The organism is Collinsella ihumii (assembly GCF_030385545.1).
GTDB lineage: Bacteria > Actinomycetota > Coriobacteriia > Coriobacteriales > Coriobacteriaceae > Collinsella > Collinsella ihumii.
In genome coordinates this window covers 1-55072 of sequence record NZ_JAUEIQ010000008.1, presented here as the reverse complement: position 1 = coordinate 55072, position 55072 = coordinate 1, and the positions used below count along the sequence as shown (strand labels likewise).

56 protein-coding genes (1 of these 56 cut by a window edge) are annotated in these 55072 nt (G+C 68.6%); 16 read left to right on the top strand and 40 right to left on the bottom strand.

Annotated features, from left to right (window positions below):
- Nucleotides 1-179 carry the end of a GNAT family N-acetyltransferase gene (locus QVN30_RS08535; protein ID WP_289836070.1) on the top strand. Its footprint begins 280 nt before the window's first position, so the window shows 179 of its 459 coding nt (coding positions 281-459); its start codon lies beyond the left edge, outside the window; its stop codon occupies nt 177-179.
- 274 nt (nt 180-453) lie between these two features.
- Here QVN30_RS08535 and QVN30_RS08530 read toward each other — a convergent pair whose 3' ends face one another.
- From QVN30_RS08530 to QVN30_RS08515, 4 genes are all read right to left on the bottom strand, one after another.
- Nucleotides 454-1365 carry a sensor histidine kinase gene (locus QVN30_RS08530; protein ID WP_289836069.1) on the bottom strand — a complete coding sequence of 304 codons (912 nt, stop codon included), beginning with the start codon at nt 1363-1365 and terminating at the stop codon, nt 454-456.
- Between the two features lie 385 nt (nt 1366-1750).
- Nucleotides 1751-2632: a hypothetical protein gene (locus tag QVN30_RS08525; protein ID WP_289836068.1), complete on the bottom strand. Its 882-nt coding sequence runs from the start codon at nt 2630-2632 to the stop codon at nt 1751-1753.
- An 80-nt stretch (nt 2633-2712) separates the two neighbouring features.
- On the bottom strand, nt 2713-3711 hold the full coding sequence (locus QVN30_RS08520) for an ABC transporter ATP-binding protein (protein WP_289836067.1): 999 nt from the start codon (nt 3709-3711) through the stop codon (nt 2713-2715).
- 139 nt (nt 3712-3850) lie between these two features.
- On the bottom strand, nt 3851-4576 hold the full coding sequence (locus tag QVN30_RS08515) for a response regulator transcription factor (RefSeq protein WP_289836066.1): 726 nt from the start codon (nt 4574-4576) through the stop codon (nt 3851-3853).
- A gap of 324 nt (nt 4577-4900) precedes the next feature.
- Between QVN30_RS08515 and QVN30_RS08510 the strand changes: the two genes are divergently transcribed.
- The 5 genes from QVN30_RS08510 to QVN30_RS08490 all read left to right on the top strand — a co-directional run bounded on the left by QVN30_RS08510 (nt 4901) and on the right by QVN30_RS08490 (nt 8285).
- Nucleotides 4901-5326, top strand: coding sequence for a hypothetical protein (locus tag QVN30_RS08510; RefSeq protein ID WP_289836065.1), 426 nt, complete (start codon nt 4901-4903; stop codon nt 5324-5326).
- Nucleotides 5327-5406: 80 nt separating this feature from the next.
- Nucleotides 5407-5898: a GNAT family N-acetyltransferase gene (locus QVN30_RS08505; RefSeq protein WP_289836064.1), complete on the top strand. Its 492-nt coding sequence runs from the start codon at nt 5407-5409 to the stop codon at nt 5896-5898.
- A gap of 329 nt (nt 5899-6227) precedes the next feature.
- A complete protein-coding gene (locus tag QVN30_RS08500) occupies nt 6228-6596 on the top strand; it encodes a GntR family transcriptional regulator (protein WP_087202787.1) in 369 nt (122 codons plus the stop codon).
- A 39-nt stretch (nt 6597-6635) separates the two neighbouring features.
- Nucleotides 6636-7559: an ABC transporter ATP-binding protein gene (locus QVN30_RS08495; protein WP_289826604.1), complete on the top strand. Its 924-nt coding sequence runs from the start codon at nt 6636-6638 to the stop codon at nt 7557-7559.
- Complete coding sequence (locus tag QVN30_RS08490; RefSeq protein WP_289836063.1) at nt 7560-8285, top strand: ABC-2 transporter permease; 726 nt, start codon at nt 7560-7562, stop codon at nt 8283-8285.
- 466 nt (nt 8286-8751) lie between these two features.
- Here the strand turns inward: QVN30_RS08490 and QVN30_RS08485 are convergent, their stop codons facing one another.
- Both QVN30_RS08485 and QVN30_RS08480 read right to left on the bottom strand, forming a co-directional pair.
- Complete coding sequence (locus QVN30_RS08485; protein WP_204564407.1) at nt 8752-10002, bottom strand: MFS transporter; 1251 nt, start codon at nt 10000-10002, stop codon at nt 8752-8754.
- Nucleotides 10003-10096: 94 nt separating this feature from the next.
- On the bottom strand, nt 10097-10825 hold the full coding sequence (locus QVN30_RS08480; RefSeq protein ID WP_289836062.1) for a TetR/AcrR family transcriptional regulator: 729 nt from the start codon (nt 10823-10825) through the stop codon (nt 10097-10099).
- A 161-nt stretch (nt 10826-10986) separates the two neighbouring features.
- Between QVN30_RS08480 and QVN30_RS08475 the strand changes: the two genes are divergently transcribed.
- Nucleotides 10987-11337 (top strand): DUF2200 domain-containing protein, encoded by a 351-nt coding sequence (locus QVN30_RS08475; protein ID WP_289836061.1) that lies wholly within the window; start codon nt 10987-10989, stop codon nt 11335-11337.
- Nucleotides 11338-11370: 33 nt separating this feature from the next.
- Here QVN30_RS08475 and QVN30_RS08470 read toward each other — a convergent pair whose 3' ends face one another.
- The 5 genes from QVN30_RS08470 to QVN30_RS08450 all read right to left on the bottom strand — a co-directional run bounded on the left by QVN30_RS08470 (nt 11371) and on the right by QVN30_RS08450 (nt 14695).
- The gene (locus tag QVN30_RS08470; RefSeq protein ID WP_289836060.1) at nt 11371-11796 is read right to left on the bottom strand and encodes a hypothetical protein; all 426 of its coding nucleotides are present in this window, start codon (nt 11794-11796) and stop codon (nt 11371-11373) included.
- A gap of 354 nt (nt 11797-12150) precedes the next feature.
- Nucleotides 12151-12627 (bottom strand): DUF2798 domain-containing protein, encoded by a 477-nt coding sequence (locus tag QVN30_RS08465; RefSeq protein ID WP_289836059.1) that lies wholly within the window; start codon nt 12625-12627, stop codon nt 12151-12153.
- A 135-nt stretch (nt 12628-12762) separates the two neighbouring features.
- The gene (locus QVN30_RS08460; protein WP_289836058.1) at nt 12763-13506 is read right to left on the bottom strand and encodes an AAA family ATPase; all 744 of its coding nucleotides are present in this window, start codon (nt 13504-13506) and stop codon (nt 12763-12765) included.
- Between the two features lie 23 nt (nt 13507-13529).
- Nucleotides 13530-14114, bottom strand: coding sequence for an epoxyqueuosine reductase QueH (locus tag QVN30_RS08455; protein WP_289836057.1), 585 nt, complete (start codon nt 14112-14114; stop codon nt 13530-13532).
- A complete protein-coding gene (locus QVN30_RS08450) occupies nt 14111-14695 on the bottom strand; it encodes a DUF3267 domain-containing protein (RefSeq protein WP_289836056.1) in 585 nt (194 codons plus the stop codon). Before QVN30_RS08450 ends, QVN30_RS08455 begins: the two co-directional genes overlap by 4 nt.
- 552 nt (nt 14696-15247) lie before the next feature.
- Here QVN30_RS08450 and QVN30_RS08445 point away from each other — a divergent pair.
- From QVN30_RS08445 to QVN30_RS08435, 3 genes are all read left to right on the top strand, one after another.
- Nucleotides 15248-17311 (top strand): methionine--tRNA ligase, encoded by a 2064-nt coding sequence (locus tag QVN30_RS08445; RefSeq protein ID WP_289836055.1) that lies wholly within the window; start codon nt 15248-15250, stop codon nt 17309-17311.
- A 171-nt stretch (nt 17312-17482) separates the two neighbouring features.
- Nucleotides 17483-18040, top strand: coding sequence for a GNAT family N-acetyltransferase (locus QVN30_RS08440; protein WP_289836054.1), 558 nt, complete (start codon nt 17483-17485; stop codon nt 18038-18040).
- Between the two features lie 2 nt (nt 18041-18042).
- Nucleotides 18043-18630, top strand: coding sequence for a histidine phosphatase family protein (locus tag QVN30_RS08435; protein ID WP_289836053.1), 588 nt, complete (start codon nt 18043-18045; stop codon nt 18628-18630).
- Nucleotides 18631-18650: 20 nt separating this feature from the next.
- On the opposite strand, the gene cobK is transcribed toward QVN30_RS08435, so the two are convergent.
- The 4 genes from cobK to cobD all read right to left on the bottom strand — a co-directional run bounded on the left by cobK (nt 18651) and on the right by cobD (nt 22697).
- Complete coding sequence (gene cobK, locus QVN30_RS08430; RefSeq protein WP_289836052.1) at nt 18651-19394, bottom strand: precorrin-6A reductase; 744 nt, start codon at nt 19392-19394, stop codon at nt 18651-18653.
- Nucleotides 19391-20029, bottom strand: a complete 639-nt coding sequence (locus tag QVN30_RS08425; protein ID WP_204564388.1) for a precorrin-8X methylmutase — start codon at nt 20027-20029, stop codon at nt 19391-19393. The genes cobK and QVN30_RS08425 overlap by 4 nt, the downstream gene beginning before the upstream one ends.
- A 62-nt stretch (nt 20030-20091) precedes the next feature.
- Complete coding sequence (locus QVN30_RS08420) at nt 20092-21594, bottom strand: cobyric acid synthase (protein WP_289836051.1); 1503 nt, start codon at nt 21592-21594, stop codon at nt 20092-20094.
- On the bottom strand, nt 21579-22697 hold the full coding sequence (gene cobD, locus QVN30_RS08415; protein ID WP_289836050.1) for a threonine-phosphate decarboxylase CobD: 1119 nt from the start codon (nt 22695-22697) through the stop codon (nt 21579-21581). Before cobD ends, QVN30_RS08420 begins: the two co-directional genes overlap by 16 nt.
- 241 nt (nt 22698-22938) lie before the next feature.
- Between cobD and QVN30_RS08410 the strand changes: the two genes are divergently transcribed.
- Nucleotides 22939-23418: an HD domain-containing protein gene (locus tag QVN30_RS08410; RefSeq protein WP_204541301.1), complete on the top strand. Its 480-nt coding sequence runs from the start codon at nt 22939-22941 to the stop codon at nt 23416-23418.
- Nucleotides 23419-23588: 170 nt separating this feature from the next.
- Entirely contained in the window at nt 23589-24545 is a 957-nt protein-coding gene (locus QVN30_RS08405; RefSeq protein WP_204588376.1) for a tRNA dihydrouridine synthase, read from the top strand.
- A gap of 19 nt (nt 24546-24564) precedes the next feature.
- Here QVN30_RS08405 and cbiB read toward each other — a convergent pair whose 3' ends face one another.
- The 13 genes from cbiB to cobM all read right to left on the bottom strand — a co-directional run bounded on the left by cbiB (nt 24565) and on the right by cobM (nt 36130).
- Nucleotides 24565-25521, bottom strand: coding sequence for an adenosylcobinamide-phosphate synthase CbiB (cbiB, locus tag QVN30_RS08400; protein ID WP_289836049.1), 957 nt, complete (start codon nt 25519-25521; stop codon nt 24565-24567).
- Entirely contained in the window at nt 25518-26111 is a 594-nt protein-coding gene (locus tag QVN30_RS08395; protein WP_289836048.1) for a histidine phosphatase family protein, read from the bottom strand. Before QVN30_RS08395 ends, cbiB begins: the two co-directional genes overlap by 4 nt.
- Nucleotides 26108-26476 carry a bifunctional adenosylcobinamide kinase/adenosylcobinamide-phosphate guanylyltransferase gene (locus tag QVN30_RS08390; protein ID WP_204541309.1) on the bottom strand — a complete coding sequence of 123 codons (369 nt, stop codon included), beginning with the start codon at nt 26474-26476 and terminating at the stop codon, nt 26108-26110. Before QVN30_RS08390 ends, QVN30_RS08395 begins: the two co-directional genes overlap by 4 nt.
- Nucleotides 26473-27243: an adenosylcobinamide-GDP ribazoletransferase gene (locus tag QVN30_RS08385; RefSeq protein WP_289836047.1), complete on the bottom strand. Its 771-nt coding sequence runs from the start codon at nt 27241-27243 to the stop codon at nt 26473-26475. Before QVN30_RS08385 ends, QVN30_RS08390 begins: the two co-directional genes overlap by 4 nt.
- Complete coding sequence (locus tag QVN30_RS08380) at nt 27240-27800, bottom strand: bifunctional adenosylcobinamide kinase/adenosylcobinamide-phosphate guanylyltransferase (protein ID WP_204564378.1); 561 nt, start codon at nt 27798-27800, stop codon at nt 27240-27242. Before QVN30_RS08380 ends, QVN30_RS08385 begins: the two co-directional genes overlap by 4 nt.
- A 1-nt stretch (nt 27801) precedes the next feature.
- A complete protein-coding gene (locus QVN30_RS08375) occupies nt 27802-28950 on the bottom strand; it encodes a nicotinate-nucleotide--dimethylbenzimidazole phosphoribosyltransferase (RefSeq protein WP_289836046.1) in 1149 nt (382 codons plus the stop codon).
- Nucleotides 28940-30331: a cobyrinic acid a,c-diamide synthase CobB gene (locus QVN30_RS08370; RefSeq protein ID WP_289836045.1), complete on the bottom strand. Its 1392-nt coding sequence runs from the start codon at nt 30329-30331 to the stop codon at nt 28940-28942. The genes QVN30_RS08375 and QVN30_RS08370 overlap by 11 nt, the downstream gene beginning before the upstream one ends.
- Nucleotides 30328-31623 carry a precorrin-6Y C5,15-methyltransferase (decarboxylating) subunit CbiT gene (cbiT, locus tag QVN30_RS08365; protein ID WP_289836044.1) on the bottom strand — a complete coding sequence of 432 codons (1296 nt, stop codon included), beginning with the start codon at nt 31621-31623 and terminating at the stop codon, nt 30328-30330. The genes QVN30_RS08370 and cbiT overlap by 4 nt, the downstream gene beginning before the upstream one ends.
- A gap of 9 nt (nt 31624-31632) precedes the next feature.
- A complete protein-coding gene (cobJ, locus tag QVN30_RS08360) occupies nt 31633-32385 on the bottom strand; it encodes a precorrin-3B C(17)-methyltransferase (protein WP_087200435.1) in 753 nt (250 codons plus the stop codon).
- A gap of 111 nt (nt 32386-32496) precedes the next feature.
- Nucleotides 32497-33525 (bottom strand): cobalt-precorrin 5A hydrolase, encoded by a 1029-nt coding sequence (locus QVN30_RS08355; RefSeq protein ID WP_289836043.1) that lies wholly within the window; start codon nt 33523-33525, stop codon nt 32497-32499.
- Nucleotides 33522-34220, bottom strand: a complete 699-nt coding sequence (gene cobI / locus QVN30_RS08350) for a precorrin-2 C(20)-methyltransferase (protein WP_204564374.1) — start codon at nt 34218-34220, stop codon at nt 33522-33524. Before cobI ends, QVN30_RS08355 begins: the two co-directional genes overlap by 4 nt.
- Entirely contained in the window at nt 34207-35379 is a 1173-nt protein-coding gene (gene cbiD, locus QVN30_RS08345) for a cobalt-precorrin-5B (C(1))-methyltransferase CbiD (RefSeq protein ID WP_087200443.1), read from the bottom strand. The genes cobI and cbiD overlap by 14 nt, the downstream gene beginning before the upstream one ends.
- Nucleotides 35369-36130: a precorrin-4 C(11)-methyltransferase gene (gene cobM, locus QVN30_RS08340; RefSeq protein ID WP_087200444.1), complete on the bottom strand. Its 762-nt coding sequence runs from the start codon at nt 36128-36130 to the stop codon at nt 35369-35371. Before cobM ends, cbiD begins: the two co-directional genes overlap by 11 nt.
- Before the next feature lie 492 nt (nt 36131-36622).
- Here cobM and QVN30_RS08335 point away from each other — a divergent pair, with 492 nt between their 5' ends.
- From QVN30_RS08335 to QVN30_RS08325, 3 genes are read left to right on the top strand one after another with little or no spacing between them, the layout of a single operon-like run.
- Entirely contained in the window at nt 36623-37549 is a 927-nt protein-coding gene (locus QVN30_RS08335) for a sirohydrochlorin cobaltochelatase (protein WP_289836042.1), read from the top strand.
- Between the two features lie 9 nt (nt 37550-37558).
- Nucleotides 37559-38080: a hypothetical protein gene (locus QVN30_RS08330; protein WP_289836041.1), complete on the top strand. Its 522-nt coding sequence runs from the start codon at nt 37559-37561 to the stop codon at nt 38078-38080.
- Between the two features lie 15 nt (nt 38081-38095).
- Nucleotides 38096-39679 carry an ABC transporter substrate-binding protein gene (locus QVN30_RS08325; protein ID WP_289836040.1) on the top strand — a complete coding sequence of 528 codons (1584 nt, stop codon included), beginning with the start codon at nt 38096-38098 and terminating at the stop codon, nt 39677-39679.
- Nucleotides 39680-39775: 96 nt separating this feature from the next.
- Here QVN30_RS08325 and QVN30_RS08320 read toward each other — a convergent pair whose 3' ends face one another.
- The 12 genes from QVN30_RS08320 to QVN30_RS08265 form a co-directional block, all read right to left on the bottom strand.
- Nucleotides 39776-41461: an ABC1 kinase family protein gene (locus QVN30_RS08320; protein WP_435051634.1), complete on the bottom strand. Its 1686-nt coding sequence runs from the start codon at nt 41459-41461 to the stop codon at nt 39776-39778.
- Nucleotides 41462-41551: 90 nt separating this feature from the next.
- Nucleotides 41552-41995: a hypothetical protein gene (locus QVN30_RS08315; protein ID WP_289836039.1), complete on the bottom strand. Its 444-nt coding sequence runs from the start codon at nt 41993-41995 to the stop codon at nt 41552-41554.
- Nucleotides 41996-42078: 83 nt separating this feature from the next.
- Nucleotides 42079-43710 carry a C69 family dipeptidase gene (locus QVN30_RS08310; RefSeq protein WP_289836038.1) on the bottom strand — a complete coding sequence of 544 codons (1632 nt, stop codon included), beginning with the start codon at nt 43708-43710 and terminating at the stop codon, nt 42079-42081.
- Nucleotides 43711-43919: 209 nt separating this feature from the next.
- Nucleotides 43920-44777, bottom strand: a complete 858-nt coding sequence (gene folD / locus QVN30_RS08305; RefSeq protein ID WP_204570312.1) for a bifunctional methylenetetrahydrofolate dehydrogenase/methenyltetrahydrofolate cyclohydrolase FolD — start codon at nt 44775-44777, stop codon at nt 43920-43922.
- A 427-nt stretch (nt 44778-45204) separates the two neighbouring features.
- Nucleotides 45205-46872, bottom strand: coding sequence for a formate--tetrahydrofolate ligase (locus QVN30_RS08300; RefSeq protein WP_087200459.1), 1668 nt, complete (start codon nt 46870-46872; stop codon nt 45205-45207).
- Between the two features lie 109 nt (nt 46873-46981).
- A complete protein-coding gene (ruvB, locus tag QVN30_RS08295) occupies nt 46982-48064 on the bottom strand; it encodes a Holliday junction branch migration DNA helicase RuvB (RefSeq protein WP_204541380.1) in 1083 nt (360 codons plus the stop codon).
- On the bottom strand, nt 48064-48684 hold the full coding sequence (gene ruvA / locus QVN30_RS08290; RefSeq protein WP_289836037.1) for a Holliday junction branch migration protein RuvA: 621 nt from the start codon (nt 48682-48684) through the stop codon (nt 48064-48066). Before ruvA ends, ruvB begins: the two co-directional genes overlap by 1 nt.
- Nucleotides 48681-49205, bottom strand: coding sequence for a crossover junction endodeoxyribonuclease RuvC (ruvC, locus tag QVN30_RS08285; RefSeq protein ID WP_066833849.1), 525 nt, complete (start codon nt 49203-49205; stop codon nt 48681-48683). The genes ruvA and ruvC overlap by 4 nt, the downstream gene beginning before the upstream one ends.
- A 210-nt stretch (nt 49206-49415) precedes the next feature.
- A complete protein-coding gene (locus QVN30_RS08280) occupies nt 49416-51398 on the bottom strand; it encodes a hypothetical protein (RefSeq protein WP_289836036.1) in 1983 nt (660 codons plus the stop codon).
- A gap of 161 nt (nt 51399-51559) precedes the next feature.
- Nucleotides 51560-51919, bottom strand: coding sequence for a desulfoferrodoxin family protein (locus QVN30_RS08275; protein ID WP_066833855.1), 360 nt, complete (start codon nt 51917-51919; stop codon nt 51560-51562).
- Nucleotides 51920-52111: 192 nt separating this feature from the next.
- Nucleotides 52112-52585, bottom strand: coding sequence for a universal stress protein (locus QVN30_RS08270; protein ID WP_066833858.1), 474 nt, complete (start codon nt 52583-52585; stop codon nt 52112-52114).
- 197 nt (nt 52586-52782) lie between these two features.
- On the bottom strand, nt 52783-53595 hold the full coding sequence (locus QVN30_RS08265; protein ID WP_289836035.1) for an ABC transporter ATP-binding protein: 813 nt from the start codon (nt 53593-53595) through the stop codon (nt 52783-52785).
- A 256-nt stretch (nt 53596-53851) separates the two neighbouring features.
- Here QVN30_RS08265 and ilvA point away from each other — a divergent pair, with 256 nt between their 5' ends.
- Nucleotides 53852-55072, top strand: coding sequence for a threonine ammonia-lyase (gene ilvA / locus QVN30_RS08260; RefSeq protein ID WP_066833865.1), 1221 nt, complete (start codon nt 53852-53854; stop codon nt 55070-55072).

Here is a 55072-nt window from a genome sequence, read left to right as displayed (position 1 = left end):
AGCGCCGCCATCGGGCGCTCACGCTCCACGTCTACCGCGACAACTCGCGCGCCGTCGCGTTCTACCTGCGTGAAGGGTTCACCGTGCGCAGCGAGGGCACCGACGGGGAGACCGGCGCGGCGGAGTACGAGATGGCGTGGGACGCGGATGGCGACAGGCCTGGTTTTCGTCATGCATAGACCTTCAGCAAACCCGCAGGTAGCGAAAAAGCTCGTGCATAAAAATCCGTTCGAAGCAAAACCCACCGAGGAGGTAGGCTGAGTTTGGCATTGTTTTTCGGTGCCCGCACCCCACAGGCGCCATACCCCTCGGCAAAGCCGCAGGATTCAACTGGGCAAATGCTGAAGGGTACGGCGCATGTGGAGAATCCGCACCGAAAAACAATGCCAAACTCGATATGCACGTTTTTCACGCCCCCGCAGGCGTGGTCGAGAGCAATCGACCCCCGCTTCGCTACGCACCACCCAGCATGTGCATGGCGAGCGTGACCGCCAGCACGTCGCCTGCAAGTGATGCGGAGATCTCCATGTCCATGGCGCGCGCCAGATTCGCCGCGACCGACAGACCAAGGCCGCTCCCCTTGGCACCGCGCGACGAATCCGCCTGGTAGAACCGGTCGAACAGCCGGTCGGCATCGATGGCCGCCGGGTCCGAGACGGCATTCGCGACGCTCAGGACCACGCGATCGCCCTCGCGACGCTCCTCAATCGTAGGCGCCGCCATCCCGTGACGCAGCGCGTTCACCACCAGATTCGTCAAGATGCGCGAGAGCGCCTCCCGATCCGCCTCGACCGTGACGGCCGCGTCGCCAAACGTGACGGCCGGCTCCCAGCCGCGCTCCTCGAAGGCGGGGTACTGCCCCAGCAGCACCTCTTCCACAAAGGGCTTGAGCGCCACCGGCTCCATCTTGAGCACAAGGTCGGGATCGGTCGACTTCGTATAGGCGAACAGCTGGTCGAGCAACTCGGTCGTGGTGTCGATGCGGCTCGCAGCCGCCTCCAGATGCCGGGCGCGCGCCGCCGGGTCCTGCTCGTCGCACGCGAGCTGCAAATAGCCTTTCGCCCCCATGAGCGGAGTGCGGATGTCATGCGACAGCGCCGACAGGTCGCGCTGGAACTCCTGCTGGCGGCGCATTGCCTCGACATGCGCCTGGGCGCTGCGGTCGAGCTCCGCGTTGATGGCGTCGGCAAGATCGGTGACACCGGGCGCGCCGCCCGCCGCCACGCGCACGTTGCTCTCCCCGTCGCGCCCGCGCAGGAAACGTGCGATGCGGTGCATCTCGCCGAGATAGCGCGCGCTCGCCAGCACCAGACCCATGCCAAGGCCGAGCACGAGCAGCAACAGGGAGATAATCTCCGTCTCCATGGCATCCCCTTTCCCGCGGGTCCCGCCTCCTCGGGCGAGCGCCCGTTCCAGCTTACTTGAACGGCGGCGTTCAGGAAGGGCCGCTGCCCGCAAAACAGCCAGCGGACCGCTTTCAGAAGCCGAGTGGAGGCTGCGGCCCCAAGAATTGCCGAAAAATCGACGTTGTAGACGGCTCGTTTCCGAATGCCCCGAAATGCGCGCTTCCCGCGAAGGCGCTACCTGCGGAAACGCCGGATCTGCAGGTGCCGTTTTGGGCAGGTCCGGATTTGAGCCGTCTACAACGTCGATTTTTCAGCAATTGTGCCGCCCGCAGCCTCCGCTGGGTCCCGATCCGCAGGCGCCCGCCACGGGGACGGGCGCCTGCGGAATGAATTGGCCGGATTTCCTAGATATCGCGCTTGCGGGCGATGGCGAGCACGGCCGCGCTGGCGATGGCAATCCAGATGACGCCCGTGAGCAGCGCTTGGATACCGGGATCATCGATGGTAAACGCCAGAGATGAGGGACCCCAGATGTCGGCAGCCCGCATCCCGAACATCTGACCGCCGGCGGCCAGGTTCCCCAGCGACGTGGAGGGCATCCACGCGACAAGCGTCTCGAGAGCGGGGCGAATGGGCTGCAGCACGCGCAGGATGCCGCCTGTGGAATACGCCAGTCCGCTCACCAGGCTCGCAACCACCCCGAGGCTGAAGCAGAACGAGCAGATATAGCTCATGGGGCTGACGCGCGTGGCATACGCGACGACGAGCGAGATCACCGCGAGCGCCCAGATGTTGATCCAGAATCCGACGAACCATCCCAGCAGCTCAACCGGGCTGTCAAACGTCGCGAACGCGTATCCGCCGATCCATGCGACCGCGGTGACGAGCACGATCTCGAGCAGCACCATGATGGCGGACAGCACGCCGGCGAACACCACCTTGCCGCCGAAGTACGAAAGCCTGCCGCCGCGAGCGCTCAGCACGCTGCGTGCGTAGTTGTTTTTGAGCTCCTGCAGCGCATGTTCGACCACCATGAAGCAGACGCAGAGCGGAACGATGCCGCCTCCCATGCTCGCAAGATACGCGGTGTACGAGGGGAAATCGGAATTGACCGGGTTGGCAGTCCCCGGAGCGAGCGACTCGAAGAGCGAGCTCCTGACGAAGATCGTCATCGCCACGGTCATGGCGTACACGACGAGAAGTGACAGCCCGTACTGCCAGAAGCTGCCGCGCAGGCCGCGGACGCGCGTGATGCGGTAGAGGTCGGATTTGATGAGGTTCAGCATGGTTCTACCTTCCTTTGCGACGGGAGAACAGAGACGGAACGATTTCGAGCAGAAAGTCGATCAGGCAATCCAGCATCGCGCTACCCCCTGTTCCCTGCGGCCGTCCCGCCGTCCATAAGCTCGACGAAGTAGTCCTCGATGTCGCGCTCGAGCACCGTGAGCTCGAGCACCACCTGATCGGCGTCGTGCAGAACGCGCGACACGTCCTCCACCGAGGGCGCGCCCGACGCAGCCGGGTCGCTCGACGCCCCTCCGAACGAAGAGGCCGCCGAGCGCGCGCCGCCGGCGATCACGATCGACTGGTCGGGATCCACACGGAAGGTCGCGCCCGGTAGACGCTCCTCCAGAATCGCGAGCGTCCGCGCCGGATCCGCCGTCTTCACGCGGACCGAGCTGCCGCAGGCCGCATGCAGCTCCTCGTCGGTGAACTCGCGCACCATGTGGCCGCCTGCGATGACACCGAACCGGGTGCACACGCGCATGAGCTGGTCGAGCACGTGACTCGAAATCACGATCGTCACGCCGCGCTCCTGGTTGAGCCGCACAAGCGCCCGTCGCAGGTCGCGCGTCGTCTCCGGGTCCATGCCGTTGAACGGCTCGTCGAGCAGCAGCAGGTCGGGCGAGCCCACAAGCGCGAGCGCGAGCCCCAGCCGCTGCTTCATGCCCTGCGAGAACTTCTTCGCCTTGCGCGGGCCGACGCCCTCGAGCCCCACGAGCTGCAGCAGGTCGTCCACCTGCTCGTGCGGGCGGATGACGCCCATGGCGAGCGCCTTCATCATCATGTTCTCCGTCGCGGAGAAGTTCGGCAGCACGCCCGGCTCTTCGATCAGGGCGCCGATGCGCGAAGGCGCTCCCGAGAAGCTCCCCGCCACGCGCGAGCGGTCCTCACCGAACAGCGCAAGCTGTCCGGCGCTCGGCGTGGCAAGCCCGGCGATCATTTTCATCGTCGTCGACTTGCCCGCGCCGTTTTTGCCCACGAAGCCGTAGATGTCCCCCGCGGCCACATGCATATCCAGGCGGTCGACCGCGAACATCTTCCCGTAGCGCTTGGTGAGACCACGGATATCGATCACATTCATGGTTGCTCCTATCTCGTGCATCCTGCGGCAGCGGGGCGTCTGCGCGTCGCCTTCTTCCCGCTGCTCATGCATGAGTATGGAAAACGACCTTTGAGCAAGTCTTTTCCAAGGTTTAAGAAAGGTTAAAGAAGCGCCCGTGTCAGGATTCCTGCAGCTTGAAACCCATGCCCCACACGGTCTTGATGTAGGCGTCGGTGCCCGTCGCGCGCAGCTTGGCGCGGATGTTCGACACATGCACGTTCACCGTGTTGTCGTCGGCGGTGTACGGCTCGCCCCACGCCCGCTCGAACAGCTCCTGCTTGGAGAACACACGACGGGGGTGCTCCATCAGCGCCTGAAGGATGTTGAATTCGATGCGGGTGAGCTCGACTCCCCGCCCGTCCGCGGAAAACGTGCGCGCCTCGGGGTCGAGCTCCCATGCGCGGAAGCACAGCGTGGGGCCCGCGAACCGCGTGCCGTCACCGGCACCGTCGGATGCGGAAACGCCGCGATGGCGCAGCTGGACCTCGATGCGCGCGACGAGCTCGTCCAAGTCGAACGGCTTGGTGAGGTAGTCGTCCGCGCCGAGCTTGAGCAGGTCGATGCGGTCGGAGGCGGCCGTGCGCGCGGATATCACGATGATGGGGACGCGCGCGTCGCGCTCGCGGATGAGCCCGACGAGCTCCTCGCCCGACATGCCGGGAAGCATCAGGTCGGAGACCACGATGTCGAAGGGGAGCTCCCCCTCGCCGCACCCGATGAGCAGGCGAGCCTCGCTCCCGGAAAACGCCTGCGTGCAGGCCATGCCGCGTCGCGCCAGGTGAGTGGCGACGATCTGATTGATATCGGCATCGTCCTCGACGATAAGCACGCGAACGCCCGGCATGTCCAACTCCTCGCAACGATTACGGCGGTCCTTCCGCCCCCATTGTGACGCAGACCGCACCGTTTTGACAGCACCGATACGCCCACGGACCGAAAACCGGCACCCGCCGCGCCGAAGTGCAAATCGGGGGACGTACCTTCCGCGTGCAAAAATGCACGCGGAAGGTACGTCCCCCGATTTGCACTTCGGGCATCTGGCTGAACTTCCCCGTCATGAGCGCCATCGTGGGCGCGCTCCTAGCCGGAAAACGTCCGTCCCCGCCCTCGCCGCCCGCGCGGCTGCGCTACGATACGTCAAGCAGGGCAATGGGAAAGGGGTGCTGCCATGAGGGGTCCGCTATCAGCGCTTGTGTCAGCAGCTGGCATCGTCACGCTGCTCGCGCCCGCGTGCGCCTACGCCGAGATCGGTCTCAAGCAGGAGGTCACCTCGGAAGGCACGGTCGTCTACTTCGACTTCGACGGCCTGGGCTACGTGCTCATCATCATCGTTGCGCTCGTCTTGATCCTGCGTGGCCAGCGCGCATCGCTGAAGCGCGCCGCGGAGGCCAAACGGAGGCGCGCCGCCAAGCGAAGGACCGCGGGAACCGATGCGGAGGGCGACGGATGCGAAGAGGACCTCGGCGCGAGCGCGCTCGCAGCCGTCGAGCGGCTGAAGAGGGCCGAACGAGACGCGCATCGGCCCCGTAGCCGCCGCCTCGACGCGAAGCCGGGCGACGATGACCGCGGCACCGGCGAACAGCGCACCGGATAGCCACCCCCCTCGCCCCGTGATGCCCGCCCCGACGCCCGCGCGGGGCGCAAGGCCACACCCGTCCCCCACTGGAGCATATCGTGAGCAGCACCCTCATCCGCCCGATCGCACCCGCCGACGACGCCGCCGTCGCCGCCATCATCCGCACCTGCCTCGAGGCGTATCGCCTGGACATCCCGGGGACCGCGTACTTCGACCCGGAGCTCGACCATCTGAGCCGCTTCTACGCCTCGCGCCCCGGGCGCCGCGCCTACTTCGTGATGGAGGATGCCGACACGGCGCGCATCCTCGGCGGGGCGGGCCTCGCGAAGTACGGGGGACTCGATGCCTGCTGCGAGCTCCAGAAGATCTACCTGGTGGAGAGCGAACGCGGACGGGGCCTGGGCCGCGCGCTGCTGGACGCCGTCGAGGGACATGCCCGCAAGCTCGGCTACCGGCGCGTCTACCTCGAGACGCATACGAGCCTGCACGAGGCCGTCCGCCTGTACGAGCGCTGCGGCTACCGCCGCATCGATCGGCCCGCCACCGCCGTCCACTCCACCATGGACCTCTTCTATCTCAAGGACCTGTAGAGAAAGCCCATCAAAGCCTTTGGCGGGCGGTGCAAATCGGGGGACGTACCTGTTGCGTGCATAAATGCACGCAACAGGTACGTCCCCCGATTTGCACCGCCCGCCCCGGGCCGGTCTCCTGCTTTCTTGACCCGGCGGAGAAAAAATCCCATCGCTCATTGCCACTGTGCATAGGTGTGTATATACTGTAGCTATCGGGTATATACACTATGCCCAGAGGGACGACGCGAAGACGTCCGTTGCCGTCCCAGCCGCCGTTCGGGGACGCCCGAGCGCGCGGCACCCCGCCGAGGGACGCCCCGTGCGGGACGCACGAAAGGACACGCAACTTGGAAATCATCATCTCGAACGCAAGCAGCAAACCCATCTACGAGCAGATCTGCGACCAGATCAAGACCGCGATCCTCGCCGGCGACCTCGCCGAAGGAGAGCAGCTCCCCAGCATCCGCGCGCTCGCCAACAGCCTGCGCGTAAGCGCCATCACCACGAAGCGCGCCTATGCCGACCTCGAATCCGAAGGGTTCATCGAGACGGTCCAGGGCAAGGGGAGCTTCGTCGCCGGCGGCAACGCCGAGCTGATCCGCGAGGAGCAGCTCCGCCAGGTCGAGGCGCACATGGCGCGCGCCATCGACGCCGGCCGCGCCATGGGGCTCACCGACGGCGAGCTCACCGAGATGTTCGCCCTTGAGCTGGAGTGACCGCAAGCTCGCACCACGCATCCGCAGAAAGGACCCGCCATGTCATCTATGGCACCCAATAGCACCATCGCCGCCGCGCCCCTCATCGAGGCGCACGGCATCACCAAGCACTACGACGGCTTCTCGCTCGACGGCGTCGACCTCACCGTGGAGGAAGGCGAGATCGTCGGGTTCGTCGGACAGAACGGCGCCGGCAAGTCCACGACCATCAAGGCCCTGCTCGGCCTCATCGAGCTCGACGGCGGCACGGCGCGCGTGCTCGGCACCGACGTGCACGCCCTCGCGCACACGTCGGCAGGCGCCTCCGCGAAGGAGCATATCGGCGTCGTGTTCGACACCGTCTCCGTTCCGGGGCACCTGCGCATCTCCGAGATCGGCCGCATGCACGCCCGCGCTTTCACGGGCTGGAGCCAGCACACCTTCGACAAGCTCGTGCGCGAGTTCGGCCTCGAGCCGACAAAACCGGTCAAGGACCTCTCGCGCGGCATGGGCATGAAGCTCAGCCTCGCCTGCGCCCTGTCGCACGGCGCGCGCCTGCTCATCCTCGACGAGGCGACCGCGGGCCTCGACCCCATGGCGCGCGACGAGGTGCTCGACCGCCTGCGCGAGTTCGTCGCCGCACCCGGCCATGCCGTGCTCATGAGCAGCCACATCACGAGCGATCTCGAGAAGATCGCCGACCGCGTGGTGTGCATCGAGAACGGCCGCATCGTATTCAATCTCATAAAGGACGAGATCACCGACGAGATGGGCGTCGCCCGCTGCCGCGTGGCCGATTTCGAGGCCGTCGCCGCGAGCGGCATCATCCCCGAGCGCGCAATCCGCTACCGCAAGCACGACTACGGCATCGACCTGCTCGTGCCCGACCGCTTCGCCTTCGCGGAGCGCTTCCCGACCATCCCCGTCGACCACATGACGATCGACGACTACCTCACCCTCACCCTGAAAGGCGGTGTGCGATAGATGAAGCGCGCATACCAGATCGAAATGACCGTCATGCACCAGTACGCCCGCCAGCTCCTCGCGCTGGGCGTGTTCGTCGCCGCGTGCACCTGCGTCGGCATGGGGAGCATCGTTGCCGCGCCCGGTGTGCTCACCTGCATGTACTTCATCATGGGCGCGCTCGCGACATCGGCCTACGACGAGCAGAACGGCTGGGGGCTCTTTCGCCTCACCATGCCCCTGAGCAGGCGCGATGTCGTAATCGGGCGCTACGGCATGATCGCGACCATCGGCCTGATCGGCATGGTCGCGGGGCTTGTCGGCGGCACCGCTCTCGCCGCGATCGCGACGGTGGCGCCGCTGCCGGGCGACCTGTCGACGACGTTCGGGCTCACGCAGGACAACATCCAGGCCATGGTCTTCTCCTGCGCGCTGTGCGCCGTCATCGGGTCGGGGATCGCGGCCGTCGAAACGCCGGTCTACCTGCGCTTCGGCCAGACGAAAGCGACCCAGTGGATCCCGATGGTCAGCGTCATCCTCTTCATCGGGCCCATGATGATCCTCGGCGCGACCGGCGGCCTTGGAAACTTCGCCGGCATCGCCGATGCGCTCAGCGCCGTCTCCGCCTTCATCGAGACGCCCCTCGGCGCGATCACGAGCCTCGCCGTGTCCCTGGTCGCCGTATTCCTGATTCTCGGCGTCTCCGCGGCCATCTCGATCAGGCTCTACGAGCGCCGCGAGCTGTAGCACCCTGGAGCCTCGGGCACGACCGTTCCGGCGGGCCGCGCGGGAAGCACTCCGCGCGGCCCGCCGTATCGAAGTGGCTAATTAGTTCTATTCTGCTGTCGCGCATCCCCTGCAGACGGGCAAGAGTCCGCGCATTTGCGGCTCCTCCCCCTCGGCAGGACCCGGCACAGGGTGATTCGGCCCCAGATACCGTCGCTATTTCCAGCCAAAGCAGCCATATCGGCTGATTCGGGCGCCATCGCCCAACCCGCCTGACAGCAAATCAGAAATAATTAGCCACTTTTCGGCACGGGGAGGATCGATTCGCTCCGGAACGCCCCGTCCGCCCTGGCGGAAGCCCGCAACCATGCCTCCCCCCATGTGTATCGACGTCCGCCGCGCAAACCATTCGGCGCTCGCGCGCTGTCGGCAGACCCCGCGCCGGAGCCCGCAGGCTCCGGCGCGGGATGCCAAAACGGACGACTCCCTACCGCTCGGCGCGGGCGAGCCACCAGGCCACGGCGGCCGTCACGGACGCCGCCACGAGCGCGATCGCCCAAGCGGGCACGATGTCGAGCGCGACGCCGTAGGCGAGCTGGCCCGCCGGCGTGACGCAGTTCGCCAGCATGATCGCGAGCGCCATGACTTTGCCCACGAGCGTTCCGGGACTTTCCACCTGAAGATAGCTCGTCGCGACGATGCTCATGCACATGCACACGGCCATCGTGGGGAGGTACAGGATGACGAGCGCCGTATAGGTACCGAGGGCCGGCAGCGGCACCATGAGCACGCAGGCGATGGCGGCAATACCCGCCACGACCCCGAGCAGCAGCGCGGGGACGCGGCGGATGCCGAGCGTGCCCGGCACCGCCGCCACGATCGCCCCTCCCGCAAGACCGCCCACGGCAAGGGCGCCCTGCAGCACGCCCATGAGCTGGTTGGGCAGACCGAGCGTCTCGGTCACGATATAAGGTGAGCACACGTTGAAAAACGATGAGCCGAACAGGTTCACGAGCGTCGCCGCCATGATGGTGCGCCACATGAGCGGGCGCGAGCGGAGGAAGGCGAGCGCCTCCTTCAGGTCAGCACGCGCCGTGGCGACGGCGCCCGCCGTGCGCGCGGGCGGCTCGTAGGGGACGTGCACGAGGGCCGCCACCACGAGGGCCGATGCGGCGAAGCAGGCGGCGGATATGAAGACGATGGGCGCCAGGCCGAGAAACCCGAACGCGATCCCTCCGGCGACGGGGCCGCCGATCCCCGTGAGCATGCCCACCTGGTTCACGAGCGCCACGGCGCGCTCCACCTCGTGCGACTCCACCAGATGCGGGATCGCAGACTGCACGCACGGCTGGTAGAGCGCCTGGGCGGCGAACGCCAGCATGAGCACGGCCACGGTGGCGGCGATGACCGCCGACGTCCCCGCCGCGAACAGATAGGCCGCCATCGCTATCGCCAGGACCGCGTCCACTGCGATCATGACGCCGCGCTTGCGCGTGCGGTCCGCGATGACGCCGCCGATGGGCGCGAGCAGCGTGTAGGGCACGAACCCCGCCGCGATCACACCTCCGTACAGCGCGCCGGACCCCGTGAGGTTCAGCAGGTGCAGGGGCAGCACGAACTGCAGGATCTCCATGCCGAGAAGCGAGAGCGCCTGGGATGCCATGACCGCTGCGAAGCGCGGGGACGCGAGTCCTCCTCCCCGTCCAGGTGCGGCGCCGCCTTTGTTGGTACCGTTCATGTCGTCCTCTCTTTCATACATTCGGTTGGTATGTATAATGATTCGAAAGAAAGCCGCTCGAAGCGGCTTCTCCCGTCATCACCTGCCGGCAGCGTCAGGACCGATCGTCTTCTCCCCCATCGTCGGCGATGAAATCGCGCGCCAACGTTCCCCATGAGTCGTCCCACATGCGCGCCGGGTCGAAAGACTTCCAATCCACCAGGTCCACGCCGAGCGCGTGCATCACGCGCACGAGCACGCTCACGCGGCGCTCGAACTCGCTCTCATCGGCGAGCGGATGGAACAGCGGCACCATCCACAGGTTGGCGAGCAGCAGCATGACCTCGGCGGTCTCGCGCGGGAACTCGGAGCTCACCGTGCCGTCCGCCACACCCTCGCGTATCACCGGCTCGATATAGCGGTGCGCGACCTCGAGGGCGTCGGCGAACTCCCGCGCCAGAAGACGGGAGTTTTGCACGGGATCCGAGGAGGGCCGCATGGCTCGCAGCATGTCGGCCGACGGCCCCTCCGCCGACGACTCGTCGAGTGCGCGGATCTTCTCGATACCCGAAAGCGACCGATTGGAGATGATGGCCTCGGCCCGCTCGACGACCGAGCGATTCGCCCGCTCGAACACCGCCTCGAAAATATCCTCTTTGCTCTTGAAGTGATGGTAGACCGCGCCCTTGGTGAGCCCGCCGAGGTGGTTCACGATATCGGCCATGGTCGTCTGCTCGTAGCCCTTGGTCATGAACAGCTCCTCGGCCACGTCGAGAATCCGCTTGACGGTCTCCTCGGGATACTTGTTGCGCGCCATGCCGCCCTCCCCCGCTCCGGTCTTCATGGGTATCATACCAACGGTATGTATCTATAGCAAGGACGAGACGGTCCGCATCCGCCGCGGACGGCGCGGGACGCTACCGAAAGCGGCCGCGATGCGCCCGAGTCGTGCCGGACGCGTCATAATGGGGCCACAGCCCGCGTCTCATATGGATTGGAGCGTTCATGGCACGCACGCCCATCGCCCAGATGTCGTTTACCAAGGTCTACCCGCTGCTGGTGCAGAAGGCAGAACGCAAGGGACGCACGCGCGAAGAAGTCGATACCGTCACCTGCTGGCTCACCGGCTACGACCAGGCGGGGCTTGCACGACAGCTCGAACGCGACCTGACCTACGCGGATTTTTTCAACGAGGCGCCCGCGCTCAACCCCCATCGCACGCTCATCACCGGCAAGGTCTGCGGCGTCGACGTCGCGGCTATCGAGGACCCGGTCGAGCAGAACGCCCGCTACCTCGATAAGCTTGTGGACGAGCTGGCACGTGGGCGCGCCATAGAGAAGATCCTGCGCGCGTAAGGAAGACTGCAGCCCGGGAGGCTCTCTCGCGGCCTACAGCGAATTCGGGCCCGCCTTTGCCGAGGCGCGACTCACGGTGCGGACGACGAACCTGCCGCCCGCCCGGGCCGCCGTACCAAGACCGTGCACCGCTGCCCTCCCCGCCTTGCGGGCGATCTTCGCCGCCTGCTGCTTTGCCGCAACGCCCGCCTTATGCGCCGCTTGGTCCAGACGCTCTTCGATCTTGGTCGCCTGGCGCCCAGAATACGTGCGCTGTCCACGGCTGATGAGCGCCGCCCCGCCCGCAATGGCCGCCACGCCGGGGCCGGGCAGGATGCACATGGGCACGCCCGCAACCGCAAGGGCCGTGCCCGCAACCATCTGCGCGGCACCCTTGGCCTTTGCACCGCGGGACACCTCGGACGCTGCGGGCTTCTTGCGATCTGCAGGCGGCTGAACGCCGCACTTGGCTTTCTTCATGGAGTATCAATCCTCAATTTGGCAACGAACTCATCGGTCCTCGTCGTGCCGTATACCCCGCGCCCGGCTTGCGCGATCGCGCTTCATGCTTTCCTAAGGAAGCTCCGAGTCATTCATGAACGAACGGGGGTCTTTTCGGCGTTTGCGCAGGAATCGCCTTTTGACGTCCCCGCTTATTCATGAACCTCTGTTAGACCCGCGGATACGGGGCCCCTTCGCGTTCATGAAATAGCGTGGGGCGGCGACGAGCGGCGGGAAGCTTCCGTTCCGGCTCGCAGGGACCGCAGGGGCCGCCGGATGGGTTGAAACGAACCCGTCCCCAAGCAACCCATGAAAAAGCCGACCGACGCACGCCTAGTCGGAGAGCACCGGGATCCGGCGCAGCAGGCGCATGACGGCGCGCACCCCGGGCCCCGCCACGAACAGCTGCCACAGGAGCGCCATGGGGAAGTTCATCGCCACGGTCTGAATCCACGTCGCCACGAGCTCGCCCGCAGGCGGCTGCTTGAACGCGAGCGTCGCCACCAGGCTCATCATCGGGCACATGCTCCAACAGGTGAACGCCCCTATGAGCACGGTGACGAGCAGTGCCGGCACCTTCGTGGGGTCGAGAAGCCTGAACGTGAGACGGTGCGCGATGCGCCCGCCGACAAGCGTCTCGAGCACGATCACCGCGACCATGAGCGGCACGATGTCGGCAAACGGCGCGGCAAACAGCTCCGTCTTGAGCCCGCCGGCCATGAGCGCCCGGTTGTACAGCTCCATCCCGTAGACCATCGCGAATGCCATAAGCAGGGAGAACACGATGCGTTGGGCTTTTGTTTTGGGCATGGTTCGCCTCCATTGCGCCCAGCCCTCATGTCTGCACGCCACGCGCTGCGGGAGGGCAACTGGACTTATGCCTTCCCGCAGCGCGTTGCGCCACACATGCTAGCACGGCCCAGACCGCAGCTCTCAGAAACACCATCAAACGCCGAGCAGCTCGTGCAGCAGGCGCTCGCGGCCGTTGATGAACATCTCGGTCACCTGATAGCTGTCGGTCTCCTCGTAGGCCACCTCGTGCAGGCGCCCGCCGTCGAACGACACGATCTGCGCGCCCGGAAGCCCGAGCAGGATCGGAGAGTGCGTCGCCACGATGAGCTGGCTGCCGTGAAGCGCCAGCTGGTACATCTCGTAGAGCAGCGTGAGCTGGCGGGAGGGCGACAGCGCCGCCTCCGGCTCGTCGAGGAAGTACAGACCGTTTTCCTTTGCGCGATCCTGGATGAAGCCGAGAAACGCCTCGCCATGCGACATCTGGTGCAGCAGCTCATGTGCGCCGGTCGCCGGATTCGTGTAGGTCATCCCCGCATACGATTCGGCGGCGGTCGCCACGTTGTAGAAGCTCTCCGCCCGCAGGAAGAACGTGCTCCAGGGGCGCAGCAGGCCGCGGCCCATCTCGATGCCCTCGTGCAGCGATGAGTGCGAATCCCGCGTGGAGAACGCGTAGTTGGCCGTGCCGCCCTCCGGGTTGAGGCCGTAGGCGACCGCCATGGCCTCAAGCAGCGTCGACTTGCCCGACCCGTTCTCGCCGACGAAAAACGTCACGCTCCCGGAGAGCTCCAGCGGCTCGAAACCCAGACGGGTGAGAGCGGGGATGCCGCGCAGGTACGCATCGCCCGGCACAAGCTCCCAGCGGACGGCAACGGACTTGATGAACGGCGCGCTTCCCATCGTCTCTCCCCAGCACGCGGGCATCATGCATGGAGCTTCGCAGCTTTGCGCTCATCGCGCAGCCGAATGCGGTCGAGCGCCGCCTCGGCCGCCGAGAAGCGGCAGCCGCAGTAGTTTTGCCGGTACATCCCGAGCTCGCGCGATCGACGCGTGGCCTCCGGGTACCATGGGCGAAAATCACGGATGACCGGCGTGAGACCTTGCGCCGTCGCCAAACGCATCAAGACGTCGTTGCAGGTCTCAAACAGCTGGTAAGGCGACACCGCGAGCGTTGTTGCGATATGGTCGAAACCCTCGTCGCAGGCTACGCGCACCGCTTCGGCAAGCCGCAGGCCGTAGCAGGCGCGGCATCGGCGCTCGCGATCGCGTGCCCCGATGGGCGCCACCCCGCGTTCCCACGCGTCATAGTCCTCGCGCGCCTCGATGAGCGGGATGCCGTTCGCAGCCGTCCAGCGGCGCAGCTCCTCAAGCCGGCGGTCATGTTCGTCTTTCGGCTGGATGTTCGGGTTCGTCCAGCAGATCGTGGGCTCGAACCCCTCTTCCTCCAGCATGCGGACCGGCTCGAGAGAGCACGGCGCGCAGCAGGCGTGCAGCAGAAGCCGCGTCATCGTTCCTCCTCACGCTCCCGGTCGGGCTCGCCGTCGCCGAGAAACTCGACGCCCCAGTCGCGGTCGATGCAGTGCGTGATGCGCGCGTCGGCGAGCATCGCGGCGACGTAGCCCCAGTCGCCCGTGCATCCGGACAGATGCAGCACCGCCACGAAGTAGGCCAGCACCGGCCAGCCGCTCACGACGCCGAGCGCCAAGAGCAGCAGCGTCACCGCGAACGTCGGCGCGAGCGCGATCGCCAGGTACTGTCCGCGCGTGTAGACGACATCTTCGGCGCAGGCATAGAGCATGCCCGCCTTCCAGTTCGCCCCGAACGTAATCTTGGTGCCGGCGGGGGCGAACGCCTTGAAGAAGATGGCATGGACGAGCTCGTGGACGGCAAGCGAGGCGAAGCATCCGACGGCTCCGGCGGCAAACCACCAGAACGCCGGGGGCAGGACCGGGAAACGCGAGTCCTCTCCCGTGAAAACGGAGGCGAGCTCGCTGCCCGGCAGGCCCAGCATGCCCGGCGCGCCCGAGACGAACCACGCGATGCCCGCGATCGCGCCGACGACCAGCGTCGCCGCCGTCATGCGCATCATGCGCGCCAAAAACGCCTTGTCTTCAAAGGTATGTATGCAGGCAATCCTTTTCATGCCCTGAGGATACCACGGAGCGCAGGGCGCCGCCTCCCGCGCGGTAAACCGGGGCCCGACATCCTCACGCGGTCGCCCTCATCGCCTGAGTGGAGGCTGCGCGCCTCGGAATTGCTGAAAAATCGGCGTTGTATGCGAGTTGATTGCGCACTCCCTTGTTTTGGCATGCTGGGGAGGCGCATTTCCCCAGTTGAGCGCCGTGAGCCATGTGCCTCTTTTTACGGATCCGAAATCAATCCATCTACAACGTCGATTTTTCAGCAATTCCGAGGCGCGCAGCCTCCACTGACGGCCTTGCGGGACCTCGCGGCGGCGTTCCGACCGCCCGCGACGCCCCCCGAGCGCGAACGCGGGCTCAAGCCGCGACGGGCCACGGGCGGGCGCCAGGCCGCTCTCTGTCGTTTTTTACGTATTGCCGCCGCAACCTGCACGCCCTTGGCCTTGTGCGATAATGGGTCACCGTATGCACGTCGAATCAACACGCACTGAGGAGCCCGCATGGCACACAAGCTCAGCAAAGATTGCCGCCCTTCATGGCCGCACCGCGCCATCGTCACCGCAGGCATGCCGTATGGAAACAAGAACCTGCACTTTGGACACGTCGGCGGCGTGTTCGTCCCGGCCGATTTCTTCGCGCGCTTCCTGCGCGACCGCCTGGGCAAGCAGAACGTGATCTTCGTCTCGGGCACCGACTGCTACGGCTCCCCCATCATGGAGGGCCATCGCAAGCTGCGCGAGACCTGCGGCACCGACTGCACGCTCACCGATTACGTGCAGGCCAACCACGACCTGCAGCAGTCCGCGATCGACGGCTTCGAGATCGAGCTCGACCTGTTCGGCGGATCCGCCCTTCCGCCCGCGGCGCCCATCCACAACCAGACGACCGCGGAGATCATCGAGCGCCTCAACGAGCGCGGCGTGCTCCACAAGCGCGCGACCAAGCAGTTCTACGACGTCCGCGCCGGTCAGTTCCTGAACGGCCGCCAGGTCGTCGGCCGCTGTCCCATCCAGGGCTGCAAGTCCGAGAAGGCCTACGCCGACGAGTGCGATCTGGGCCATCAGTACGAACCCGAGGAGCTCATCGCTCCCAAGTCCGCCCTCACCGGCGAGACCCCCGAGCTGCGCCCGGTCGACAACATCTATTTCGACCTGCCCGCCTATCTCGATTTCCTGAAGGACTACACCAGAAGGCTCGAGGCCAACGAGACGGTGCGCCCCGTGGTGTCCAAGACCATGGAAGAGTGGCTGCTGCCCGCCCAGATTTATATCCAGAACAAGTTCCGCGAGGCGTTCGACGCCATCGAGGGCCAGCTGCCCGCCCACACCGTGACCGAGCCCGAGGGCAACAAGAGCTCGTTTACCGTCACGTTCCCCAGCTGGGAGGAGCGCGACGCGGCGCACGAGGTGCTCGCCGCAGGAGGGGTGCGCTTCCGCTCCGGCAAGGCGCTCGTCCCCTTCCGCATCACCGGCAACATCGAATGGGGCGTGCCCGTGCCCGACGAGTGCGGCTGCTCCGGCCTCACCTGCTGGGTGTGGCCCGAGAGCCTCTGGGCGCCCATCAGCTTCACCCGCACCGTGCTGGCCGAGGCCGAGCGCGCAGGCCGCGCGGACCGCTATGCGAGCCTCGACTGGCACGACTGGTGGTGCAGCGAGGACGCGCACGCCTACCAGTTCATCGGCCAGGACAACATCTACTTCTACGGCATCGCGCAGACGGCCCTGTGGGAGGCGCTCGGCTGCCACATGCAGCAGAGCACGCTCGTGGCCAACTACCACGTGCTCTACATGGGCAAGAAGGCGAGCTCCAGCTCCCAGACCCCGCCCCCGCCCGCCGCGGAGCTGCTGGAGCACTACACCGCCGAGCAGCTGCGCGCGCACTTCCTGTCGCTCGGCCTCGGCGAGAAGCCCGTCTCGTTCAGCCCCAAGGCCTACGACACGCGCGAGACCGGCAAGAACGCCGACGGCACGCCGCTGCTCGCACGCGACGACAAGCGCGTCATCGACCCCGTCCTGAAGGAGGGCGCGCTGCTCACCGGCGTGTTCAACCGCCTGGCGCGCTCCTGCTTCTACGGCGTGGCCGAGAAGGAGGGCGACGAGGCGAGCCACCGCTGCGGCTGCATCCCCGCAGGCACCCCCGACGCCGGCGTCATCGAGGCATCCGAGCAGGCCGTCCTCGCCTTCGAGCAGGCCATGCACACCTTCGAGTTCCACCACGCCCTCACCGTGTGCGACGGCTACCTGCGCGCCGCGAACAAGCGCTGGAGCGACGCGAGCAAGGCCGCCAAGAACGCCGAGGACGACGCCGCGATGAAGCAGGCACTCGTGAACGCCTTCCACGAGCTGCGCGTGGCGACCGTCCTCATGCACGGCATCGTGCCGGTCGGCTGCGAGCTCATCTGCGAGCACTTCGCCATCGACCCCGACACGTTCTTCTCGTGGGATCGCATCTTCGACACCTGCGACGAGCTCGTGGCGAGCCTGGGCGAGAAACCCGGCGAGCACAAGGTGGTCCCGCTGCCGCCGCGCTTCGATTTCTTCGAGAAGCATCCGAGCCAGCAGTAGGCTCGCATCGCATCGACGCGCACGGGGAGGGCCTTCGGTCCTCCCCGTTTTTATGTGGCGTCGCCTTGTTGCGCCTTCTCATCCAGGATGGGACAAGGCATACTCTGAACCCTGCAATCGACCGCATCGCCGACGGCGCCCGCCGCGCCCCGGCATGAAAGGACATACCACATGGGACTTGATCTTCAGATGCGCACGGCGCGCGCAGAGGAAGCCGCCCGCGTCGCCGAGATCCTCGAGGACGGAAAGCGCACGATCGCGCAGTTCGGCATCGAGCAGTGGCAGCGCGGCTACCCCAACATTGAGAGCGTGCGCGCCGATATCGCGACGGGTTCCTGCTACGTTGCTGAGGACCCCTCCGGCGCGCTCGTGGGCACCCTGGCGCTTTTGGGCGGCATCGATCCCGAGTACTGCCGCGCTCAGGTCCCCTGGTTGACGCCCAATCCGTTCGAGGGCGAAGAGGATGCCCCCTATCTCGCCATCCACCGCAGCGCCACGGCAGCAGAGGCGCTCGGGGGCGGCGTCATGGGCTTCATGTTCGACGCCGCCGAGGCCATCGCGCGGGAGCGCGGCGCCCGAAGCATCCGCATCGACACCCATCCGGGCAACCGCGCCATGCGCGGCTTTCTGGCCAAGCAGGGATTCTGCGAGATCGCGCCCATCGAGCTCACGCAGAAGGACGAGAGCGAGACCGACCTCGGCCGCATCGCCTACGAGAAGCTGGTCTAGCCATGGCCCGTCTGTACCTCATGCGCCACGGCCAAACGGAGCACAACGCCCGCGGCATCCTGCAGGGCGGACTCGACTCGCAGCTGACCGAGCGCGGCGTCTCCCAGGCGCGCGCCGCTGCATCATGGCTGCGCGACCACGCCGCAAACGTGGGAGCCGTCTGCAGCTCCCCGCTCGGGCGGGCGCGCCGCACGCTCGAGATCGCATGCGATGCGCACCCCGCGCTCGCCTCGCGCCCCTCATCGGTCGACCCCTGCCTTGCCGAGCAGCGCTACGGCGCGCTCGAGGGCCGCGCCCTGGACGACCTCCCGCAGGATCCCTGGAAGCCGGGCGAGGCGTACCGCACGCACGGCGGAGACACCCAGGCCGATTCCTCCGCGCGCATCGTCGCCGGCCTTGCGCGCATCATGGAGGCGCACCCCGGCCTCGACGTGCTCGCCGTCTCGCACGGCACCGTCATGGGGCTCTTCTGGGCGGCAAGCGAGCACGACCGCGCCTGCCCTCCCCCGCCGCTCGACAACGGCTCCATCCTCGTCTTCGAATTCGATGGCGAGCGGAACGTCTTCACCTACCTCGGGGCGCGCTCCTGACCGCAAAGCCGATGGCGCCCCTACACGCCGAGCAGCGAGCACACCTCGTCGAAGGAACACGCGCCGGCGCGCTCGACCGGGCGCTCGACCAGGACCACGCGCGCCCCGGCGTCGCGCGCCGCGGCGAGCTTCTCCCCTTCGCCGCCCGCAGCTCCGGACGCCTTGGTCACCAGCCAGCGGGCATCGATCTGCCTGAGCATCGCGGCGTTGAGCTCGCGCGAGAACGGCCCCTGCATGGCGATGATGCGCGCGGCGGGAAACCCCAGACCGCGCAGGCGGGCGATCGCGGAGGCATCGGGCAGCACGCGCAGATAGACGCGCTCGAGCAGCTCAGGGGAGGCGAACGCGTGCGCCTCCTTGCTGCCCGTCGTGACGAGCGCGCACCCTTCGCACGCGCGAAGATACGCCGCCGCATCCGCCACGGAGGCCACGCGCACCGCCTCGCCCTCCTCGTCCAGCCGTCCGCGGGCGAGGCGCACGTAGCGTGAGCCGGTGCGCGCGCACGCGGCCGCGATGGTGCGGCTCGCCTCGACGGCGAACGGGTGCGTGGCGTCGACAACCGTCTTACAGCCCCTCAAGGCGACCGCCATGCCCTCCTCGTCCAACCGCCCGGCATGGACCTCGATGCCGGGCAGATCGCAGACGAGTGCCTCGCCGTAATCGGTCGCCGTGAACGCGCGGGCATCCCGCCCGCAGGCGGACAGGCGCTCGCAGAGCTCGCGACCCTCGGTGGTGCCGGCAAAGACGGCGACCTCCCCGCTCATCGATGCCCCGCGCGCGTGATCTCGTACAGCAGTGCGTTCACGATCGCGGTCGCCACCGTCGAGCCGCCCTTTCGGCCGCGCGCCACGATCGCCGGCACCGTACGCGCGAGCAGCTCTTCTTTCGCCTCGACCACGTTCACGAACCCCACGGGCACGCCGATGACCAACGCGGGATCGATGCGGCCGGCGTCCATCAGCTCGCACAGGCGCAGCAGCGCGGTCGGCGCGTTGCCCACGGCGATGATGAGCGGGCCGTCGATAGCGCATGCGCGGTCCATGCTCGCATGCGCCCGCGTGGTTCCCGCCGCGCGTGCCGCCTCGGCGACCTCAGGGTCCGCCATGAAGCACGTCGCGGTGCACCCCAGCTTCGCAAGCGCCGGCTTGCTGATGCCCGAGAGCGCCATGTTGGTATCCGTCACGATCGTGGCGCCCGCGCGCAGCGCCTCGAGCCCGCGCGCGACCGCATCGTGCGCAAACGTCAGCGTGTCGGCGAACGAGAAGTCGGCGGTCGTATGGATGACGCGCTTGATGACGGGCTCCTCAAGCGGGTCGAGCGCGCGCTCGCCCAGCTCCCGGGTGATGATCTCAAAGCTCCGGCGCTCGATCTCATGCGGAGCGGTGTACAGGTGATCCATGGGACCAACTCCTCCTTGTCTCATATCAACGCCTTGCGGCCGAGCGTCCCGCTCCCCTGCGCCTACGCGCCCTGCTCGATGATGCGGTACACGGCGTCCATGTCCAGGGCGGCGCGCACGGCATCGGCGAGCAGGTCGTACTGGTGGTCCTTATGGGAGCGCGCGTCTGCGGCCGACGGCACCGTCGAGGCGGGGAGCCCGCGCCGGCGCAGCAGCGCATCGACCAGGGCGTCGACCATGCAGCCGTCGTCGAGCAGCCCGTGAAGGTAGGTTCCCAGCACGTTGCCGCGCACCGCCCCGTGCATGCGGACGGCCCCATCCGCCTCCCGCACCGATCCCGCCGGCGCGGCATCGACCCGCGTGTCGCCCGCATGGATCTCGTACCCGTGGGCGACCAAGCCGTCCCAGCACGAGAAGACGCCCATGCCGGGATGCAGGGAGAGCTCGGTCTGGGTCAGATGCTTGCGCTCCGCGAACGTCGTACGGATCGGAAGCAGGCCGAGTCCCGGCGCCGATCCCCCGCCCTCGACCGACAGGGGATCGTCGATCCCCTCTCCCAGCATCTGGTACCCGCCGCAGATGCCCAGCACCGGCGTGCCCTGGTCGGCAAGCGCCAGCGCGCACGCCGCGATGCCCGTCGCGCGCAGCCATGCCAGGTCGGCAAGCGTGCTCTTGGTGCCCGGGAGCACGAGCAAGTCCGGTCGGCCCAGGTCCTCCGCGCGCTCCACATACCGCAGCCCGACGGCCGGATGGCGCATCAGGGGGTCGAAGTCGGTGAAATTCGACAGGTGCGGCAGGCGCACGACCGCCACGTCGATCGCGCGGTCGTGCCCGCGGGCGCCAAGACGGCTCGAAAGGCTGTCCTCGTCGTCCAGATCGATATCGAGATAGGGAACCACGCCCAGCACCGGGACGCCGCAGAGCTCTTCGAGCGGCTTCAGGCCCGGCTTGAGGATGGAGGCGTCGCCGCGGAACTTGTTGACCACAAGGCCGCGCACGCGCGCCCGATCCGCCTCATCGAGCAGCGCGACGGTGCCGTAGAGCTGGGCGAACACCCCTCCGGGGTCGATATCTCCCGCAAGCAGCACCGGCGCGTCGATCAGGCGCGCGAGCCCCATGTTGACGATGTCGTCGCGCTGCAGGTTAATCTCGGCAGGAGAGCCCGCGCCCTCCACGAGCACCACGTCGAAGTCCGCCGCGAGCCGATCGTACGCCTCGCGGATGGTCGGGATGAGCGAGCGCCGATACGAGAAATACTCGCGCGCCGGCATGGTCCCGATGGCGCGCCCGGACACGATGACCTGGCTGCCGCGCGCGCCCTCGGGCTTGAGCAGGATCGGGTTCATGGCCACATCGGGCTCGATGCCCGCCGCCTCGGCCTGCATGGCCTGGGCGCGACCCATCTCGCACCCGTCCCTGGTGACGAAGCTGTTGAGCGCCATGTTCTGGCTCTTGAACGGGGCGACGCGCACGCCGTCCTGGACAAGCACGCGGGCGAGGCCCGCCACCAGCAGGCTTTTGCCCGCATTCGACATGGTACCCTGGACCATCAGCGGCTTTGCCATGGCGCCTCCATCCCCTCCTCGCCCGCAAGCGCCGCGCGCGCGGCGTCGATCAGGCGGTCGTTCTCCTCGGGCGTGCGCACGGCCACGCGGATGTAGGCGGAAGAGAGCCCTCCGAACGTGGCGCACGGGCGGACGATGACGCCGCGCGCCGCCATGCGCTCGGCCATATCGGCGACCGGGCACTTCAAGAGCAGATAGTTCGCCTCGCTGGGAACGACCGCGCAGCCGATGTCCTCGAAGGCGCCCGCGATGCGCGGGCGCTCGCCCGCCACGAGCCCTCTCGTGCGGTCGACGAACGCCGCGTCGCCCAAGGCCGCACGGCCCGCGGCCTGCGCGATCGATGAGACGGCCCATGGAGGGCCCGCCGCGTACATACGCGCCGTGAGCTCGACGTCCCCCGACACGACGTAGCCCAAACGGAGCCCCGCCATGCCGTAGAGCTTGGTGAAGGCCCTGAACACGATGAGGCCCGTGCCGGCGGCCGCGGCGCGCACGCGCGAGCGGGAGGCGCCGTCGGCCACGAACCCGAGGAAGCACTCGTCGAGCGCGAGCAGGGCGCCCGCCTCGCGGCACTTCCGCTCGATCGCCTCGAGGACGTCGGGGGCGATCGTCCGACCCGTCGGGTTGTTGGGGCTGCAGAGGAACACGACGTCGACGCTCTCGTCGATCGCGTCGATCAGGCTCATGTCGACGGCGAAGCCGTTTTGCTCGGAAAGCGCGAGCTCGCGCACGACGGCTCCTGCGGCCCGAGCCGCCTGGGCGTATTCCGAAAACGTCGGGGCGCAGACGAGCACCGTCTTGGGCCGCAGCGCCGCCATCAGGCGCCAGATGAGATCGGCCGCGCCATTGCCGCACAGGATGGACGACGCGTCGACCCCCTCGTGCCCGGCGATGGCGGCCGTGAGCTCCCGGCAGTGCGGGTCGGGATAGCGGTCCGCGGTCTCGAGGGCGCGCGATGCCGCCTCGCGTGCGGCGGCGGGCATGCCGAGCGGGTTCGTGTTGGCGGAGAAGTCGACGATGTCCGCGCCCCAGCGCTCGCGGCTCCCCCAGATGTCGCCGCCATGTCCGTAGGGCCGCCGGGCAGCCGTATCGATCGCCCCCATCGCCCCTCCTTTCAACTTGAGTTCCCGCCGGGAACGAGTGTCGTCCGAAGAGGCTCCGGACGGGCCTCCCGGCGCGCCGCGCCCCCGGGCCCGGCTCGGCCCGGCGACGGCAACGCGATATGGGCTGTTCAGCATCTCCCTAGCCTATCAGGAAACGGCCGCAGCGTTCGCGGGATCGCCCGCGGCATGCGCCGGGCCCGGCCAAAACGTGCGACAATGGTCCCAGCGCAAGGAGGCCGCCATGATATACACACCGCTCACCAACCGCGCGATGCGCATCGCCTACGCGGCGCACGACGGGCAGACCGACAAGTGCGGGACGCCCTACGTCTTCCACCCGTTCCACCTCGCGGAGCAGATGCCCGACGAGCACGCGGTCTGCGTCGCGCTGCTGCACGACGTGGTCGAGGACACCGATACCACCCTCGACGAGCTTGCCCGTGCGTTTCCGCCCGAGGTCATCGACGCCCTGCGCCTGCTCACGCACGAGGCGGGCGTGCCCTATCTCGACTACGTCCGCGCCATATCCGTGAACCCGCTGGCACGCGCGGTCAAGCGGGCCGACCTCGCGCACAACCTCGACACCTCGCGCTATGCGGGCAGCACCCCGCCGCCGGCAGAGGAATGCTCCCGCAGGTGCAAGAGGTACCGGGACGCGCTCGCCATCCTCGACGAGGTTGCCGGCGGGGCCGGGGCCGACCCTGCCGGCAACCCGGATTGACGCCCCGCCTCGTCACCCACACCCTCGCTCTCCCTTGGATGAGGCGAAAGCCCCTTCGGTCCTGTATGATGGAGAGCCGCTTGACGTCAGCCGCGCCCAACCGGCGAGGCGCGCGAGGCAGCGCGCCCGACGCCAAGCCCCTACCCAACCGATGTCGTGAGCGAGGGTTCATGATTCTGTCTTTGGCGCCCATGGAAGGGCTGACCGGTCACACGTTCCGAGCGATCCACGCCGAGTGCTTCGGGGCCCTCGACCGGTACTACACGCCGTTCATCGCACCCCCGCGGGTCGGGAGCTCGTTCGGAGGGCGCGTCCGCGCGGAGCTCGACCCCGAGGTCAACCGGGGCCTGGTCGTGGTGCCGCAGCTGCTCACGAAAGACGCCGACGAATTCGTATGGGCGGCAGGCCTTCTCGCCGACATGGGGTTTACGGAGGTCAACCTGAACCTGGGATGCCCCTCGGGGACGGTCGTCTCCAAGGGCAAGGGCGCAGGGTTCCTGCGCGACCTCGAGAGGCTCGACGCGTTTTTGGACGAGATCTGCGCCCGCTCCCCCCTCCCGGTTTCAGTCAAGACGAGGATCGGCGTCTCGGATGACGCGGAGTACGAGCACATCCTGGAGGTGTATCGGCGCCACGAGCTCGCGGAGCTCATCGTGCACCCCCGCGTCCAGAAGGACCGCTACCAGGGCACACCGCGCCAAGAGGCCTACGGCGCGACCCTGAGGGCCGTCTCGTGCCCGGTCGCGTACAACGGGGACGTCTTCGGCGTCGACGACATGGACGCGCTCCTTGCGGCGTATCCGGAAACGCGCCACGTGATGCTGGGCCGCGGCATCCTCGCCAACCCGGCGCTCGCCCGCATGCTGAAGGGCGGGCCGGCCGCCACGGCAACCGAGCTCGAGCGCTTCCATGACAGGCTGTACGGCGCCTACGAGGCCGAGATGGGCGGCAACGCGGTCTTCCGCATGAAGGAGTGGTGGTCCTACGCCCGGTTCGCCTTCGCGGACCCGCAATCGGTGCACCGCGCCGTCAGGAAGGTCCGCAAGGCCGACGAGTACCGTGCGGCGACGGAGCGGGTCTTTCGCACCGAGCGCCTCGCGGCCACAGCGCGCTTCCAGGCGGCGTGACGGCCGCCCCGTCTCGCCGTCACGCCACGGCCAAGCGGATGCAGGATGCGACGGCGAGCGCCACGAGCACGCCGGCGACCATGAGGCGGTTCGCACGGCGGATGTCTTCCACCTGGATGGGACGCACCGCGTCGCCGATCGTGGGCTTATCCACCATGCGGCCGGCGTAGGAAGCCGGTCCCATGAGCCACACGCCCAGGGCGCCGGCCATGACGGCTTCGGTCTGGGCGGCGTTGGGGCTCGCATGGCGCGCGCGGTCGCGCCGCCAGATGCGCCAGGCGCCTTCACCGGACAGGCCGACCAGGGGGGCGGAGACGATGAGGCACAGGGCGGCGAAGCGCGCGGGAACGAAGTTCACGACGTCGTCGAGGCGCGCGGAGGCGCGCCCGAAATGGAGATAGCGCTCGTTCTTGTAGCCGACCATGCTGTCGAGCGTGTTCACGGCCTTGTACGCCATGGCGAGCGGCGCCCCGCCGACCATCATGTACAGAAGCGGCGCCACGACGCCGTCGTTCGCGTTCTCGGCGACCGTCTCGACCGCGGCGCGCACCACCCCCGCCTCATCGAGCGCACCCGTGTCGCGCCCCACGATGCGCGACACCGCCTGGCGCCCCGCCTCCAGACCGCGCTCGGTGAGCGCCGAGGCCACCGCCATGCTCTGTCGCCTGAGCTCGCAGGTAGCGAGCAGCTGATAGCACAGCCACGTCTCGAGCGCGAAGCGCAGCGCCGGGTGCAGCATGCCGGCGAGCGCGAGCGCGCACCAGGTGACCAGGCCCGAACCCAGCGGCAGGCCGAAGGCGAGCACGCGGCCCGCCGCGCGGCGGCCGGAGGGCGTATCGGGAAAGACGCTGCGCAGGCGCGGTTCCGCCCAGGAGATGATGCGCCCCATGCCGACCACGGGGTGCGGCAGCCAGCGCGGATCGCCGAGCGCTGCATCGAGCGCGAAGCCGAGCAACACGGCGGCAAGCGTCATCATAGGGCACCGCCTCCCCGCTCAGGCCTTCCCAGCACCGCGAGGTGCGCGCCGTCCCAAGAAAACGTCCAGCGCCCGGCGGGAGGGGTGTTCGCGTCGAAGTAGGCGACGGCGGGGCGGGCAAGCTCGCTTGCCACCGCGCGCACCGTGCCCGCATGCGCGACGACGACGCAGCGCGCGTCGCCCGCGCGCATGCGCTCGTCGGCAAGCGCGCGAAACGCCTCGACCGTGCGGCGCACGAACCCCGCCTGGTCCTCCCCGCCCGGGCAGGGCGCCGTGCAGCCTCCCTCGACCCAGGCGCGATAGGACGCGTCGTCGGCAAGGTCGGCAAACGACTTGCCCTCGAACGCGCCGAACGCCATCTCGCGCAGACCGCTCACGACCACCTGCCGGGCCGCCGGGAACAGGATGGAGGCGGTCTGGGAGCAGCGGACCATGCCGCTCGTGTAGACGACCGTCACGGACGGGTCGGCGTCCATCCCCTCAAGCCGCCGCGCCCCCTCTTTCGACAGCGGGGTGTCGCTTCCCGCGCCCTCGTACCGGCGAGCCGCCGTGCCCCGCGTGGCGCCGTGGCGAACGAGCTCGACGATCATAGCTCCCCCTTGATGACCTGGGGCAGCCCGCAGACCAGGCGCACGACCGTATCGGCGCGCCCGGCGAGCAGGCAGGCGAGCCGTCCGGCGCGCTCGCGCCAGGCGCGCTCGGCATCGTCGACGGGGACGACGCCGCATCCCACCTCGTCTATCGCGACGACATCGAGCCGGGAGTCGAACAGCAGGCGCAGCGCCTCCTCGGGCGCGCGGTCGCGCACGAGCTCCTGAGCGCGCACGGCGACGCGGACGCCCGCGCACGGCCCCTCGAGGTCGCGCGCGTCCGCGATGCACGCGGGCCCGACGCCCAGGCACCGTTCCGCAAAGGCGCGCTTGCCCGCGCCGAAACCTCCGACAAGCAGGATCAAAAGAGTCCTCCCAACACGATCGCAGCCTCCATGACGAGTTCGGAAACCTGGATGTACCAGCCGGCAAGGTCGCCCGTGATGCCTCCGAACTCGGCCAGGCAACGGCGACGATGGGCGGCGAACAGCGCGAGCGCGAGCGCCGCCGCGCACGCCCCCCGAGCGCCCGCGAGGACGACGAGCAGAACGGCGGCCAGCACGGCCTGCACGATGAGCGCCCGACGCGTCGCGCGCTCACGGGAGTCGTCTCCGGCAAGCGCCGCCGCCATGCCCTCGGGCCGCGCATGGGGCAGCGTGACCACGGACAGGGCGCCCAGCGCGCGCGACAGCGCGCACATGGGCACGAGGGCGAGCGCCGCGCCCGCGCGCGGCCCCCAGCACGCGAACAGCGAGAACTGCATGAGCAGGTAGAGCACGATCGCCATCACGCCGAACGCACCGATATGCGGGTCCTTCATGATCTCGAGCTTTCTTTCGCGCGCGGCGTGACTCGAGCGGGCGTCGGCCACATCGGAAAACCCGTCCATATGGATGCCGCCGTTCACGGCGAACGGCAAGGCGACGAGGACCGCGGCGACGACCGGGGTGGGAACGCCGAGCGCATGGGCCGCCACCAGCCACGCGCCCGAGACGAGGCCCTGCACCGCGCCCACGGCGGGCAGCGCCGCCAGCGCCCCGCCCGTCCAATCGGCGCGGTCGAGCAGGCGCTGCGGAACCGGGACGCGCGAAAACGTCGCGAACGCCGCGGCGAGCGACGGCACGGCCCTCATCGTGCACCGTCCTTCCATACGTCCATGCTCCCCCGCAGCCACACGGGCAGCCCGCAGACCACCTCGACCGCGCACGCGCTCGCGGCCGCCAGCTCGGCGTTCACGCGCGCGAGCGCATCGAGGTAGGCCTCCGTCCCCTCGTCATACCGCACGCCGTCGCGCCCTGTGTCGATCGAGACGGCGACCACGTCGTCCGCGCGGTCGGCGAGATGGTCGATGCCGGCGACCACGCGCCGCGCCGCTCCTTCTGCATCGAGGCAGCCGCCCGCATCCTCCCTGCCGGAGAAGAGCTCGTTGGCCACGAGGTTGCCCACGTCCTCCACGAGCGCGACATCGACCGGCTCGATCTTTGCGTGCGCGAGCCCGCGGGGACATTCGAGCACCGAGAACCCCTTGCCGGCGCGCAGGCGCCGGTGGCGCTCGATGCGCGCCTCGGCATCCGCGCCCGCACGCTCCATCGTCGCCACGTAGAGCACCCGCCCGCCGCGCGCGCAGCACAGCCCCTCCGCGAAGGCGCTCTTGCCGCACGCGGCGCCGCCGAAGACAAGCGCCCGCACGCTAGCTCAGCTCCCGGTAGGCGTCCATGCCGCACGCATCGAACGAGGCCGCCTCGTCGTAGACCGCAAGCGCCATGTCGAGCAGGGGCAAAAGCGCCATGGCGCCCGTGCCCTCGCCCAGATGCATGCCCGCCTGCAGCGGGGCGCAAAGCCCCAGCTCGTCCAAAAGCAGGCGCGCGGCGGGCTCCGACGAGCAGTGGCTAGCCACGAGATAGCCCGAGAGCTCGGGTGCGATCCGGACCGCGGCGAGCGCGGCCGTGCACGAGATGACGCCGTCGAGCACCGCGGGGCAGCCGTGTGCGGCGGCGCCCAGATACAGCCCGCACATGGCGGCGATGTCAAGGCCGCCCACGGCGGCGAGCACGTCCACGGCATCGGCGCACGCGTCGACCTGGTTCACCCGCAGTGCCCGCTCCACGACCGCGCGCTTGCGGGCGAGCCCCTCGCTCGTGAGGCCGGCGCCGCGCCCCACGGTGAGCTCGGGCGCAGCGCCGGTCAGCGCGCTTGCCACCGCGGCGCTCGTCGTCGTGTTGCCGATGCCCATCTCGCCGGCGGCGAGCACGCGCGCGCCGGCATCTGCCAGCAGTCCCGCCACGTGCGCGCCCACCCCGATCGCCCGAAGCACCGTGTCGCGCGGGCAGGCCGGACCGAGGGCGATGTCGGCGGTCCCGCGCATCGTGGCGCAGACGTGCATCCACGCGTCGTCGACCGGCTCGGCCATGCCGACGTCCACGGGCACCACGGCGCAATCGGCGATGCGGGCCATGCAGCTCACGCTCGCCGTGCCGCCGCAGATGTTGTGCGCCGCCGTCAGCGTGACCTCCTGACCGCTCTGCGAGATCCCCTCGGCGACGACCCCGTTGTCGGCGAAGAACACCGCGAGGGCCCGCGGGGCGCTCACCGGATGCGGCGTTCCCTGGGCCGCCGCGAGCGTGCAGACGGCGTCCTCGAGCAGCCCCAGGCCCCCTAGGGGCTTGGCGACCGCCGCCCAATGGCTCCGGGCCGCCGCGCGCGCCTGCGCGTCGGCGGGCCGGATACGCGCCGTCAGCGCGCGCAGCCACGCGTCGTCGGCGGCGCCCGCGCCGCCGCCGTCCGCGGGGCATGCCCGCCACCGATTCTCGAATGCGCTCTCGATCTCGTCAGCCCTCATTGCTCCCCTGCTTTCTGTGTCGATCGCACGCGCGCACGAAGGCGCGCGCGGCCTCGGGATTCGACGGATAGTACACGTGCGGAAAACCCGCCGCGAGCGAGGGCGCGTGCACCAGGCAGGGCCAGCTGCGCTCACGGCGGGGCTTGCGCGCCACGGCGTCGTCCCCCTCGAACTCGGCACGCCAATAATGGAACTCATGCCCGCGCAGCGCAACGCCGGCGTCCCCGTAGAGACCGGGTGCGCCGCAGGTCAGCTCGATATACCCGAAATGCTCCAGCCCACCCCCGCGGCGCGCGGCCCCCTTCAGCGCGCCGACCATGGGCCACACCGCGCCCGCCTCGTCCTCGAGGCGCTCGAGCAGGTAGAGGAAGCCGCCGCATTCCGCCACGCACGGCATGCCGCCCGCCAGCGCGCGGCGGATCCGGGAGCGCAGCGCGCCGTTTCCCGCAAGGGCCTCCGCATGCAGCTCGGGGTAGCCCCCGCACAGGTACAGGCCGTCGGCACCCTCCGGCAGCCCCGGGTCGCGAAGGGGGCTGAACGAGACGAGCTCGGCGCCCATGTCCTCAAGCATGCGCAGGTTCTCTGCGTAGCGGAAGCAAAACGCCTCATCGCAGGCGACGGCGATGCGGGGCGCAGCGCGCCCGACGGGATCGGAGCGGTACGGCTCGACCTCCATCTGCCGGGCGGCGCGCGCGAGCCCTACCAGGCGCTCGAGGTCGATCGTCGCGGCCAGGACGTCGGCCATGGCGTCCACCCGCGCGCGCAGGTCCGCGACCTCGCCCGCCGTCACCAGGCCCAGATGACGGCTTTCCAGGGCGAAGGCGTCGTCGCGCGGAACGTAGCCGACGACCTCCACGCCGCATTCGCGCTCGATCGCCTCGCTCGCATAGGCGCACGCATGGGCGCTGCAGCCGTTGAGGATCACGCCGCGCACATCCGCATCCGGCCGGAACCGGCAAAAGCCCTGCACCGTCGCCGCCAGCGAGGTCGAGGCGCCGCGCGCGGGCACGACCAGCACCACCGGGGTCGCGGTCGCGCGCGCGACATCGTAGGCGCTGCCGTCGGTCGTCCCCGGGGCCATGCCGTCGAACAGCCCCATCGCCCCCTCGACCACCGCGATATCGCAGCCCACCGCACCGCGCGCCATCAGGGAGGCGAGCGTCGGGGTGTCGGAGAAGAACGCGTCGAGGTTGCCTGCCGCGGCGCCAGTGACCTCGCGGTGGAACAGCTGGTCGATGAAGTCGGGGCCGCACTTGAACGCCGCCGGCGCCATGCCCGCGCGCTGGAGCAACCGGATGAGCGCGCAGGTCACGACTGTCTTTCCGCTCCCGCTCGCGGGCGCCGCGATCATCACGCGGGGCGGCAGCGCCACGGCGGTCACGACGCGCCTCCCGCGCGCACGCCGGAAGCGCGACCGAGCCGCACGGACACGATGAACACGGGGTTACTCGCGCGCATCAGGCTATGGGATCCCGCGCGCTCGGCGCGGGCCACGGAGACCTGGCAGATGTCGACGTCCTCGATATCGGGGGCGGCGAGCAGCCGCGTCGCCTCGGCCAGCGTCTCGAGCGACACGCAGGTGAGGCAGATGCGGCACGTCGCCGCGCGCAAGCGCAGGGCGTCCATGATCCCGGCGAGCGCACCGCCGCTCCCGCCGACGAACACGGCGTCGGGAGCGGGCAGGTCGCGCAGCGCGCCGGGAGCCTCGCCCTCGACGACGCGGACGTTGTCCAGGCCGAACGCCGCCACGTTGCGACGGCACAGCTCGACCGCCTCCGGCTTGCGCTCGATGGCGTACACCGCGCCTGCGCGCGCGAGCAGCCCCAACTCGACCGTCACGGAGCCCGTCCCCGCGCCGACATCGAAGACGGTGTCGGTCTCGGCGACGCGCAGCTTGGCGAGCGCCACCGCGCGCACCTCCTGCTTGGTCATGGGGACGCGCCCGCGCTCGAAACGCTCGTCGGGGATGCCCGGCGTGGCCCACGGCCACGGGCGCGCGCACGCCCCGTCCAGGTCGACGAGCATCACGTTCAGGGGGTCGAAGGTGCGGTCGGCGAACGCGGCGGCCGTGCCCGATTCGATGCGCTCGTCCGCATACGAGAGGCGCTCGGCCACCACCACCTCGACGTCCCCCAAACCCGCCGCCACGAGCCGGCCGCACAGCTCGGCCGGGCCGGTCGCCCCCGACGTCACGAGAAACACCGTGCCGCCGCGCGCCGCCTCCCCGACGATATCGCATGCGGCGCCGTGCGCCGTCACGAAGCGCCAGCCCTGCCAGGGCCGACCCAGGCGTGCCGCCAGCATCGACGCGGAGCTGATGCCCGGTATGACCTCGACGGAGCAATCCGCAAGGCCGGGCTCGTCGGCAACGGCCCGGGCGGTGCCCTCGGCCCCGCTGAACAGGCCCGTATCGCCGCTCATGAGCACGCAGGCGCACACCCAATCCCGGTCGCTCGCGAGCGCATGGGCCACATCGGCCGCGCGCGCGGCGACCGCCGTGCGCGCCCCTTCGAACAAGGCGGGCAGCGCCCCCGCGCGCGACGCGCCGCCCGTCCCCTCGACCAGGCGGCGCGCGCCCACCACGAGGTCGGCGCCGCGCAGCGCATCGCGCGCGGCGCAGCTCAGCAGCCCGGGGTCGCCGGGGCCCGCGCCCACGATAGCGATATGCCTCATGCCGCCTCCCTACCGCTTGCCCGCGGCGTCGGCAAGCTCGCGATAGCCGCGCGGCGTCACCATGCGGCCCGCGACCACGCGCGTCTGCGCGTTGCCGACGAACACCGTCGTGAACATGTCAGCCTCGAGACCGGAAAGCTCGCCCAGCGTCGTGAGCCCGTGCTCCTCGCCGTCGCGCCCGATGTTGCGCACCCATCCGCAAACCGTGCCCGCGGCCTTGTGCCGGCCGATGATGCGGGCGGCGCGCTCCAGGTAGTCGGCGCGCTTCCTGCTGCGCGGGTTGTAGAGGCAGATGCACATGTCCGCCCATGCCGCAGCCTCGAGCCTGCGCTCGATCATCCCCCAGGGCGTGAGCAGGTCGGAAAGCGAGATGACCGCGAAATCGTGCGCGAGCGGGGCCCCCAGCACCGCCGAGCCGCTCTGGGCGGCCGTAACCCCGCTCACGATCTCGACCTCGACCGCCGGGAAGCCGTCCGAGAGCTCGAGCACGGGGGCAGCCATGCCGTATACGCCCGCGTCGCCGCTGCACACGAGCGCGACGGCGTCATGGTCGCACGCGAGCTCGAGCGCGCGCCGGCAGCGCTCCACCTCGCGCATCATGGGCGTCGACACGCGCTCCGCCTGGGGGTAGCGGCCGTCCAGCAGCCCGATGTAGGCGTCGTAGCCCACGATGACCTCCGCCCTGCCGAGCGCCGCGTCGGCAGCCGCCGTCAGGCCCGCGGGATCCCCCGGGCCGAGCCCCACCACAAACAGCGTGCCCATGTGACCATCCTCTCTCCGGCACCGTCCGGGCACCGGCATTCCTTGATTCCGTCGACCGCCTCGATCCGTGCCCGCCTCCCGCCGTCGCGGGAGCGGACGGCGCCGCACAGGTCAGCCGGCGCCTCCCCGGCCCCCAGGCTCGTCAAACGAGCAGGTCCAGGGGAGCTCTGCGAGCGCGACCGTCACGCCGCCGCACGCGAGCTTGCCCGCGCAGAGCCTGCCGCCCGCGGCCACCGCGGCGCGCTCGCACACGTTGTCGACGCCGACCGTCTGCGCCACGAACGCCGAAGACGAGAAATCCCCGGGCTGCGCCGCGAGTGCGTCGGCGGTAAACGCCTCGAGGGCGACGCCGCGGCCCGCGCACCATTCGACCAGCCCCGGCTCATCGCGCTTGAGCTCGATCGTCGCCGCCGCGCCGAGCGAGTCCGGCAGGATGCCCGCCTCGGCGCACGCGGCCCGAATCGCCCCCTCGATCGCGTCCGCCGATGCGCCTCGGCGGCACCCCACGCCCGCCACGATGCAGCGCGGGACCACGTGGAGCGCCCGCTCACCCGGGCGCGCGGCCGGCGACACGATGACGTGCGCCTCCGCACGGGAGGGCGCACGGCGCACGCGTGCGGGCAGGGGGCCCAAGACCTCGGCGTCGCACCACAGCGCAACCTCCCCGCCCGCAAGCAGGCGGGCGGACACGTCCTTGATGCGCTCCGGCTCGCCGATGGCCATGCCGCGCGAGACCGCCCAGGTGTCGGCCGCCCACACGCCGCGCCCATCGGTCGCCGTCGTGACGACGGGCGCGGCGCCGACGGCACCGGCGAGCTCGCGGGCGAGCGCGTTCGCGCCGCCCACATGGCCCGACAGGATCGGGATGCACCAGCGCCCGCCCTCGTCCATCACGATGACGGCGGGGTCGGACACCTTCGACCGCACATGCGGGGCGATCGCCCGCACGGCGATGCCGGCCGCGCCCACGAACACGAGCGCATCGGACGCGGCGAACGCGTCGGCGCACCACGGGGCGAGCGGGACCCTGTCCGCACCGAAGCCGCGGGCCAGGCTCCACGCGTGACCCGGCAGGGCGGCGCGGGCTCGATCCGCCAGCGCCTCGCCCGCAGCCGTGAACGCGATGCAGGCGATCCTCATGGGCGCACCACCACGGTCGTGAAGTAGCCGCTCTCCTCGGGCGCGTCGGCCAGCGTGCGGAAGACGCGCTCGCCGGCCATGCCGCAGTCGGTCACCGCGGACGCGCGGTCGAGGACGTCTGCGCGGGCCAGGTCGCGCTGCAGCTCCCCCAGATGGCCCCCGGCCTTCATGAGGACCTTCGTGCCCGGCCAGGCGAAGGCGCGCTCCGCGTCCGCGCACGCGGCGGGCACGATATGCAGCGGCGTGTCCATCCGCGGCGTGAGGTCGGCGCCGAGCGTCGCCGCGACGGCGCAGAAGCTTGGCACGCCGGGAACGGTGCGGACCTCGAAGCCCCGCTCGCGCACGGCGGCCGCGATGCGCTGGAACGTGGCGTAGATGCTCGGGTCTCCGAGGTTCAGCAGCGCGACATCCAGGCCGCGCCCGAGCCGCCCGACGATCTCGTCGACCGCCCGAGCATGCCGCTCCGCGCGCCGCGCGCCCTCGCCCCCCATGGAGAACCTCAAGGTCAGGATCTCCTTGCCCGCGAGGTCGACCGCCGCGCGCGCGATATCGAGGGCCACGGTCGCGCCGCCCGCCGTCTGCGGGGTCGCCACCACCGGGCACGCCTCGATGGCGCGCATCGCCTTGAGGGTGATGAGCTCGGGATCCCCCGGGCCCACGCCCACGCCGAACAGGATGCCGTTACCGTCTGCCATATTCGCTCCTCAACGTTTCGCACAGACCGTGTGCGCCGGACGTGGAAAACAGCTCGCCGCGCACCTGGCTGAACACGATCGCGGCGATCTCGCACGCGGGCCGCGACCCGGCGTCGCAGCCGAGCGCCACGCGGTCGCGCAGATGCCCCTCGAGCGCGCGCGTGAGGCTTTCCAGCACCTCGTCGAGCACGCCGGCGCGCTCGACGACATCGAGCATCGCATCCGTCGTGGCCGCATCCATGATCTCGCGCGCCACCGGGCCCGCGGCCCCCGCCAGCGCGGCGTGCGCGCACACAATCTCGGCCCGTCCGTCGGCCACCCGCGAATGCGTGTCCATGATGCCGCCCGCGACCTTGACCATCTTGCCGATATGGCCCACCACGAGGATGCGCTCGAACCCGCAGGCGACCGCCGCATCGAGCGCGGCGCCCATGAAATTCGAGCAGGCCACGACCGGGGCGCGCCCGGTATCGAGGTGCCCGGCGAGGTAGTCGTACCCGTAGTTTCCCGGGACGATCACCAGGGCGCGGCAGCCCAGCGCGGCGTGCTGGCGGATCTCGAGCTCGATGCTCTCGCGCAGCGCGGCCAGGCTGCGCGGCTCCACGATACCGGTCGTCCCCAGAATCGAGATGCCACCCTCGATGCCGAGCTTGGGGTTGAACGTGCGGCGGGCGATGCGCTCCCCCTCGGGAACCGAGATCGTCACCTTGAGCCCGCCCGCATAGCCGCGCTCGCGGCACACGTCGCGCACCGCCTCGGTGATCATCGCGCGGGGCACCGTGTTGATGGCCGCCGCCCCCACGGGCTGGTCGAGCCCCGGCTTGGTGACCCGGCCCACGCCGACACCGCCCTCGATGGCGACGCCGTCGCGTTCCGCGGCCTCGACCTGCGCGCAGACGAGGGCGCCGTCCGTCGCGTCGACGTCGTCGCCGCCGTCCTTGCGGATCGCGCAGCGCGCCCAGCCCGCGCCCGCCCGCGCGTCGAGGACCTCGGACTCCACACGGACGCCCGCCGGCGTCACGACGGCCGCGGACGCCGGGGCCGCGCCGTCGAGCAGAAGGCGGGTCGCGGCCTGCGACGCCAGGGCGGCGCACGTGCCCGTGGTATAGCCGCAGCGCAGGCGCCTGCCCGCGCTCACGCGGTACAGATCAAGCGCCATCGTGCGCTCTCCTGAACCCTGTGGAGAACCCGGGGTCGTACAGGCGGCTGCGATCGTAGGACCCCTCGAGCACGCGCCCGACCACCACGAGCGCCGTGGAGCGGATGCCGTGCGCCGCGCCCGTCTCGGCGAGCGTGCCGACGCGGCAGCGGATGACCTCCTCGTCGGGCCATGTCGCCTTGTACACGATCGCCACCGGCTCCTCGGGCGACCTGCCGGCCGCGAGCAGCTCCTCCTGCAGCCGCTCTAGCATGCCCGCGCTCAAAAAGATCACCATCGTGGAGCCATGGGCGGCGAGCGACCGCATGTCCTCGCCCGCCGGCATGGGCGTGCGGCCCTCGAGGCGCGTCAGCATCACCGTCTGGCTCACGCCGGGAAGCGTCAGCTCCTGCCTGAGCGCCGCGGCGGCCCCGCAGAAGCTCGACACGCCCGGCGTCACGTCGAAGGGGATGCCGCGCGCCGCGAGAGCATCCATCTGCTCCTGGATCGCCCCGTACACGCTCGGGTCGCCCGTGTGCAGGCGCACGACCTCGCGGCCTGCCGCATGCGCGCGCTCCATGACGGCGACGACCTCCTCGAGCGTCATGGTCGCGCTGTCGTGGACCTCGCAATCGGGCCGGCATGCGTCGAGAAGCTCGGGGTTCACGAGGCTTCCCGCCCAGATCACCACGTCCGCCGCGCGCAGCAGGCGGTCTCCGCGCAGGGTGATGAGATCGGCCGCTCCGCTGCCCGCTCCCACAAAGTGCACCATGGCAATCCCCTTTCGTCGTTATCGTGAGGGCATTGTAGCGCAGCGTGCGGACACGGCGCGCATAAAGCCGTGCGCGCATGCGGGGCTCCCGATCAATTTCGCCGTCATGCTGCACAAAATCGAATAAGCAGGTATGATGGAGGCGGTACCGTACTGCTACTACCGATTCGAGAAGAGGAACGGCCGGCGCTCGTACCGCCGGTATCGTCAAGGGAAATCAGGTGCGAATCCTGAGCAAGGGCCATTACTGTGAGAGGCACACGCCTCAAGCCAGACTGCCTTGCCGTTCCTTGCGGTGCAACGCAACACCGCGACGTTCGACTCCGTGAACCCCGGAGGGCGTGCGTGCATATCCGTCTTTTCGCCCCGTGCGGGCAAACGGCCCGATGCAACGCCCTTCACCTCGTGAAGGGCGTTTTCTTTTGCGGTCCAGGCAGGTGTACGAGAACGCGCGGTACCGGTCGCTGTACACCAGACAGAAAGGATCGCACCATGGTAGACCAGCACCTGACCAGGCGCGCCCTCGTGGGCACGGCGGGCGCAGGCGCCCTCGCGGCGGCCGCAGCGCTCGCCGGATGCTCGAGCGCGGGCGGCGAGGCGGGCTCTTCCGCAACATCCGGATCGCAGGGCAAACCCGTCATCCTCGTCGTGAGCTTCGGCACGAGCTACAACGCGAGCCGCCACATCACGATCGGCGCCATCGAGGACGCCATCCGCGAGAAATATGGGCACGAGTACGACGTGCGCCGCGCCTTCACGGCCGACACCATCATCGACATCCTGAAGGAGCGCGACGGCATCGAGATCGACAACGTCGAGGGCGCGCTCGACCGCTGCGTCGCCGACGGCGTGAAGACGCTCGTCGTCCAGCCCACCCACCTCATGGACGGCTTCGAGTACACCGACCTGGCCGATGCACTCGAGGAGTACGCCGACAGGTTCGACGCGACCGCGCTCGGCGCGCCGCTGCTCGACGCGCCCGAGGACTTCGAGGCCGTTGCCGCCGCGCTCGGCGACGCCATGGCCTCCTACGATGACGGCCAGACGGCCTTCGTCTTCATGGGCCACGGCACCGAGGCCGACGCCAACGCCGACTACGCCACCATGCAGGACACCTTCACCGCGCGCGGCATGGGCGCCTACTTCGTGGGCACGGTCGAGGCCGAGCCCACCTGCGAGGACGTCATCGCCGCGGTCCAGGCCGCAGGCTACAGCCGCGCCGTCCTCTCGCCGCTCATGGTCGTCGCGGGCGATCACGCCACCAACGACATGGCGGACACCGGGGACCCCGAGTCCTGGGCCTCCAAATTCGCCGCGGCGGGCATCGAGACCACATGCCTGCTTGTCGGCCTCGGCCAGTACGCCGCCATCGACGACATCTACGTCGACCACGTCGAATCCGCCATCGCGACCCTGTAAGGACACGCCATGATCAAATCTTCGCTGCTCATCATCACGGCCCTCGCGGGCACCCTCGCCCTGGCGGGCTGCTCGACGGCATCCGAGACGCCGGCCGATACGGGGTCCGCGCCCGCGCAGGCCGCCCAGCAGACCGCCTCCGACAACCGGGAGTCCGGGCCCGTCACCGCGGACATGCTGGTCGACGGCACCTACGAGATCTCCGTCGACTCGAGTTCGAGCATGTTCCGCATCGTGCACGCCGAGCTCACCGTGGCAGACGGCCAGATGGCCTGCGCCATGACGCTGGGCGGCACCGGGTACGAGAAGCTGTTCATGGGCACGAGCGACGAGGCCGCGTCGGCCTCCGACGACCAGTGCCACTTCTTCGTCGAGGGCGACGACGGCTCCTACACCTACACCGTGCCCGTCGCGTCCTTGGACGAGGAGTGCGACTGCGCCGCATTCAGCATCCGCAAGCAGAAGTGGTACGACCGCACCCTCGTGTTCGAATCGGGCGACCTCCCCGAGTCCGCGTTCCGTTCCGCCTAGGGGAAGATGGTCGCCATGCTCATCGCTTCCCGCTCCCCCCGGGCCCGTCGCGTCCCTGGGATCGGCGCGCTTGCCGCCGCGCTGCTGTGCGCGCTCTGCCTCGCGCTCGGCGCATGCGGAAGCCCTGCCGGCTCTTCCGGCTCCGGGCTGGCGAACGGCAGCTACACGATCGATATGTCGCTTGAGGGGGGCACCGGTCGCGCGCAGGTCGCCTCCCCCGCCGCCGTCAACGTTGAGGACGGCGCCATCACGCTGACGCTCGTGTGGTCGAGCTCGAACTACGACCTCATGGTGGTCGACGGGACCGAATACGCCCCGACGACCACCGAGGGCGGCTCCACGTTCGACATCGAGCTGCCCGAACTCGTGGATTCGCTTGCCGTCCAGGCCGAGACCACCGCCATGGGAGACCCCCACCTCATCGAGTACACCATCGAGCTCGATACGGAATCGCTCGCGCCCGCCGACGGCTCGGCTGGGCCCCAGGCGGCGGAGACGGAGGAATCGTCCGCGGCGGCGTCCGGCGCCAACGTCGCCGACTTCCACAACACCGATCTCGGGTGCGGCCTCGAGCCGACCGGGTCGCTGGAGCTCCAGTACGCCACGAACTTCACCGTCGACACCTTCGAAGGCGGCCTCAGGCTCGTCTGCATCGCCAACGGCGAGCGCTTCCTCGTCGTGCCCGAAGGCTCTACGGCCCCCGACGGACTGGCCGATGACATCGCCGTGATCCAGTTGCCGCTCGACAACGTCTATCTCGTCTCATCGAGCGTCGCCTGCCTTATCGACGAGCTCGGCGCCATCGATGCGATCGGCACCACGTCCATCAAGCAGGACGGCTGCCCCATCGAGGGCCTGGCGCGCGCCTACGAGGCGGGCACCGTGAGCTACGGCGGAAGCTACGACACGCCCGATTTCGAGCTCATCGCCGGCACGGGCTGCACGCTCGCCATCGAGAACACCATGATCAACCACAATCCCGACGCCAAGCAGAAGCTGCGGGACCTGGGCATCACCGTGCTCACCGAGCAGTCGAGCCGCGAACCCGAGGCGCTGGGGCGTCTCGAGTGGATCAAGCTGTTCGGCGTGCTGTTCGGCAGGGAGGCCGAGGCGGACGCGTTCTTCGCGCAGGCCGTCGAGCGCGTCGAGGCCGTCGCCGCCAAAGAGCCGACCGGCAAGACCGTCGCGTTCTTCTACATCAACTCGAACGGCGCCGCCGTCACCCGGCGCTCGGGCGACTACGTGGCGCAGATGATCGAGCTCGCCGGCGGCACGTATCTGTTCTCCGACCTCACGGGAGAAGACGGCACCTCCTCCTCGACCGTCACGCTCGAGATGGAGGAGTTCTTCGCGACGGCGCGCGACGTCGACGTCATCATCTACAACAGCACGATCGACGGCAGCGTCTCGAGCCTGTCCGACCTGCTCGCCAAAAACCAGCTGCTCGAGCAGTTCTCCGCCGTGCAGGAAGGCAACGTCTGGACGACCGACCAAAACATGTACCAGCAGATGACCAACACCGCGGGCATCATCACCGATATCCACAACGTGCTCGTCGGGGACACCGACGACCTCACCTACCTCAAGCAGCTGAGCTGATCCGCGCACAACAGCCACGGGCCAATCCGCCCCGCCCTCGGCGCCTTTGACACGGGGGCGTCGAGGGCGGGGCGGATTGGCGTCGCGCCCGACCCGTCAGCGGCGCCGGCTGTGGGAGTTGCGCCAGATCTCGCGCCCCAGCATGAGCGCGAGCACGAGCGCCGACAGGTACCCCAGAAAGCCGATGACGGGAATGCCGAAGATGACCGGCTCGATCTTGGCGTAGTAGACCACCGATGAGCCGATGAACAGGCCGGCGATGACGATGGACATGGACATGCGGTCGACGATGCCGCCCACATGGCGCAGCACGCGCTCGCTGCCGAGCACCTGCGTGTTGATTTTGAGCTGGCCGCGCGTGAGCATGCGCGAGGCCAAGCCGAGCTGGTCGGCCGCCTCGAGCAGGCCCTTCGCCGCCCGCACCGACGCGTGCGCCATCTCCTCGGCGGTCTCGGCGGCGCGGGTGAAGGAGCTCTTCTCGTTTTTGATGTGGGCCGAGATGATCTCGACCATGTTGACCTCGGGCATGTACTCGGACAGCAGGCCCTCGAGCGTCACCATGCCGCGCGCGAACATCGTCACGACGCTCGGCAGCTCGACGTCGTTTTTGCGCGCCAGGCTCACGAGCGACGTCAGGAACTCGCCGATATCCAGGTCCTTCAGGTTCAGGCCCGCGAAGTCCGCGACGATGAAGTCGAGGTCGGACAGAAACGTCGAATGGTCGAGCTCGGACGAGTCCCCGCGCGTGACCGCGAAGCGCATCAGGGAGTCCTTGAGCTTGGCGACGTCGTTCTCGGCGACCGAGAAGATGATGTCCTTCACGATCGCGCGGTCGTGGCTGGACATGCGCCCCACCATGCCCAGGTCGATGAAGTAGACCACGTTGTCTTTCAAGATGATGTTTCCCGCATGCGGGTCGGCATGGAAGAAACCGTCGTCGAGCACCTGCGTCGAATAGTCCTCGACGATGCGCGCACCGATCTTCTCCAGGCTGTAGCCCGCCTCGGAAAGCGCCAGGGGGTCGGCGATCGAGATGCCGTCGATGTAGTCCATGACGACGATGTGCTCGGTGCAGTACTGCAGGTACGACCGCGGGCACGAGATGCCGCGCGTGTCCTTGTGGAACGTGTAGAAGTCGTCGAGGTTGCGCGCCTCCATGAGGAAGTTCGTCTCCTCGCGAAACGACTGCCACAGCTCCTCGACGACGCCCTGGAGGTCCACGAACTGGTCGGTCTTCACGAAGCGCGACGCCGTGCGCACGATGGAGCGCATGATGTCGATGTCTTGCGCCATGACCTGCTGGGCACCCGGGCGCTGCACCTTGACGGCGACGTCCTCGCCGGTCAGCAGCCGCGCGCGATGGACCTGCGCGAGCGAGGCGCTTCCCAGCGGCTTGCGGTCGATCCACTCAAAGACCTCGGCGGTCTTGCGGCCGTACTCGGCCTCCAGGCAGTCGCGAATCACCCAGAACGGCACCGGCTCCACGTCGGTGCGCAGGCGCCTCAGCTCGTCGCAGAACCGCTGCGGCAGGATCTCGGAGCGGTTCGCGAGGATCTGCCCCATCTTGACGAACATGGGGCCGAGCTCCTCGATGAGGCAGCGCAGGCGCACCGGCGTGATGTTGTTCCACGCCTCGTACTTGCGCACGAGGTTGAAGATCTCGGCGATGCGGCGCCTGCGCCCCTTCGCCGTGAGCTGGAACTCCTCGGCGGGAGCCATGACCTCCGGCTCATCCGGAAACTCGTCCTTTGCCCGCGCGCGCCTGTGGCCCAGGCGCGCCATGAGCTCCTCGTCCTCGAAGACGATGGTATCGTCGGGGTCCAGTTTGTCCCGTTGTGAGCTGGTGGTGTCGACTCCTGCCATGATGAATGTTTACGCGTCCTGCTCCGTCTCGGGCGCGCTCGAGCCCTCGGCCCCCGCCGCCTCCTGCTCGACCTCGACCGCCTCGACCTTGACCGACACGGTGTCGTCGTCAACCGAGTCGATCAGATCGCGGACGTGCGCCATGAACTCGACGCGCTCCGCCTTGGTCATCGCGCGCACGCGCGCCAAGATGAGCTCGTCGAGGATGCGCTCGGCGACGGTCTCGCCCTGGGTGTTCAAGCGGTCGGTCACATCCGAGAACGCACCGCCGGCGCGCTCGAAGATGTCGGACATGGAGCGCGCGAAATCGGGCGTCGAGGAGTCGCGGCGGACCTCCTCGCCCTTGGCGGACAGGCTGTCGAGCACCTCCTTGCCCTTCTCGGCCGTGAACGCAGCCGCTCCGAAACCGATGTTCACCATATTGTTGACGAGGTCTTCGAACTTCGTGGCCATGTGAGCCTCCTTATTCCGAACCGTGCCGGGCATTCGTCTGCTCGCCACGTGCGTATTGTCTTCTTGTACCCCGAACCGCCTCGTTAGTTGTCCGACATCGCGAAAGCGTTTTTCATCGCGAGGCTCGTGGTGAAGAGCACGCGGCCGAGCAGATCGTCGGTCTCGCGCTTGAGGTCCGCCGCCATGCGGTCGTTCGCCTCCGCGAGCGCCGCGCTCACCTCGTCGCGGGGAAGCTTCTCCACCGCGGCGTCCGTCTCGCGCAGCAGGCGGTGCGCCATGCCGCCGATCTTCTCCTGATAGCGCTCGATATGGGCGGAGTTGTCGTGGAAGCGGGCGTCGGCGAGCGCCGCGATGATGCGGTTGGCCCAATAGAAGCTCTCGGACGTCACGCGCTCCGTCGTGTTCTCCAGGTACTCCGGCATGTGCTCGACGTTCGCGTAGAGCGGCACGAGCGCGTTGAACACGTTGGAGCCGAAGGCCATCCACTGCACGCAGGCGTTCTCGTGCGCAACGTAGGGGCGGATCTGGAGCACCGCGAGCTGGCCGTTGCGGTTGATGCCGATGGGACGGTACGCGCCGCGCGTGGCGTCGGTGCCGCCGCGGCCGTAGCAGTCGTAGGGCGTGCCCTGGTAGTGGGCGGACAGCACGTACTTCACGTCCTCGATCGTGACCTTGCGCTCGGGCACACGGCTCCAGGGGATGTCGTCGGACTCGGGGCCGAAGGCGGCGTCCGGGCCGTCCCAGCCGTCGCCCGGGTTCAGGCAGCGCTGCATGTACCAGGCGCGCGGCGTGTTGTACACGTGGTCGGAATCGGAATGGGAGCCGAAGGCCTCGCGCGGGTTGAAGATGTCGCCCGCGAGCAGGCCTTCGCGAACGTCGTCCACGAAGTTGTCGAGGTCGTCGAGCATGTCGTCGTCGGCGTCGAACAGCGCGTCGGCCAGCTCGTCGTAGATGTCGTCCAGCGTGTCGTCGACCACGTGCGGCGCGAGCATGGTGAGGTTCAGGTGGTTGGCCTCCATCCACGCACGCAGGTCGGCACTCGCCATGTGCTCGACCTGATCGCCCTCGGCGTCCGCCAGGTCGAAATAGTCGATGCCGAGCTGGTTCGGCATGGTGACATAGGCGTCGTCGGGCACGCGCTTGGCGATCCAGTGATGGCCGCCGATGGTCTCCAGCCACCAGATCTCGTCGGCATCCGAGAACGCGATGCCGTTCATCTCGTAGGTGCCGTACCGCTCGAGCAGCTCGCCCAGGCGCTTGACGCCCTCGCGCGCGGTGCGGACGTAGGGCAGCACGACGGTGACGAAGTCCTCCTCGCCGAGCCCGCCGGGGGTCGCGGGCACGTAGCCCTCCTCGCCCTCGGTGCCGCGGGCGGGCGCATACTCCACGAGCGGGTCGGCGCCCAGCACGCGCTCGTTGCTCGTGATGGTCTCGGTGGCCGACATGCCCACGTTGGCCTCGTTGAAGCCGGCAGCGGCCCAGATGCCGTGGCCGGGCAGCGCGTCGGGCACCGAGCTGTAGCGCATCGGGTCGTCCGGCAAATCGAAGGTGAGGTGCGAGGCCGTCGCGGTATAGGTGCGCGGCTGGTCCGCCGGCATGACCACGGCCATGCGCTTGGGCTCGAACTTGCCGCCGGGCGAGTCCTCGTTGCGCGCCACGATCGTGGAGCCGTCGTAGCTCGCGAGCTTACCTACCAGAATCGTCGTGCAGGCCATAGCTGGTGATCCTCCTCGTCCGGCCGGACGCGGGATGCGCCGGCCATCGGTTTGCCGTCCGCACTAGTGTAACGCCTCGCCCGGACACGCGGCGCGACAGCGAGGCGGAGTCGTCGTCACGCCGGCCGGCTTCCGCGCATAGAGGGCACCTCGGCTTCCTGACGTGACAATGGCTCCGTCTTGTTGTCACGAACGAGGTGCACGAGCCCCTACAGCCCGTGCTGCAGCTTCGCGGCAAGCACCACGTTGCTCATCAGCATCGCGCGCGTCATGGGGCCCACGCCGCCGGGCACCGGCGTGATGGCGCCGGCCACGAGCTCGGCCGAGTCGAAGTCGACGTCGCCGCAGAGCTTTCCCGCCTCATCGCGGTCCATGCCCACGTCGATGACCGTCGCACCCGGTTTCACCCACGGCCCCTTGATCATCTTGGGCACGCCGCAGGCCGCCACGAGGATGTCGGCGCTCTGGCAGATGCGCGCGAGCTCGTGCGGATCGGTGCGGGAATGCGCGACCGAGATCGTCGCGTTGCGGGCGAGCAGCATGAAGGCCATCGGCTTGCCGACGATCGACGAGCGGCCGACGATCACCGCGTTTTTGCCCGCCGGATCGATCTCGTACTCGTCGAGCATCTCCATGATGCCCGCCGGGGTGCAGGGGCGCAGGCCCTCGAGGCCGCGCACGAGCCGGCCCATGTTCATGGGATGGAAGCCGTCGACGTCCTTGTTCGGGTCGATGGCCGCCACGACCCGCTCGGTATCGAGGTGCGCCGGCAGCGGCATCTGGACGAGGATGCCCGTGACGTCCTCATCGGCGTTCAGGCGCCCGATAAGCTCCATGAGCTCCTCTTGCGACGTCTCGGCAGGCAGCTTGTAGTCAAAGGAGCGGATGCCGCACTGCTCGCAATCGCGCAGCTTGGAGCGCACGTAGGTGGCCGAAGCCTGGTCGTCGCCCACGAGCACCACGGCAAGCCCGCACGAGATGCCGCGACCGCCGAGCTCGGCAACCTCCGCCGCTGCGCGCTCGCGCACCTTCGCCGCCAACGCCTTTCCATCGATAATCGTCGCCACGGACCGTTCCTTTCATCTGTGTTCTGGAAACCGTTTCCCAAGGGAGCTACCGATCGACCGCGTTCGCGGCTCACGACACGGGGCCGACCGGAGCGGAATGGATTGATCGGTGGTTCCCTAGGGAAACGCTGATCAATTGCTTTCGCGGCGGTCGGTTCCGTGGCGAGGCGAATGCGGGCGAAGGCGAGGAAGGCGCAGTGGAGCTGCGCCGACGCAGCCTGGGCGCGCAGGCGCCCGCCACGGGGCCGACCGATGCGGAATGAATTGGTCAGCGTTTCCCTAGCCTACTACGAAACGGGCGCGACCGCCCTCGGCGTCGCGCATGTTTCGATTTGACGCGCCCTCTTGCCACGGCTCGCCCGCAACGCAAACGGCCCGGGCAGCTCAACCGCCCGGGCCGCATATCCAGCGATCGGAGGCTTATCGCCTAGAACAGGCCGGAGATGACGCCGTTCTCGTCGACGTCGATGTTCTCGGCCGCCGGGACCTTCGGCAAGCCCGGCATGGTGAGCACCTGTCCGGTCAGCGCGACCACGAAGTGCGCGCCGGCGGACACCTTGAGCTCGCGCACCGTGATGCGGAAGCCCTCCGGCGCACCGAGAACCTTGTCCTGATCGGTGAAGGAGTACTGGGTCTTGGCGATGCAGACGGGCAGGTTGCCGAAGCCGTTCTCACGCAGCTGGGCGAGCTGGCGCTTGGCAGCGGGCGTGAAGTCGACGCCGTCGGCGCGGTAGACCTTGGTCGCCACGGCCTCGATCGCATCGGCGATGTCCGTGCCGTCCTCGTAGGAGAAGCGGAACTCGTTCGGCTGCTCGACCAGGCGCATGACCTCGTCGGCGAGCTCGAGCGCGCCTTCGCCGCCCTTCGCCCAGACCTCGGAGAGCTTGACGTTGACGCCGAGTTTCTTGCACTCCTCCTCGATGAGGGCGAGCTCGGCCTCGGTGTCGGACGGGAAGCGGTTGATGGCCACGACACACGGCAGGCCGTAGACGCTCTGGATATTGTCGACGTGGCGCAGCAGGTTGGGCAGGCCGGCGCGCAGGGCCTCGAGGTTCTCCTCGTTGAGGTCGGCCTTGGCCACGCCGCCGTTGTACTTGAGCGCGCGGGCGGTGGCGACGATCACCACGGCGTCGGGGGAAAGCCCGGTCATGCGGCACTTGATGTCGAGGAACTTCTCCGCGCCCAAATCGGCGCCGAAGCCCGCCTCGGTGATGGCGATGTCGCCGAAGCGCATGGCCATGCGGGTGGCCATGATGGAGTTGCAGCCGTGCGCGATGTTGGCGAACGGGCCGCCGTGCACGAAAGCTGGCGTGTGCTCGAGCGTCTGCACGAGGTTGGGCTTAAGCGCGTCTTTGAGCAGGGCCGCCATGGCGCCCTGGGCCTTGAGCTCGGAGGCGCGCACCGGGCGCCCGTCGTAGGCGTAGCCCACCACGATCTCGCCCAGACGGTTCTTGAGGTCGGTGATGGAGGTGGACAGGCACAGGATGGCCATGATCTCGGAGGCGACGGTGATGTCGAAGCCGTCCTCGCGGGGCACGCCCTGGGCGCGCCCGCCGAGGCCGTCCACGATATGGCGCAGCTGGCGGTCGTTCATGTCCACGGCGCGCTTCCAGGTGATGCGCTTGGGATCGATGCCGAGGGCGTTGCCCTGCTGGATGTGATTGTCGAGCATCGCCGCGAGCAGGTTGTTGGCGGCGCCGATGGCGTGGAAGTCGCCCGTGAAGTGCAGGTTGATGTCCTCCATGGGGATGACCTGGGCGTAGCCGCCGCCCGCCGCGCCTCCCTTGACGCCGAACACCGGGCCGAGTGACGGCTCGCGCAGCGCCACCGCGCTCTTGACGCCGCGACGGCGCAGGCCGTCGGCCAGGCCGATCGTCGTGGTGGTCTTTCCCTCGCCCGCAGGGGTGGGGTTGATGGCGGTGACCAGCACCAGCTTGGCGTCGTGGTCCGTCGGCTCGTTCAGCAACGAGTAGTCGATTTTGGCCTTGTCGAACCCGTACGGGATGACGTACTTCTCATCGACGCCCGCTTCGCGAGCGACCTCGATGATGGGAAGCGGCTTGACGGAATGTGCAATCTCGATGTCTGACAACATGGCGGACCTCCCTGACGCGCCTTGTAAAACAGACGACTAGCATACAACGAACACGGCCGGTTACGAAGAACTCCTCCGTAACCGGCCAAATGTATAAACCGAAAGTAACCTACGCATCTGCAGGGGGCTCGATACCCAAGTGATCGAACGCGACGGCTGTGGCCACGCGTCCCTGCGGCGTCCTCACGATCAAACCGCGCTGCAGCAAATAGGGCTCGTACACGTCCTCCATCGTGTTGGGGTCCTCGCCCACCGCGCTCGCCAGCGTGGTGAGGCCGACCGGGCGGCCGCGAAACGTCTTGACGAGCGTCTCCAGGATGCGGATGTCCATCCAGTCGAGACCGAGCTCGTCGATCTCGAAGAACGAGAGCGCCTCGCGCGTGATGGGATAGTCGATATGCCCCCCGCCGCGCACCTGTGCGTAATCGCGCACGCGCTTGAGCAGGCGGTTCGCCAGGCGCGGCGTCCCGCGCGAGCGGGACGCGATCTCGCAGGCGGACTCGTGGTCGATCTCCACGCCCAGAATGGTCGCCGAGCGCACCACGATATCGGCGAGGTCGGCGATGGAGTAGTAATCGAGGCGGAACGAGATGCCGAAGCGGTCGCGCAAGGGGCCGGTGAGCATGCCGGAGCGCGTCGTCGCGCCCACGAGCGTGAAGTGCGGGATGTCCAGGCGGATCGATCGCGCCGCGGGCCCCTTGCCGATCACGATGTCGAGGGCGAAGTCCTCCATCGCGGGATAGAGGATCTCCTCCACCTGGCGGTTCAGGCGGTGGATCTCGTCGATGAACAGCACGTCGCCGGGCTGCAGGTTCGTGAGGATGGCCGCCAGGTCCCCCGTGCGGGCGATGGCGGGGCCCGATGTCGTCTTGATCTGCGCGCCCATCTCGTTCGCGACGACCGCAGCGAGCGTCGTCTTGCCGAGGCCCGGAGGACCCGAGAAGATCACGTGGTCGAGGCATTCGCCGCGCGACTTGGCCGCCTCGATGAGGATGCGCAGGCTCTGCTTGATATGGTCCTGCCCGCAATAGTCGTCTAGGCGCTGCGGGCGCAGCGAGCGCTCGACGTCCAAGTCCTCGGTGGTGAGGTTCCCGGTGACGAAGCGGCCGTTCTCGTGCCCGCCTGTTGCCGAAGACGGGTGCGGGGGCGCCGCATCGGCCCACAGGTCTACCGAATCATCTGCTTCCCACATCATGCATCCATTCCGAGACGCTTCAGCGCCGCGGTCAGAAGATCCTCGACGCGCATGCCGTCCCCATCATATCCGGAAAGCGCGAGGTCGACCTCCTGCGGGCTGAATCCCATGGACAGCAGCGCGGCGCGCGCGTCGTCGATCGCGGAGGGCGCGGGTGCGGGCGCGAGCGGCAGCTGGCCGGCTGCGGGGATATCGGCCGCCAGCAGGCCGTGGTCCTTGGCAAAAACGCTCTTGAGCTCGAGGATGAGGCGCTGGGCGGTCTTCTTGCCCACGCCGGGCACCGTCGCCATGCCCTGGTCGTCCTCCGCCATCACCACGCTGTAGAGCTGGGACACGGTGAACTTCGACAGGACCGCGAGCGCGAGGCGCGGACCGACCTTCGAGACGGACACGAGCCGCTCGAACATCGTGCGCTCCTCCTTGGTGGCGAAGCCGAACAGCGTCATGGCGTCCTCGCGCACCTGCAGGCGCGTGAACAGGCGGCACTCCTCGCCCGGCGCGGGCAAAGACGCCGCCGTCGTCCCGGATATCCCGAGCTCGAACCCGACGCCGCCGACGTCGACGACCGCCGCGCTCGGCGTCGCCTCGATGAGCGTTCCGCGAATCTGGGTGATCATGAGTAGCCGTTTCCCCTCTTCTCGACATACGACCAGCCGCTCAGGGCGGCGGTTCGACGTTGGTTGGCATGGCAGATGGCGCAGGCGAGGGCGTCGGCGGCATGGTCCGGGCGCGGGTCGTGGTCGAGGTGGAGAAGATTGCGCACCATGTACATGACCTGGCCCTTGTCGGCAGCGCCGGTGCCCACGACCGCCTGCTTGATCTGCATGGGCGTGTACTCGCCCACCTCGACGCCGCACAGCGAGATCGCGACGAGCGCCGCGCCGCGCGCATGCGCCGTCGGGATGGCCGAGCGGACGTTCGCGCCGAAGTACACGCCCTCGACCGCCGCCTCTTGGGGACGGTAGCGCTCCACCACCGCCGTCAGGTCGTCGGCGATATGACGAAGGCGCACGGCCAGGTCGCTGCCCGAAGACGTCTGGATGCAGCCGTATGCGCGGCAGCGCACCTCGCCGCGGCGCTCCTCGACCACGCCCCAGCCGGTGTTGGCGAGACCGGGATCGATACCCAAGATGACCATGCGCACCTCCTCACGCGTGTATGTTCGAACATCTGTTCTACTATACCATGAGAGCCGGTCCCGCATGGACACATTTTTCCATCTCGCGCCCGCCCTCCGCATGCCCTCCGCATGCAAGAAACAGGTACGTCCCCCTCTTGCAAAAATGCATGCGGGGGACGTACCTGTTTCTTGCACTTTTGCATGGGAGGCGCACCTCGCGGGGCGGCATCAGTTCTGGGAAAAGAAGGGGTACTGCCTGATATGGCTGCCGAACGCCTGCTGGGCGTCCGCATCGGGCACCTGCCCGTCGGAAGCGGAGCTCAGCATGGACCGCAGGCTGCTCTCGAAGCGCTCCATGTTCTCGCGCATGCGCTGCTGGCCCTCTTCGCTCATGAGCTCCTCCTGCTGCTCGGGAGACAGGCCAAGCAGGTTTCCCAGAAGGCCGAGAATCTCGCCGCGCACCCGCTCGCTGTGCGCCTCGCCGAGCGACTCGACGTGCTTGACGCCCTCGCGGGCGACGTCGACCACCGTGCGGGGCTCCTCCCCATGGCGGCCCAGATCGGACCAACCGAGCATGGCGGGCCAGATGCGCTCGCCAAACGAGCGCGGGGACACCGCCGGGATCATGGGCAGCGCGCGTCGCGCCATCTCCGCCCGCCTCGTCAGCATGAGCAGGATGGCGGCCCCTTCCGGCGAGGTCTTGTACAGCGGAAGCTCCTCCAGCACCCGGTTGCGGTCGACATGCGCCTCGAGCGCACCGTCGATCTGCGTGGGCTCGAGCGTCGCCAGAAGCTGCGCCATGCGCTCCGTGTAGACGGGGTCCTCGCAGCACGACATGATCGCGTGCGCAAGGATCAGCCCCATGCGCTCGGCAACCGCCTCGAGCGTGATGACCGAAGGCGGCAGCACCGACGAGACCCGCATGCGGTAGCGGGCGAGGAACTCGAGCGATGTCAGGTAGACGTCGCCGAACGGGGCGTCCACGGCAAGGGACGCGCCGGAGCTCAACGCGGCGGCAGGCGCGAGCGCCGCGTCGGTCTTGGTGAGCGACGACAGCATGCAGGCGTCCATCTCGTGCGCCACGTCCGCCAGGTACAGCGCGTCGATGCCGATCCGCAGGCGCCCCGCGTCGCGCGCGGGGACGTCGCGGTCCATCCAGCGCGAGATATCGCCCTGGGAGCGCTCGACCAGCCGGATGTTCAGATTGGCGGCGAGCTGCCTGACGCACTCCATGCGCTCGCGCTCTAGAGCCTCCTGCTGCGGAGTGAACACGTCGGAGCGCTCGAACGCCACGCCGACCACGTTGCGCGGGCCGAGCGCGTCAACGGCGAGTACGGCGAGCAGGCTCGACGGGAGATCGCCCTCGAGCGCCAGCGCCGCGCGCGCACGGCCGCTCGCCTGCACCGTGTCGCGCACATGCAGGCGAAGCGCCTCCCAGATCCACTCCTCGCGAAAGAAGCGCGGCAGCTCGTGCGCATCGAGCGCCGGCACGATCACGCCGCGGCTGACCTCCTGGATCAGCAGATCCTCCTCGAAGCACGGCGAGCAGGCGACGACGCGGCCCGAATCGTCCATCACGAACGACCCGCCCGTGTAGACCGTCTCGTCGAACGCGCCGACCGGCGCCATGCAGGCGAGCCACACGCCGTTTTGGGACGCGACCTCGGTGAAGTGCCCGTCGGCCACGCCCGCCACCGCGCAGGTCTCCTCGTTGTAGGCGTTGAAGCCGCTCATCTGGAAATAGATCGCCACGTCGCATCCGCGCGGCAGCTGCGGCATGTCGCGCTCCAGGTCGAAGACGGCGGCCACGCGCGAGCCCGCAACGTCGAAGACCGCCGGCTCCCACACGCCGACATCGAACCTTCCCGTGCGCAGGGAGAACATGGTGCGCAGCGGCAGCACGCGGCCCTCGCGCAGCAGGAACGCCTCCACGAAGGGGGTCTGCTCGATGGCGACCACCGCGGGGACCAGGCAGTCGACGCCGAGGTGCTCCACCCTCTGGGCCACATCGACAAGACCGCCCACCAGGTCGTTCTCGTAGTTGGGATAGTCGACGAGCGTCGTCGGCTGCATGCCGCCGAACAGCGGGACCGGCGTGCACAGCAGGTTCGCACCGGCGCGCGCGGCGAGCTCCGCCTGGTCGGCGATCCGCGCGCACGTGCCCTCTATATCTCCAAGGCGCATATCGATCTGCGCCAACGCAAGCTTCATCGGATATCCCCTCATCACATCGCTGCATCCATGATAGCCGCTCGACGCCCGCCCGTAGGCGAGCGCGCGACAATAAGCGAAGGGCCGCCCGCACGGGACGGCCCTTCTTTGCACGGCACGCGGCGATCCCCCGCCGCAGGTGGCGACGGGATGCTACATGCTTAGAACTTCGCGCTCCACAGACCATGCAGGTTGCAGTACGCATAGATGGTACCGGACTTCATGCCGCCGGCAAAGAACGTGACCGGCGTCTGGCCGGGCTTGAGATAGTGGACCTCGAGACGGTCATCGGCCTCGAGCGCCACCCACTCGATGTAGTGCTCCTCGACCATGGGGTGCTCGACCTCGCCGATCTGCACATGGATGATGTGCCCGTCGCGCTGCAGGTCGACAGAGGGGACGTGCTTCTCGGTTGCGGCGTCCACCGTGTTGGGCTCGAGCGCGGTGAAGCCCTCGGGCACCGCCTCGCCCTTGATGTTCGCCAGGAAATTGCCGTTCTCATCCTTATAGAACGTAGCCATGTCGGCTCCCTTCGTTTCGTCGTTCGTTCACTCGGGCTTATTATGCCCACGCGAACGACGGGCATACACCGGACGCGGTTTGCCCACAAGTGAGGACGGATTGGCGAAGGCGGCCTCAAGGAACCCCTGGTCGTTGCGCTCGCGCCGCGCAGCACGGTGGCGCGGATTGAACCGATCGGTGACTCTCGGCGCCTACTTGACCGTCAGCACCGGAACGTCGACCGAGCGCAGCACGCCGAAGCTCACGCTGCCGAGCATGCCGCGCAGGGCGCCCAGGCCGCGCCTACCCATGACGACCAGGTCGATGCCGTGGTCGGACACGTACTCGGCGATTCCCTCGACCGGGGAATTCGCGACCTTCGCGTTGGTCACGATCTTGCACTGCGCGTTGTCGAGGGCGTCGTCCACGACGTTTTGGATGTCGGCGCGCACGCGATGGACGATGGCGCCCATCATGCTGTCGTAGTCCACCGAGCTGGCCATGATGGACGAGTCGTCGAAGGCGCCGCCGGCGAGCATGGGCATCGACACGGCGTTGAACGACACGACCGAGATCACGTGGACCGTGGCATCCGGGTCGTCGCCCACCATCCCGAAGGCGATATGCAGCGCGCTTCTCGCATGATCGGACTCGTCATAGGGAACCAACACGTTCTTGAAGAACATAGGCGCTCCTTCCCTCGCGAACGAACACGGACCTCACCCGCGTTTATACCCGCCCCGCGGATGCGGCCGGCGCCCGCACCGGCAACGGCGCAAATCGGCCCCCAAGCGGCCCCGTGCAAATTCGGGGACGTACCTGCTGCGTGCAAAAATGCACGCAGCAGGTACGTCCCCGAATTTGCACGGGGCCGCCATGCGCGCTAGTAGCGGCCGCGCAGGGCGTACCAGCCCTCGTGCTGCTCGACCTCCAGCGGGACGCCGAACAGGTCGCTCATGGTCCGGCTGTTCAGAAGCTCGCGCTTGGGGCCGTCGGCGAACACCTGGGCGTCCTTGATCAGCAGCACGCGGTCGATGGCGGGGATGATGTCCTCGGGATAGTGCGTGACGAGCACCACCGAGCGGCCCTCCTCGGCGAGCAGGCGCATGGTGTTGCGCACGTGGTACATGCCCTCGGGGTCGAGGCCCGTGCAGGGCTCGTCGAAGATCAGGATGCTCGGGTCGCTCATGAGCTCGCGGGCGACCAGCACGCGGCGCACCTGGCCCGTCGACAGCGTCATCACGTCGCGCTCGGAGAGGTCGACGATGCCCAGCCGATCGAGCGCCTCGAGCGCCTTGGCGCGGACCGCGTCGTCCACGTCCACGTGGCGCGGCAGGCCCAGCGTGCCGAACTGGCCGCCGCACACGATGTCGATGACCGGCAGGTGCACGCGCACCTGGTCGTGCATCGTGGCGGACACGATGCCGAGCGCCTGCTTGATGTCGGAGAGCAGCGGGCGGGCCTGGCCTCGGAAGCGCATGGGCGGCTCATCCCGATGGAGCGGGAACACCTCGCGCGTGAGCAGCTGGATGAACGTCGACTTGCCGGCGCCGTTGGGACCAAGCAGCGCCACGTGCTCGCCTTCGGCCAGATCGAAGCGGTCGACCGACAAAATGGTGCGTCCCCCGCGCACGACCTGCGCATCGCGCAGCTGGAACAAGGGGGCGCCCGCCCGCCCGCAAGCTTTCGTCTCCATAGTCGACCTCATTTCCGCACGGATGTTTTGGCTATGCTACGCCAAGCGTCCCGACGCGAAAAGAGCCGAAACGAGATTTGAGCTTTTGGGGACAGTCCCTTTTTGTTCGCGACGGCGCACGTGCGCCGTCGCGAACAAAAAGGGACTGTCCCCAAAGGTTCCCCAAGCACCGGGCCCGCGTTGCGCCGCCTCCGAGAACGTGATACTTTACAACGCAAAAGCACATCCATGGGAATTAAGAAGAGGGGCGCACGCTATGACCGATATGCTCACGCTGGACGCATTCGAGGAGGCCTCCGCCAAGGTCAAGGAGGTCACCCAGAAGACCGAGCTCGTCGAGAGCCCGTACTTCAGCCAGGCGACCGGCAACCGCGTGTTCTTCAAACCCGAGAACATGCAGCGCACGGGCGCCTACAAGGTCCGCGGCGCCTACTACAAGATCTCGACGCTCACGCCCGAGGAGCTCGACCGCGGCCTCATCACCGCGAGCGCCGGCAACCATGCGCAGGGCGTCGCCTACGCGGCCACCCGCGCGGGCGCCAAATCGGTGGTCGTCATGCCGACGACGACCCCGCTCATCAAGGTCGAGCGCACCAAGCAGTACGGCGCCGAGGTCGTGCTGCACGGCGACGTCTACGACGAGGCGTGCGACCACGCCCTCAAGCTCGCCGAGGAGCACGGCTACACGTTCATCCACCCCTTCAACGACCCGGTCGTCGCCACCGGCCAGGGCACCATCGCCATGGAGATCGTGCAGGAGCTGCCGCTCGTCGACACCATCCTGGTCCCCGTGGGCGGCGGCGGCCTCGCCTGCGGCGTCTCGACGTTCGCCAAGCTCTACAACCCCAAGATCCGCGTGATCGGCGTCGAGCCCGAGGGGGCCGCGAGCCTCACCGCGGCGCTCGAGGCCTCTCGTCCGGTCAAGCTCCCCAGCGCGAACACCATCGCCGACGGCACCGCCGTGCTCGAGGTCGGCGACGAGGTCTTCCCCTATCTGGAGCAGAACCTCGACGAGGTCATCACGGTGCCCGACGAGGAGCTCATCGTCGCGTTCCTCGACATGGTCGAGAACCACAAGATGATCGTGGAGAACTCCGGCCTGCTCACCGTCGCCGCGCTGAAGCACCTCCCGGCGACGAACAAGCGCGTCGTGTCGATCCTGTCCGGCGGCAACATGGACGTCATCACCATGTCCTCCGTCGTCCAGCACGGCCTCATCCAGCGCGACCGCATCTTCACGGTGAGCGTGCTTTTGCCCGACCGCCCCGGCATGCTCGTGCGCGTGGCGAACGCCATCGCCGAGCAGAACGGCAACGTCATCAAGCTCGAGCACAACCAGTTCGTGAGCACGAACCGCAACGCGGCGGTGGAGCTGCGCGTGACCATCGAGGCCTACGGCACGGAGCACAAGCAGCAGATCATCGACGCGCTGCGCGCCGCCGGCTTCGAGCCGCACGCCAGCCAGACGATGCTATAG

What these genes read in the sequence shown, in the direction of transcription:
- QVN30_RS08455 (WP_289836057.1), bottom strand. Translation starts at nt 14,114, where the DNA reads ATGACGCGGCTTCTGCTGCACGCCTGCTGCGCGCCGTGCTCTCTCGAG.
- QVN30_RS08310 (WP_289836038.1), bottom strand. Translation starts at nt 43,710, where the DNA reads ATGGCCTGCACGACGATTCTGGTAGGTAAGCTCGCGAGCTACGACGGC.
- cobD (WP_289836050.1), bottom strand. Translation starts at nt 22,697, where the DNA reads ATGGGGGCGATCGATACGGCTGCCCGGCGGCCCTACGGACATGGCGGC.
- cobJ (WP_087200435.1), bottom strand. Translation starts at nt 32,385, where the DNA reads ATGGGCACGCTGTTTGTGGTGGGGCTCGGCCCGGGGGATCCCGCGGGC.
- cbiT (WP_289836044.1), bottom strand. Translation starts at nt 31,623, where the DNA reads ATGAGGCATATCGCTATCGTGGGCGCGGGCCCCGGCGACCCCGGGCTG.
- ruvA (WP_289836037.1), bottom strand. Translation starts at nt 48,684, where the DNA reads ATGATCACCCAGATTCGCGGAACGCTCATCGAGGCGACGCCGAGCGCG.
- QVN30_RS08520 (WP_289836067.1), bottom strand. Translation starts at nt 3,711, where the DNA reads ATGAATGTGATCGATATCCGTGGTCTCACCAAGCGCTACGGGAAGATG.
- cbiD (WP_087200443.1), bottom strand. Translation starts at nt 35,379, where the DNA reads ATGGCGCTTGATCTGTACCGCGTGAGCGCGGGCAGGCGCCTGCGCTGC.
- QVN30_RS08515 (WP_289836066.1), bottom strand. Translation starts at nt 4,576, where the DNA reads ATGCCGGGCGTTCGCGTGCTTATCGTCGAGGACGATGCCGATATCAAT.
- QVN30_RS08530 (WP_289836069.1), bottom strand. Translation starts at nt 1,365, where the DNA reads ATGGAGACGGAGATTATCTCCCTGTTGCTGCTCGTGCTCGGCCTTGGC.
- QVN30_RS08485 (WP_204564407.1), bottom strand. Translation starts at nt 10,002, where the DNA reads ATGAACGGTACCAACAAAGGCGGCGCCGCACCTGGACGGGGAGGAGGA.
- ruvC (WP_066833849.1), bottom strand. Translation starts at nt 49,205, where the DNA reads ATGGTCATCTTGGGTATCGATCCCGGTCTCGCCAACACCGGCTGGGGC.
- ruvB (WP_204541380.1), bottom strand. Translation starts at nt 48,064, where the DNA reads ATGTGGGAAGCAGATGATTCGGTAGACCTGTGGGCCGATGCGGCGCCC.
- QVN30_RS08480 (WP_289836062.1), bottom strand. Translation starts at nt 10,825, where the DNA reads ATGAAGACCGGAGCGGGGGAGGGCGGCATGGCGCGCAACAAGTATCCC.
- QVN30_RS08440 (WP_289836054.1), top strand. Translation starts at nt 17,483, where the DNA reads ATGGGACTTGATCTTCAGATGCGCACGGCGCGCGCAGAGGAAGCCGCC.
- QVN30_RS08465 (WP_289836059.1), bottom strand. Translation starts at nt 12,627, where the DNA reads ATGCCCAAAACAAAAGCCCAACGCATCGTGTTCTCCCTGCTTATGGCA.
- QVN30_RS08475 (WP_289836061.1), top strand. Translation starts at nt 10,987, where the DNA reads ATGGCACGCACGCCCATCGCCCAGATGTCGTTTACCAAGGTCTACCCG.
- QVN30_RS08420 (WP_289836051.1), bottom strand. Translation starts at nt 21,594, where the DNA reads ATGGCAAAGCCGCTGATGGTCCAGGGTACCATGTCGAATGCGGGCAAA.
- QVN30_RS08410 (WP_204541301.1), top strand. Translation starts at nt 22,939, where the DNA reads ATGATATACACACCGCTCACCAACCGCGCGATGCGCATCGCCTACGCG.
- QVN30_RS08405 (WP_204588376.1), top strand. Translation starts at nt 23,589, where the DNA reads ATGATTCTGTCTTTGGCGCCCATGGAAGGGCTGACCGGTCACACGTTC.
- QVN30_RS08275 (WP_066833855.1), bottom strand. Translation starts at nt 51,919, where the DNA reads ATGGCTACGTTCTATAAGGATGAGAACGGCAATTTCCTGGCGAACATC.
- QVN30_RS08450 (WP_289836056.1), bottom strand. Translation starts at nt 14,695, where the DNA reads ATGATGCGCATGACGGCGGCGACGCTGGTCGTCGGCGCGATCGCGGGC.
- cobM (WP_087200444.1), bottom strand. Translation starts at nt 36,130, where the DNA reads ATGGTGCACTTTGTGGGAGCGGGCAGCGGAGCGGCCGATCTCATCACC.
- QVN30_RS08425 (WP_204564388.1), bottom strand. Translation starts at nt 20,029, where the DNA reads ATGGATCACCTGTACACCGCTCCGCATGAGATCGAGCGCCGGAGCTTT.
- QVN30_RS08270 (WP_066833858.1), bottom strand. Translation starts at nt 52,585, where the DNA reads ATGTTCTTCAAGAACGTGTTGGTTCCCTATGACGAGTCCGATCATGCG.
- QVN30_RS08445 (WP_289836055.1), top strand. Translation starts at nt 15,248, where the DNA reads ATGGCACACAAGCTCAGCAAAGATTGCCGCCCTTCATGGCCGCACCGC.
- QVN30_RS08375 (WP_289836046.1), bottom strand. Translation starts at nt 28,950, where the DNA reads ATGAGGGCTGACGAGATCGAGAGCGCATTCGAGAATCGGTGGCGGGCA.
- QVN30_RS08435 (WP_289836053.1), top strand. Translation starts at nt 18,043, where the DNA reads ATGGCCCGTCTGTACCTCATGCGCCACGGCCAAACGGAGCACAACGCC.
- QVN30_RS08385 (WP_289836047.1), bottom strand. Translation starts at nt 27,243, where the DNA reads ATGAGGGCCGTGCCGTCGCTCGCCGCGGCGTTCGCGACGTTTTCGCGC.
- ilvA (WP_066833865.1), top strand. Translation starts at nt 53,852, where the DNA reads ATGACCGATATGCTCACGCTGGACGCATTCGAGGAGGCCTCCGCCAAG.
- QVN30_RS08355 (WP_289836043.1), bottom strand. Translation starts at nt 33,525, where the DNA reads ATGAGGATCGCCTGCATCGCGTTCACGGCTGCGGGCGAGGCGCTGGCG.
- QVN30_RS08265 (WP_289836035.1), bottom strand. Translation starts at nt 53,595, where the DNA reads ATGGAGACGAAAGCTTGCGGGCGGGCGGGCGCCCCCTTGTTCCAGCTG.
- QVN30_RS08335 (WP_289836042.1), top strand. Translation starts at nt 36,623, where the DNA reads ATGGTAGACCAGCACCTGACCAGGCGCGCCCTCGTGGGCACGGCGGGC.
- QVN30_RS08325 (WP_289836040.1), top strand. Translation starts at nt 38,096, where the DNA reads ATGCTCATCGCTTCCCGCTCCCCCCGGGCCCGTCGCGTCCCTGGGATC.
- QVN30_RS08330 (WP_289836041.1), top strand. Translation starts at nt 37,559, where the DNA reads ATGATCAAATCTTCGCTGCTCATCATCACGGCCCTCGCGGGCACCCTC.
- cbiB (WP_289836049.1), bottom strand. Translation starts at nt 25,521, where the DNA reads ATGATGACGCTTGCCGCCGTGTTGCTCGGCTTCGCGCTCGATGCAGCG.
- QVN30_RS08280 (WP_289836036.1), bottom strand. Translation starts at nt 51,398, where the DNA reads ATGAAGCTTGCGTTGGCGCAGATCGATATGCGCCTTGGAGATATAGAG.
- QVN30_RS08320 (WP_435051634.1), bottom strand. Translation starts at nt 41,461, where the DNA reads ATGGCGCGCCTGGGCCACAGGCGCGCGCGGGCAAAGGACGAGTTTCCG.
- cobK (WP_289836052.1), bottom strand. Translation starts at nt 19,394, where the DNA reads ATGAGCGGGGAGGTCGCCGTCTTTGCCGGCACCACCGAGGGTCGCGAG.
- QVN30_RS08460 (WP_289836058.1), bottom strand. Translation starts at nt 13,506, where the DNA reads ATGGGAAGCGCGCCGTTCATCAAGTCCGTTGCCGTCCGCTGGGAGCTT.
- QVN30_RS08525 (WP_289836068.1), bottom strand. Translation starts at nt 2,632, where the DNA reads ATGCTGAACCTCATCAAATCCGACCTCTACCGCATCACGCGCGTCCGC.
- QVN30_RS08510 (WP_289836065.1), top strand. Translation starts at nt 4,901, where the DNA reads ATGAGGGGTCCGCTATCAGCGCTTGTGTCAGCAGCTGGCATCGTCACG.
- QVN30_RS08490 (WP_289836063.1), top strand. Translation starts at nt 7,560, where the DNA reads ATGAAGCGCGCATACCAGATCGAAATGACCGTCATGCACCAGTACGCC.
- QVN30_RS08395 (WP_289836048.1), bottom strand. Translation starts at nt 26,111, where the DNA reads ATGATCGTCGAGCTCGTTCGCCACGGCGCCACGCGGGGCACGGCGGCT.
- QVN30_RS08315 (WP_289836039.1), bottom strand. Translation starts at nt 41,995, where the DNA reads ATGGCCACGAAGTTCGAAGACCTCGTCAACAATATGGTGAACATCGGT.
- QVN30_RS08300 (WP_087200459.1), bottom strand. Translation starts at nt 46,872, where the DNA reads ATGTTGTCAGACATCGAGATTGCACATTCCGTCAAGCCGCTTCCCATC.
- cobI (WP_204564374.1), bottom strand. Translation starts at nt 34,220, where the DNA reads ATGGCAGACGGTAACGGCATCCTGTTCGGCGTGGGCGTGGGCCCGGGG.
- QVN30_RS08470 (WP_289836060.1), bottom strand. Translation starts at nt 11,796, where the DNA reads ATGAAGAAAGCCAAGTGCGGCGTTCAGCCGCCTGCAGATCGCAAGAAG.
- QVN30_RS08495 (WP_289826604.1), top strand. Translation starts at nt 6,636, where the DNA reads ATGTCATCTATGGCACCCAATAGCACCATCGCCGCCGCGCCCCTCATC.